Origin of the sequence: Devosia enhydra, from assembly GCF_900119845.1 — a bacterium.
GTDB lineage: Bacteria > Pseudomonadota > Alphaproteobacteria > Rhizobiales > Devosiaceae > FPKU01.
Map to the genome: position 1 here is coordinate 1 of NZ_FPKU01000004.1, position 55,734 is coordinate 55,734.

The window sequence follows — 55,734 nt, forward strand, 5'->3', positions numbered from 1 at the left end:
GGGATGCACTTCCTAGATCTACTGTTTGTTTTTGTCGCTTGGTTCAGAGAGCAAGTTTGGATGCTGTTCATCGCGATTGAGCGGTGAGGCGTCCGGATCTTTCGACATCGTGAAGAGATGGCTCGCTGCTTGTTTGACCCGCACCCCGGGGAGAGACAGCGCGCCACGTGAATTCTGGTTTTTTTTGATCTGACCGATCAAAAGCCACGCCGTGATGGCGTGGATTATCGTTCGGTCCCGTGACTGCCCGTACCTTTACAAGAGGGGTCGGGCGGGTTGCGGGCATTGATAATGAGAACGATCAAGTGCCTTAAGAGCATCTAGTGGATGCCTTGGCGCATGCAGGCGATGAAGGACGTAATACGCTGCGATAAGCCTCGGGGAGCTGCGAATAAGCTTTGATCCGAGGATTTCCGAATGGGGCAACCCGACCATTTAGGTCACCCGAAAGGGAGCTAACCCAGGGAACTGAAACATCTAAGTACCTGGAGGAAAGGACATCAACCGAGACTCCGTTAGTAGTGGCGAGCGAACGCGGACCAGGCCAGTGGCCTGTGGGTAAGAACGGGAAGGACTTGGAAAAGTCCGCCATAGTGGGTGAGAGCCCCGTACCGGTAGAAAGCCCATAGGTCCTCGAGTAGGGCGGGACACGTGAAATCCTGTCTGAACATGGGGAGACCACTCTCCAAGCCTAAGTACTCGCATGCGACCGATAGCGAACAAGTACCGTGAGGGAAAGGTGAAAAGCACCCCGACGAGGGGAGTGAAAGAGTTCCTGAAACTGGATGCTTACAAACAGTCGGAGCCCAAGGTTTGTCCTGGGTGACGGCGTACCTCTTGTATAATGGGTCATCGACTTAGTCTGTCTAGCAAGCTTAAGCCGTTAGGTGTAGGCGCAGCGAAAGCGAGTCTGAATAGGGCGCGAAGTTAGACGGATTAGACCCGAACCCGAGTGATCTAGCCATGAGCAGGCTGAAGGTAAGGTAACACTTACTGGAGGGCCGAACCCACGTCTGTTGAAAAAGACGGGGATGACTTGTGGCTAGGGGTGAAAGGCTAATCAAACTCGGAAATAGCTGGTTCTCCGCGAAAGATATTTAGGTATCGCCTCGGACGAATACCTTGGGGGGTAGAGCACTGGATGGGCTAGGGGGTCTCACCGACTTACCAAACCTAACCAAACTCCGAATACCCAAGAGTACTATCCGGGAGACAGACGGTGGGTGCTAACGTCCATCGTCAAGAGGGAAACAACCCTGACCTACAGCTAAGGTCCCCAAGTCGTGGTTAAGTGGGAAAGCATGTGGGAATGCTTAGACAACCAGGAGGTTGGCTTAGAAGCAGCCATCCTTTAAAGATAGCGTAACAGCTCACTGGTCAAGCGTTCCTGCGGCGAAGATGTAACGGGGCTCAAACCACGCACCGAAGCTTAGGGTTTGCATGTTTACATGCAAGCGGTAGCGGAGCGTTCCGTAAGCCGGCGAAGGGAGACTCGTGAGAGCTCCTGGAGGTATCGGAAGTGCGAATGATGACATGAGTAGCGATAAAGAGTGTGAGAGACACTCTCGCCGAAAGTCCAAGGGTTCCTGCGCAATGCTAATCAGCGCAGGGTTAGCCGGCCCCTAAGTCGAGGCGGAAACGCGTAGACGATGGGAACCACGTTAATATTCGTGGGCCTGGTGGTAGTGACGGATCGCGCGGGTCTGTATCCCCTTATCGGATTGGGGATGCAGTGAGCCGGTTCCAGGAAATAGCTCCACCGACATAGACCGTACCCTAAACCGACACAGGTGGACTGGTAGAGCATACCAAGGCGCTTGAGAGAACGATGCTGAAGGAACTCGGCAAATTGCACGCGTAACTTCGGGATAAGCGTGACCTCATATTGGGCAACCGGTATGGGGTGGCACAAAAGAGGGGGTGGCGACTGTTTATCAAAAACACAGGGCTCTGCGAAGTTGCAAAACGACGTATAGGGTCTGACGCCTGCCCGGTGCCGGAAGGTTAAAAGGAGATGTGCAAGCATTGAATTGAAGCCCCGGTAAACGGCGGCCGTAACTATAACGGTCCTAAGGTAGCGAAATTCCTTGTCGGGTAAGTTCCGACCTGCACGAATGGCGTAACGACTTCCCCACTGTCTCCAGCATCGACTCAGCGAAATTGAATTCCCCGTGAAGATGCGGGGTTCCCGCGGTCAGACGGAAAGACCCCATGAACCTTTACTATAGCTTTGCGCTGGCATTCGTGTCGGCATGTGCAGGATAGGTGGTAGGCTTTGAAGCCAGGGCGCTAGCTCTGGTGGAGCCGCAAGATGAGATACCACCCTTATCGTCATGACTGTCTAACCGCGATGTAACAGCATCCGGGACAGCGCATGGTGGGTAGTTTGACTGGGGCGGTCGCCTCCCAAAAGGTAACGGAGGCGCGCGATGGTGGGCTCAGACCGGTCGGAAATCGGTCGTCGAGTGCAATGGCATAAGCCTGCCTGACTGCGAGACTGACAAGTCGAGCAGAGACGAAAGTCGGTCATAGTGATCCGGTGGTCCCGTGTGGAAGGGCCATCGCTCAACGGATAAAAGGTACTCTGGGGATAACAGGCTGATACTGCCCAAGCGTCCATAGCGACGGCAGTGTTTGGCACCTCGATGTCGGCTCATCACATCCTGGGGCTGGAGCAGGTCCCAAGGGTATGGCTGTTCGCCATTTAAAGTGGTACGTGAGCTGGGTTCAGAACGTCGTGAGACAGTTCGGTCCCTATCTGCCGTGGGTGTCGGAATATTGAGAGGAGCTGTCCCTAGTACGAGAGGACCGGGATGGACGCACCTCTGGTGGACCTGTTGTGGCGCCAGCCGCAGTGCAGGGTAGCTATGTGCGGAAGGGATAACTGCTGAAAGCATCTAAGCAGGAAGCCCCCCTTAAAACGAGTATTCCCTATCAGAGCCGTGGAAGACCACCACGTTGATAGGCCGGATGTGGAAGCGCAGCAATGTGTGAAGCTGACCGGTACTAATAGCTCGATCGGCTTGATCGTTCTCATTAATCAATGCCCGCAGCGCCAAACGGCACTGCACCAAAGGATCATCAAAACCAGAATTCACCAGTTGTGTTTTTCGCCGATCTGGTGGTTATCGCGCGGGGCCCAGAACCCGATCCCATCCCGAACTCGACCGTTAAATCCCGTCGCGCCAATGGTACTAAGTCTCAAGACTTGGGAGAGTAGGTCGCCGCCAGGTCTGCCAAAAACACAACACAATCTCTTCTCTGACAACCCAAAAGCCCCCGGATAAATCCCGGGGGCTTTTTTGCGTCCACAGCACGGGGCGAGGGGGCGTGCTGCTTGAGCTGAGTGCAAGTTGCAGCAAAGCCGTTCAGCCACTCGCTTCGCACTGACTGCCACACACGCCGGCACCCGATGCAATGCGATGCAAAAGCGCCTATCTAGAAGCCTCGCACAAGGAGACGTTCATGGCCCAGATCGCTGAAAAGACCTATCCCGTCACCCGCTCCGATGCCGAATGGCGCGCCATGCTGTCGCCCGAGCAATATTACATCATGCGCGAGCATGGGACGGAGCGGCCCGGCTCCTGCGCGCTGCTGCATGAAAAGCGTGCCGGGACCTTCTGTTGTGCCGGCTGTGACAGACCGCTGTTCGAAGCCACGCTGAAATTCGAGTCGGGCACCGGCTGGCCCAGCTTCAATGACCCGGTGCCGGGCTCCGTAGAGACCACTACGGATCGCAGTTTTGGCATGGTGCGCACGGAGGTGCATTGCGCCACCTGCGGCAGCCATCTCGGACATGTGTTTCCCGATGGCCCGCCGCCCACAGGACTGCGCTACTGCATCAACGGCGTGGCTTTGAATTTCTTGCCGAAGGCGGCGGGCTGAACCTCAGCCGCGCGCGTGCAGGCGGACCCAGATGCCGCCCTGAGGGCGCAGCGTGATCGAGGGCAACAGCTTCACCGGCCTGTCGGTCAGGCGTTCGACGTCGAACCGCCGCACGATGGTGGCGAGCAAAAGCATCGCTTCCATCATGGCGAAGCGGTTGCCGATGCAGACCCTCGGACCTCCGCCGAAGGGGAAATAGGCGAAGCGCGGCAGCCGGCGGCGGAAGTCGCCGGCCCAGCGCTCGGGGCGAAACTCGAGCGGCGCTTCGTAATAGCGGGCGTCCCGGTGGGTGACCCAGGGGCTGAGGATGATTGTCGTCCCCTTCTTCACCTCATAGGGACCGATCCGGAGATCCTCGCTCGCCTCGCGGCCGATTGCCCAGCCGGGCGGCAGGAGCCGCATGATCTCGATGACAGCGTGCTCGATCTGTCGAAGAGCCGGAATGTCCTCGTGGGTCACCGGCCGTTCGCCGCAAACCTCTAGGACTTCCCGTGCCAGCGCAGACTGGATGTCGCGATGCTGGCCGAGCAGATGAAAGCCCCAGGACATCGAAAGAGCCGATGTCTCGTAGCCGGCCAGCAGCATGTTGCAGATCTCGTCGCGCAATTGCCTGTCCGTGAGGGCGCCACCGGTCTCGTCGCGGCCCTGCATGAGGAGGGCCAGAAAGCCATTGGCCTCCTTCTTGCCCGAGCGATGATCGGCAATGACGCGGCCGACGACGCGGTCGATGATGCCGATGCCCTTCATATAGCGGACATGGCCGGGCAGGGGCACCCAGTCGGGAATGACCACCGGCCTTGAAAACCGGGCGGCGACTTCATCGATCACCCAGTTGCCGGCCTGCTCCATGTCGTTGACCTCGGCTTCGATGTCGGCATCGAGCAGGGTCTTGGCGGCGATGCGCAGGGCCAGCGTCATGGTCTCCTTGTGGAGGTCGATCTCCTGCCCGTCACGCCATTGGGCAATGGTTGCCTCGGTGATGGCCACCATGTGCGGCGCATAGCCGGCGAGCGGCTGGGTGGCGAAGGCCGGGGCTGCGAGCTTGCGCTGGCGCTGCCAGCTTGCGCCTTCGGCAGTGAAGAGCCCGTTGCCCAACAGGGCTTCGAGCTGCCGCCAGAACACGCGGTTCTTGGTGAATTTCTCATGCTGCTTGACCAGCACCTGCTCGATCAGATCGGAATTGTTGATCAGCAGGGCCGGCCACGCCCCGACCTGCAGGCGGGTGACATCCCCGTGCTCCTTTGCGCTGCGCTCGAAGAAGCCGAGGGTGTCGCGGCTCATGTCGACGAGATGGCCGATGAGCGGCAGGGCACGCGGCCCGGTGGGCTCGATGGTGGTCTCGGCAGGGTTCAGACTGTCGATCGCTAGCGTCATGATCCGCGGCCCGTGCGCTCAGGGATGATGCCGCAACTTTAACTCAAAATTTACCTTTCGGCAGCGCGAACTCAGAACACGGTTAAGGACGGCCGGCCGTTCATCGCGCAGCCGCCTCTTCACAAGCCAGTGACCGGCCATGCCCCCGACTTGGTGTTGCGCTTAACGGCACATTAATGCGACGGCCGCAAAATGCGGCTCATGTCGTCGGAGGGATGATCGCGCGGGGGGCCGTGGCTCGACCATCCTTGAACGGCAGAGTGTTCGATTGCGTTGAATGAAGAGGCCCAGATGTCCGGCGTACCCAAGCTCCCTCTCCTCGCAAAGTCCCTTATGGCAGCCCTCTCGCTTGTTGGCCTGAGCCTGCCGATGGCGATGCCGGCTTCCGCATCGCCGGCGTCCTTCGTCGCCGATCTCTGGCCCGATGCGCAGGCGCGCGGGGTGAAGCGGACGGTGTTCGAGGCCTCGCTCAATGGCTTCCAGCCCAGCCCGCGCATCGTCGACCAGACGCGCAAGCAGCCGGAATTCGCTGAATCTGTCGGGGCCTATGTCGGCAAGCGGGTGACGGACCGGCAGGTTGCCACCGGGCGCAAAATGCGTGGCGAATGGGCCCAGACGCTTGCGGCGGTCTCTTCCCATTATGGCGTGCAGCCCGAGCTCATCCTTGCCATCTGGGGCATGGAGACCAATTTCGGCTCCTATATGGGCGGCAACAACACCATCCATGCGCTCGCTACCCTCACCTATGAGGGGTACCGCAAGGACTTCTTCCGCAACGAGCTGCTGACGGCGCTGCAGATTGCCTCGGATGGCCATATTTCTCCCAAGGAGATGGTCGGCTCGTGGGCCGGCGCCATGGGCCACACCCAGTTCATGCCCTCGAGCTTTGTCAGCTATGCGGTGGACTGGAACAGGGACGGGCGCACGGATATCTGGAACTCCATTCCCGATGCGCTGGCGTCCACGGCCAATTACCTCAAGAGCCATGGCTGGACCGCCGGGGAGACCTGGGGCTATGAAGTCCAGCTACCGCGCGGCTTCGATTATGGCCGGGCCTGGGGCCTGGGCAAGATGCCGATCAGCGCGTGGCAGGCCATGGGGATCACCCGGGTTGCCGGCCGCGCCTTTCCGCGCCAGCAGGATGAGGCGCGCCTCTATATGCCCGCCGGCGGCAATGGGCCGGTGTTCCTGCTGCTGCGCAATTTCGATGTCATCAAGCGCTACAACAATTCGGACAGCTATGCGCTGGCGGTCGGACATCTCGCCGACCGGGTGCTGGGCAGCGGCAGCTTCGTGGCCGGCTGGCCCGCCGACGACAAGGGCCTGACGCGCCCGCAGCGGCTCGAACTGCAGCAATTGCTGTCGCGGCGCGGCTTCGATGTGGGCACGCCCGACGGGGTGATCGGTCCGCGCACGCGCCAGGCGATCATGAGCTATCAGGCGCGCAATGGCATGCTGGCCGATGGCCATGCCTCCGGAACATTGCTGACCAAGCTGCGCTGACGCCCAACTTAATCCTTCACACTCACGCGACCGGCCGGGTAAATTCCCGGCCGGTCACATTGTTTTCGGGTTCGCGGCCGATAAGTCGCCCTGGTCCACCATCAAGCATCGCGATGACGCAGTGATTTTGACGCAGCCCTTTCGTACCGCTTTCGCCGGCCTCGCCATGGGCCTGATGCTGCTTGCCTCCAGCGCTGCGCAGGCGCAGATCGACGTGATGGCGCCCTTCAACATGGCGCAGGCCATGGATGAGGAGCCGGTCAAGCTCGGTGACGGGGTGGCTTATGCCGATGGCCAGCGCAAGAAGCTCGATGTCTATACGCCCAAGAACCCCAGCGGAGCGGCGCCGGTGGTGGTGTTCATCTATGGTGGGGCGTGGCGCAATGGCAACCGTGCAGACTATCAGTTCGTCGGCCGCGCCCTGGCCTCGGCGGGCTTCGTTACCGTCATCCCCGATTACCGGCTTTTTCCCGAGGTGAAGTATCCCGACTTCATCGAGGACAATGCCCAGGCCCTGCGCTGGGTGCAGGATAACATCACCAAATATGGCGGCGATCCGCAGCGGGTTTTCCTCGCTGGCCATTCTGCCGGTGCCTACAACGCCGTGATGCTGGCCCTCGACAGCTCGTTCATGCGCGAATATGGCGTCGACCTGCAGATCCGGGGCGTCGCGGCCCTGTCTGGGCCCTATAATTTCTACCCCTTCGAATATGGCGAGGTGCGCGACACGTTTGGCGAGGCGCCCAATCCCGAGGGCACGCAGCCGGTCAATCTCGTGACCGGCAATGCGCCGCCGATGTTCCTTGCCACAGGTACGCATGACCCCATCGTGCGCCGGCAGAACACCGAGGTTCTCGCCGAGCGGCTCAAGGCACAGGGCATCTGGGTGACCGAGCGCTATTATGAAGGCTTCGGGCACATGGAGCCGGTGTTCGCCATGGGCAAGATGCTGCGCTGGCGCATGCCGGTCTTTGCCGACATGGTGGAGTTCTTCCACCGCTTCGGTGCCTTCCCGAGCGGAACGCCGCGTCCCAATTTCGTCCCGGAGCCGCCGATGGCTGCGCCCGATCCAATCCTCGCGGTGATCGACGAGCTCGATACGATCCTGCAGCCGATCTCGGATGGGGCAGGGGATGGTGCTGCGCCGGCGAGCGAGACACCGAGCGTTCCCGCGCCCGATGCAGCTGCGCCGGCCAATACGGTCGTGCCGCCGCGCTGAGCGGCCTACTTTTCCCGGTCGTGGCGCCTCCGGGCGCCGCGGCAGGGATTGTTATTTGGGTGTAATGACGACGGATGCGGCCGATCGTTCGGCCCGGCCGTGGAAGACCGCTTCGATATTGTTGCCGTCCGGGTCGAGCAGGAAAGCCGCGTAATAGCCGGGGTGGTAGGAGCGCTCCCCCGGTCCGCCATTGTCGCGGCCACCGGCAGCAAGTCCCGCTGCGTGGAAAGCCGCAACCTGTTCTGGCCCGTCAGCCTGGAAGGCGAGGTGGATGTGGCTCTTTGCCTGACCGGGGCGGGCGGGGGAGACGAACAGCTCGTCGGTGGTGAAGAAGTGCTCTGTTTCGCGCTCGATGGCGATGCCGAGCGCCGCAAGTACGGCCTTGTAGAAGGCGAGGGACACCGACATGTCGGCGACCACGATGTGGACGTGGTCGACAAGCCGTCCGCGATGGAACTGCATCGTCAGCTCCTCAGAAAAAAGGGGCCGCAGGATCCCTGCCGCCCCCATGCTTGCCCTTATTCGGCTTCGTCGGCCGGGGCGGAATTGAGCTGGCCATATTTCTCGAGGCCGATGCGATTGAGCAGCTCGAGCTGGGTCTCGAGGAAGTCGATATGGCCTTCCTCGTCGGCGAGCAGTTCCTCGAACAGGTTCTTGGAGACGTAATCGCCGATTTCCTCGCAGAGCTCGCGCGACGCCTTGTAGGCCTTGCGCGCGTCATACTCGCCGGCGAGGTCTGCCTCGAGCACTTCCTTGATGGTCTGGCCGATGCGGAGGGGCGCCACGCGCTGCAGATTGGGATGACCCTCGAGGAAGATGATGCGCTCGATCAGCTTGTCGGCGTGATGCATCTCTTCGATCGACTCGGCGCGCTCCTTGGAGGCGAGGCGCTTGTAGCCCCAGTCGTCGAGCAGGCGGTAATGCACCCAATACTGGTTCACGGCGCCGAGCTCGAGGAACAAGGCCTCGTTAAGCCGCTCGATGACCTGTGCTTCGCCTTTCATATCGACCTCCTATGCGCTTTCTGCGTGGTGCGGCAACCGGCAATGGTTGCGTGGCCGGCACGGTCCCCGCGACAGCCATTTCTTGGTGGTACTCTTCGGTGACCTTGGTGATAATGTCTACAACATTCGGCACGCAACCGCTGCACTTGCAGCGTTTTTCCAGCGCTCGATAGACCTTGGCGGGCACGATCAGGGCCCAGGGATCGTCCTTGAGCATTTCCCGCACGACAGCCTTGATATGGCGTTCGGCGATGACATTGCACTGACAGACCAGCATGAGACGAGACTTTCAAGATCCTGCGGAAGGCCGCTTGACGGGGCGCATCAAAGGCATCGGAAACCTGATTGTCAATGTCAGATAAGAACAACCCGATCACAATCGGGCGCTCGGCACCAGGCTCTTCGCCTCGCGCCTTGGCCGTGCCATAAGCCCCGGGGCTCGGGGAATGCGAATGGTGGAGGCAGGTTCAGTGATGGCGCAGAATGTGACGCGCGCCGCGTTCCGGCCGCCCCTTCCCATTGTCTGGCTCAAGCTGGCCGCCGGGCTGCTGATTTTGGGCAAGCTTTATCTCATGGCCATGGCCGGCCCGTTCATGGACGAGGCCTATTACTGGATGTGGGGCCAGCATCCGGCGCTGTCCTATTACGATCATCCGCCGCTCAATGCGTGGATGCAGGGGCTGGCCGGCGCGCTCTTTGGCTGGAACCGCTTCTCGCTGCGCATCATGGTCGGGTTGGCGCTAGTCGCCGATATCGCCATCCTCTGGATCTTCGCGCGGCGTCTCGGTGGTGCGGCAAAAGAGGGTGTGTTCTGGACGACGCTGGTGCTGTTGCTTGCGACCCCGATCTATGTCGCGGTCACCGCCGTGGCCCTGCCCGATCACCTGATGCTGACCTTCGGGCTGGCATCGCTGCTATTCTTTCACGCCTATCTCGCCGATTGGCGGGTGGATCGCCCGACGCCTGAGCGCGATCTCTTCATCGCCGCGCTTCTGCTCGGGCTTGCGGTGCTGAGCAAATATAATGGCGCCTTCATCGGCTTCGGCGTTCTTGCCGCCATCGTCTTCATCCCGAGGCTGCGGCCTTTGCTGCGGCGCTGGCAGACCTATGCGGCGGCCGCGCTGGCGCTTTTGGTGCAGTGGCCGGTTCTGGCCTGGAACATGGAGAACGGCTTTGCCTCGTTCGGCTTCATCCTGGCCGGCCGGCATGAGGGGCTGGCGCAGCGCGCCGATGGGGTGGTGCCTTTCCTCATCAGCATTCTCGTCTTTCTCTCGCCCTTTGCGCTCTGGCCGATCGGGAAGTTTCTCGCCAAGGCTGGGCTGGCCAAAGGCGAGGGCGTGGCGCGGGCCATCGTCGTGGTATCGACGCTGGGGATTCTCGCCGTCTCGCTCGTCACCACGGCGTTGTTTCATTGGAACCTGCCGGCCTATCTGGCCCTGCTGCCGTTTCTGGCCTTTCACTTCCGGCCCGCCTGGCTCTATGCCGCCCATCTTCTCTACGGGTCGGCGCTGCTCCTGGGCCTCATCGTCAATTATACCATCATGCCCATCGGCGATGTCCGGCAGATCCGCGACGAAGCCTCGGCCTGGGTCTATGGCTGGGAGGAGACGGCCGATCGCGTGGCAGCGCTGCGCGCCGAGCACGGCGCGGGCTTTGTCGCGACCCCCGATTACACCACGGCGGCACTCCTGGGCTACGCGATGGCCGACCCTTCGGTGACAAGCCTGTCGCCGCGCCGCGACCAGTTCGATTTCTGGTTCGACGATGCGCTGCACAAGGGCACCGACGCCATCCTCCTCGCCGACAACTGGCGGCCGCTGCGACCGGAGATCGAAGCCTTGTTCGAAACCCTCGAGCGGCTCGAGACCCGCGAGGTCGAGCGCTTCGGCAAATGGCTCAACACCCACACACTCTATCTGGCGCGAGGCTATCGTGGAGAAGAGTGAGCCTCGAGAGCTTCTGCCCGCCGGCCCGGCGCGCGCATTTGCGCTCGGCTTTCTCGTCGTCAAGCTCGCGCTGCTGGCCAGCGCCGCGATCTTCATGGACGAGGCGTATTACTGGCTCTGGGGCCAGCATCCCGGTCTCTCCTATTTCGATCACCCCCCGCTGGTCGCGTGGGTCCAGGGCGTGTCGGGAGCCCTGTTCGGGTGGACGACGCTGGGGGTGCGGCTGCCCGTCGTGCTCTCGCTGGTCGGGACGCTGTTTGTGCTCTCCGCCATCGCGCGGCTCCTGACGCCCGAGCGTGCCGAAGCCGGCTTCTGGCTTTCGGCCCTCATCTATCTGGGAACCCCGATCTATTTTGCCACCACCGGCTTTGCGCTGCCCGACCATCTTCTGGCGCTGTTCGGCCTGGCGAGCCTTTACGGCTTCTGCCGCTTTTCGGGAGAGTGGCGGCAGGATGCGCCAAGGGGCTGGTTCTGGCTCTATTTCGGGGCGTTCTGCCTCGGGCTTTCGGTGCTGAGCAAATATAACGGCGCCCTGATCGGCGTCGGCTTTGCGCTGATGATCCTCGCAACGCCCGCCTTCCGGCCGTTGCTCAAATCGCCCCATCTCTATCTTGCCGCCGGGCTGAGCCTTGCCATGCAGGCGCCGGTGCTTGCCTGGAACCTCCAGAATGGCTGGGCCTCGTTCGGCTTTATCGTCGGCGGGCGGCGGGGATTACCGGAATTTGGCGACCTCTCGGGACTGACCGGTTACCTCCTCACCATCATCGTCTTCCTTTCGCCCTTCCTTTTGTGGCCTGCGCTGCGCTTTGTGGGTGCGCGCAAGCGTCCGGCGGGCGAACATCCGGGCACGCGGCTGCTGGCTTGCGTGGCGGCCGTGTCGACGCTGACCTGGCTCGTCGCGTCGCTCTTCACCGACATTCTTTTTCACTGGAATCTGGTCGGCTATCTGGCGCTGGTGCCGGTGCTGGGTCTCTGGATAAGGCGGCGCTGGGTGCTGCTTGCGCATCTCGCCTATACCGGCGTGCTCGCGATGCTTGCCATGGTCAACTATGTGCTGCTGCCGATCCTCGCCATGGTCTCGCAGGCCGACCAGACTTCGGGCTGGTCCTATGGCTGGCAGGATGTCGGGGCCCGTGTCGCTGAGCTGCAGAGGGCGCATGACGCGCGCTTTATTGCTGCCACCGACTATGCGCTGGCCTCCCCGCTCGCCTTCGCCCTTGGTGATCGCGACGTGACGAGCCTGTCGCCTGCCACCGAGCAGTTCGACTTTTGGTTCGACGGCGCGGCGCATGCTGGGCAGGACGCTATCCTCATCGCCGATCGCTGGCGGCCCCTGCTCGATGAAACCCGCGCCCTCTTCACCGAAATCGTCGAGATCGAGCAGGTGGGCGTCTCGCGCTTTGGCGTCGACGTCACCAACTATCGGATCTATCTGGGCAGGGGGTTCCGGGGGGCTCCGGCGAGCCCTGCCTTGCCGTGATGGCTGGGCCGGCATATGACTGAGGGCAGAGCCGCAAGCGGAGCCGTGTCATGCGCAAAGCCCTACCCCTGGTCATGGTCCTTCTGGCCGGCACCGCGGCCCTGACGTCGGTTGCCTCGGGCCAGGAGGCCGCCAAGGCTCTCTGTGCCAATGAGGCGGCGAGCCCGTTCGAGCCCGGTTACGAAGCCGTCGGCCACGAGATCGAGGCTATCGACGCCGAAACGGCGGTGTCTCTCTGCGAAGCGGCCGCGACGGAAAGTCCCGAAGATGTCGAGGTCAAGGCCTGGCTCGGGCGCGCGCTTTATGCCGCCGGCACCACCGAACGGGCGGCCACCCTTCTCGAGGAGGCGGCCAACGCCGGCAATGCCGTCGCTCTCGGACTGTTCGGCGACATGCTGCTGAGCGGGGACGGCGTGGCGATGGATGCCGAGCGCGGCAACATGCTGCTGCGGCAGGCCGCCGAGGCCGGCTATGCACCGGCCGAAAACAGCCTTGGCTATTCCTATGACGTTGGCGATGGCGTGGAGCAGGATCTTGCCGAAGCGGCGCGCTGGTATCGTCGGGCCGCCGAAGGCGGTCTGGCGCGCGCCATGACCAATATCGGGATCATGTATTCGGAGGGCCTGGGGCTCGATCGCGACTATGTCGCGGCTGCTGCCTGGTTCGAGCGGGCCGTGGACAAGGACGATATCAACGGCATCTACCAGCTCGGCCGCCTCAATCAGCAGGGCCTCGGGATGCCGGTCGATCACACGGCGGCCGTCGCGCTCTATACGCGCGCCGCGGATGGCGGCAATGCCTTTGCCCGCACCAATCTCGCCCGGCTGACGGCCGAGGGTCTGGGAACGCCGCGCGATCTCGCGGCGGCGATCGCGCTTTACCAGCAGGCCGCCGACGAAGGCGCTGCGCTGGCCCAGCACAATCTTGCAGTGCTTTACGAAACCGGCAATGGCGTGGCCCGCGACATCGACCAGGCCCTCGCGCTCTACCAGATGGCGGCCGATAATGGCGAGGGCCTCGCCTCGGCCAATCTCGGGCGCATCTACCTTCTGGGCGAGGGGGTCGAGGCCAATCCCGAGCTGGCGTTCAACTGGACGCAGCGTTCGGCCGATGCCGGCAGTGCACTGGGCCAGAACAATCTCGGCCATTTCTACGAAAACGGCATATCGGTTGCACCCGATCGCGATCGGGCGCTTGAACTGTACGGGGCTGCGGCAGCGCAGGGCCTTGCCCTGGCGCAGGACAATCTCGCCCGCCTCGAAATGACGGTGTGGGAAGAGATGCCCGATGCCACAGATGGCGACATCGGTGAGCGCGATGCCGATGGCTATCGCCTCAAGGCCTCCAAGACCGCTGACAAGATCAGCAACCGGTTCTGACGCTTATTCCTCTGTCGGCAGCTCGGCCGGCGGGGCAGGGGCGCGCATCTCGGCATCTCGTCGTGCCGCGATGAGCGTTGCCGCGGCCGCGACGCTGCGTGCTGTCGAAAAGAACTCGCGGTGCACGAGAAAGCCCACTGTGACCAGCGTGGTGGCGATGGCCGCCCAATCGGCGGCGAACCAGGCGATGGTGGCGACCGCGAAATAATAGGCGCGGATACCGTTGTTGAAGTTCTGCGCTCCCATGGCGTTGAGGCGCGTGATCGCGTCGATCTCGGCATCGGTGATCTGGGCGCGGTGATCCATGGCCCCGATCATGATGCAGAAATGGTTGAACTGCCTGAGCGCGAGGGTGAAGGCAAAGAAGGCGCCCACGAACAGCGCCAGCATGACGAGGAACTGCACCTGCACGTCATGAACGGAATAGCTGCGCGGCAGGCCGATGCCGTCGAGCGCGGCCAGCAGTCCCTCCATCTGTCCGAAGGCGGTGAAGACCGCGAGGACCAGCAGCACCGAGGTCGAGGCCAGAAAGCTCACCGACCCCATCAGATTGCCCGACAGGATGGCGTCGAGCGGCGATTCCCGGCGGCTGGCATTGACCACCCAACGCCGCCTCTGCATCGACATGATGACCGAAAGCGACGGCACCCGCTTTTCGATGAGGCCGATGCCCCAATTATAGGCGAACCAGCAGAGCAGCGGGAAGAGCGAGGCAAACAGCGTCACGGGGTCTCTCCGTCGTCCTCACGGCGATCAGGCGCCGGCCATGGGACAGGAGCCCGCGGAGCCTGTCCAGTGCGCCGCGGGGCAGGGCAGCTCTGCGCGATCGGGGCCCTCAATCCTCTTCAACGAACACTTCGGCCCGCTTGCGCCTGAGGCTGGGCAGCAGCGCCAGGATCACGACGCCCAGCGCCAGCGCGAGCAGAACGGCCGAGATCGGCCGGGTGACGAAGACGCTGAAATCGCCGCGCGAGATGATCATGGCCCGGCGGAAATGCTCCTCGAGCAGGGGGCCCAGCACGAACCCCAGCAGCAGCGGTGCAGGCTCGCAGCCGAGCCGGATCAGCACGTAGCCCAGAAGCCCGAAGAACACGATGCCATAGACATCGAAGATGTTGTTGTTGATCGAATAGCAGCCGATGCAGGCGAAGATGACGATGGCCGGAAACAGCACGCGGTAGGGGATGGTCAGCATCTTCACCCACAGCCCGATCAGCGGCAGGTTGAGCAGGACCAGCAGCAGATTGCCGATCCACATCGAGGCGATGATGCCCCAGAACAGCGCCGGCTCGTCGTTGATGACATTGGGACCGGGCGTGATGCCTTGGAGGATGAAGGCGCCAACCATCAGCGCCATCACCGGATGGGCCGGGATGCCGAGCGTCAGGAGCGGGATGAAGGAGGTCTGGGCGGCGGCGTTGTTGGCCGATTCCGGGCCCGCGACACCCTCGATCGCGCCCTTGCCGAATTCCTGCGGGGTCTTGGAGAGGCGCTTTTCCGCTGAATAGGAGGCAAAGGCCGAGAGGATATGGCCGCCTCCGGGCAGGATTCCGAGTACAGAACCCAGAGCGGTTCCTCGGAGCACAGGCGCGGTGATGCGGCGGAAATCGTCGCGCGTGAGCCAAAGGTTGGTGACCTTCTTGACCATCACCTCGCGGTTCTTCTCGCTTTCGAGATTGCGCAGGATTTCGGCGACCCCGAAAACACCCACCGCCACGGAAACGAAATTGAGGCCCGAGAACAGCTCGCGGAACCCGAAGGTGAAGCGCGGCGTGCCGGTGTAGATGTCCTGCCCCACCATCCCCAGCAGCAGGCCGAGCACGATCATCGCCAGCGCTTTCAGGATCGAGCCATGGGCAAGGGCAATGGAAACCAGCAGGCCCAGGACGATCAGCGCGAAATATTCCGGCGGCCCGAAACTGAGCGCCGCCCGCGCCAATGGCGGGGCGAAGAAGGCGAGGAGCAGCGTTGCCACCGAACCGGCAAAGAACGAGCCGAGCGCCGCCGTTGCAAGCGCCGGCCCGGCGCGGCCCTTGCGCGCCATCTGGTAGCCATCGATGGCGGTGACGGCTGACGAGGATTCCCCGGGCAGGTTGATCAGGATGGCGGTGGTGGAGCCGCCATACTGGGCGCCGTAGTAGATGCCGGCGAGCATGATCAGCGCCCCCACCGGTGAGAGCGAGAAGGTTATCGGCAGCAGCATGGCAATGGTCGCCGTGGGGCCGATGCCGGGCAACACGCCCACCAGCGTGCCCAGCAGCACGCCGATGAAGCAGTAAAGGATGTTCATGGGCTCAAGCGCGGTGGCAAAGCCCAGCCCCAGGGATGCGAAAATATCCATCTCCGCTCTCCTAGAAGCGCAGCCAGGGGCCGAAAAGCGGCACGGTCACCCGCAGGCCAACCGCGAACACCAGCGTGCATAGCACCGTCATGCCCAGGGCAATGATCAGGGCCGCCAGGATGTTGTTCATCCGGCTCGCCAGGGCGGTTATGGCAACCGTGATGAAGACCGTGGGCACCAGCCCCAGTCCCCTTATGGTCAGCCCGAAAAAGACCACCGCTCCAGATATGAGCACGATGGCTCGCCAGGGTGGTGCGTGCTGGTCGACATTTTCGCCGCCGCGCAGGCTCTTGAGCAGGATGGCGAGGCCCAGGGCCACGAGGACACCGCCGAGTGCGACGGGCATGAAGCCCGGGCCCATGCGGAAAGGCGTGCCTAGAGGGTAATTCAGCGCCTCGAGGGCGAAATATGAGCCGAGCAGCACGAAGATGCCGCCCGCGATAAGGTCATCCCTGACTATGCGAGCAGCCACTTGCGCCCCCGGGTTCGCGGCAGATGCTCCGGCCCGTGGGCCGGAGCGTGATAAAGCCTCTCGATGGGCCTCAAGATCAGTTGGCGAAGGCGCCGGCCGCTTCGATGATCGGCTTCCAGGTCGCGATCTGGCTGGTGAGGGTTTCCGTGAGTGCAGCCGGGGTCGCCTCTTCGGCCGAGACCGGGGTGGTGCCCAGTTCGGCGAAGCGCTGGATCACCGTCTCGTCGGCAAGGGCCGCCACGAGCGCCGCCTGCAGGCGGTCGACAACCTCCTGCGGCAGCCCCTCAGGCCCATAAAGACCATGCCAGACCGACACTTCGAGGGCCGGCAGGCCGCCTTCAGCAGTGGTCGGCAGGTCCGGCAGGTTGGCGAGCCGCTCCGGAACCGTCACGGCATAGGCCTTGATCTCGCCAGCAAGGATCTGGTTGGTGGTGTTGGTGGTCTGGTCGCAGGAGAGGTCGATCTGGCCGCCCAGAAGGTCGGTCATCATCGGGCCCGTGCCCTGATAGGGCACGGTGGTCATCTGGGCACCCACGGCCTCCATCAGCAGCATGCCGCACAGGTGGCTGGCAGCGCCGATGCCGGCATTGCCATAGGTCAGGGCCTCGCCCTCGGCCTTGATCTTTTCCACGAGATCGGCCAGCGAGGCGGACTCGAAGTCCTTGCGGGCGATCACCGTCATCGGCACTTCGGTGATGAGGCCGATGGGGGTGAAGTCGGTCAGAGGATCGAAGGGCAGGTTGCGATAGAGCGTCGGCGCCGTCGACATGCCGATATGGTGGATCAGCAGCGTATAACCGTCGGCTTCCGCGTCGGCGGCCTGGCCGGCGCCGAGCGTACCACCCGCACCGCCGACATTCTGGATCAGCACCTGCTGGCCCAGTTCGCGGCTCATCACCTCGCCGACGAGGCGCGAGACCGTGTCGGTGGGGCCGCCGGCCGCGAAGGGAACGATGATCGTCACCGGGCGGTCGGGATAGGCCTGGGCCAGTGCGGCGACAGGCGCCAGCATCGTGCCAAGGGCAAGCGTCGCGAGAATATGGCGATGTTTCATCAAGGTCTTCCTCCCGGGAGTGCCGCCGTTTATCGGCGGACATTTCACACCATCACAAGTTGAGCCGGGCCTGCCCAAGAAAGCAAGACGAAAAAAGTGGCGGCCAATACGCCGGTGATTGGCGCCGCTCCACGCTGAACCATAGGGTGGCTGCATCCGTAGCCGCTCTGACAAAAATGGAGCGCGACGATGGAAAAGGTTCTCGTCTATGGCGCGTCGGGCGGCATCGGTTCGGCCATCGCCCGCGCTCTTCATGCACGCGGCATGTCGCTGCACCTCTCCGGACGTTCGGAGGAGACGCTAAGCGCCCTGGCCGACGATCTTTCCGCAAGCTTCACCGTCGCCGATATCGCGGATCCGGCCGAACATGCCCGCATCGTTGCGGAGGCCGGCACTCCGCTGGCGGGGCTCGTGTATGCGGTCGGCACCATCACCCTCAAGCCGCTCGCCCGGCTGACAGTGCAGGATATGCTGCGTGACTACGAGCTCAACGCCATGGGCGCGGCGCTGGCGGTGCAGGCGGCGTTGCCGGCGCTCAAGGCCAGTTCGTCCCCGGCCTCGGTGTTGCTGTTTTCATCGGTCGCGGTCGAGCAGGGCTTTGCGTCGCATGCGTCGATTTCCATGGCCAAGGGGGCGGTCGAGGGGCTGGTTCGCGCGCTCGCTGCCGAACTCGCGCCCAAGGTGCGGGTCAACGCCATCGCACCATCCCTGACGCGCACGCCGCTCGCGGCGCCGCTCACCGGCAGCGAGCAGATGGCCGCCGCCATCGCCCAGATGCATGCCATGGGCCGCCTCGGAGTGCCCGAGGATATCGCCGCTCTGGCAGCGCTTCTTGTTTCGCCCGACAGCGGATGGATCACCGGGCAGGTCATTGGCGTTGACGGCGGACGCTCGAGGCTGCGAACGAAGGGCTGAACCATGCCGAAAATGCGCAAGAAGGCGGATCTGCCGCGCAAGACCTGTGCTGCTTGCGGGTTGCCCTTCGTCTGGCGGCGCAAATGGGCCGCGGTATGGGATGAGGTGCGCTACTGCTCTGACCGCTGCCGCAGCGCCGGCAAGCACGCCGCGGCGCGAGGCTAGGGATTGGGCACGGGAACGCTTCGCCTCATCCTTGGCGACCAGCTGACGCGGTCGATCGCATCGCTGTCCGGCATAGATGCCGACAAGGACGTGGTGCTGATGGTCGAGGTGATGGCCGAAGCCACCTATGTGCCTCATCACAAACAGAAGATCGCCTTCCTCTTCAGCGCGATGCGCCATTTCGCCGAGGTGCTGCGTTCCGAAGGGATCAAAGTCGATTATGTGCGGCTCGATGACGAGGACAACAGCCAGAGCTTCGATGGCGAGCTGAGGCGCGCCGTAGCACGGCACGCGCCCGAACAGGTGGTGGTGACCGAGCCGGGCGAATGGCGCGTCTGGCAGATGATGCAGGAGTGGACCGAGACCCTGCCGGTGCCCCTCGCGATCCGGGCGGATGACCGCTTCTTCTGCTCGCGCGGCGCTTTTGCGCGCTGGGCGGACGGCCGGCGGCAATTCCGGATGGAGTTTTTTTATCGCGACATGCGCCGCCAGACCGGGCTCCTGATGGAGGGCGCCAATCCTGTCGGCGGGCAGTGGAATTTCGACCACGACAATCGCAGGCGTCTGCCGGCCGACATCGACGTACCGGCTTTGCCGCGTTTTTCGCCCGATGCGGTGACGCGCGAGGTCATCGCGCTCGTTGGCGATCGCTTCGGCGACCATTTCGGCGCGCTCGACGGCTTTGGCTGGGCGGTGACGCGCGAGGATGCGCTCCGGGCGCTCGATCATTTCATCGGCAATCGCCTGCCATTTTTCGGCGATTATCAGGATGCGATGCGGCGGGGCGAGGATTTCGTCTTCCATGCCGCCCTCTCACCCTATCTCAATTGCGGGCTCCTGACCGCGAGGGAGGTCTGCAACCGCGCCGAGGCGGCCTATGAAGCGGGCGAAGCGCCTCTCAACGCGGTCGAGGGCTTCATCCGGCAGATCCTGGGCTGGCGCGAATATGTGCGCGGCATCTACTGGACGCAGATGCCGGGTTACAAGGATGGCAACCGGCTTGGGGCGAAGCGCAGGCTGCCCGATTTCTACTGGAGTGGAAAGACCGACATGGTCTGTCTCGCCGAATCGATCCGCAACACCAGGGACAACGCCTATGCCCATCACATCCAGCGCCTGATGGTGACGGGCAATTTCGCCCTGCTCGCCGGGGTCGACCCGAAGGAGATCGAGGACTGGTATCTGCTGGTCTATGCCGATGCCTACGAATGGGTGGAGTTGCCCAATGTGCATGGCATGGTGATGTTCGCCGATGGCGGGCTTCTGGCCTCCAAGCCCTATGCCGCCTCCGGCGCGTATATCCACCGCATGTCCGATTATTGCGGCAGTTGCCGCTATGACCCCAACCTCAAGACCGGCGAGGCGGCCTGCCCCTTCAATCCGCTCTACTGGAATTTCCTGATCGAGAACGAAGTCGCTCTCAAGGGCAACCCGCGCATGGCCATGCCCTACAAGACGCTCGAGCGGATGACGCAAGACCGCCGCGCCGAAATCCGTACGGATGCAGACGCCGTGTTCAAACGACTGGGCCTGAACTGACGAGGCTATCGAAGCGCCAAGTCTTTGTAGGAAGAGCCACGCTTTGACGTGCGCACGCAGGGCTCTGCGCAAATAAAAACCCCGCCGAACCTGAGTTCGACGGGGTTTTTCATTTGGTTGCGGGGGCAGGATTTGAACCTGCGACCTTCAGGTTATGAGCCTGACGAGCTACCGGGCTGCTCCACCCCGCGTCAATCACTGCAACTTTCGTCGCCGCGCAGGGGGTATATAGAGGCTCCCCACGGCCGGCTCAAGGGCTAAAGCGTTCCGCGTGACGCTTTTTTGACGGGGGGCGAAATCGAGCCGGAAAAGCCTCGTTCACACCACGCGCCCCGCTCGTTATGGTGCCCACGTTTTCAATCGCCTGTCGTTTTCCAGAGGAAATTCCATGCAACACAAGCCTTTGGGCCGAACAGGCCTCGTCGTCTCAGCTTTCGGGCTCGGCACCATGACCTGGGGCGTGCAGAACAGCGAGGCGGAGGCCCATGCGCAGCTCGACTTGGCGCTCGAGCGCGGCGTGACGCTGGTGGATACAGCCGAACTCTATGCCGTGCCGCCTTCAGGCGACACCTATGGTCTGACCGAGGCCTATATCGGCAATTGGCTGGCCGCCCAGCCCTCGCGCCGCGATCGCATCGTGCTCGCCAGCAAGGTGGCCGGCCCCGGTCGGCCCTGGATACGGGACGGGCGCGACCCCGATTCGGCCGATCTGCGCAGCGCGCTCGAAGGCAGCCTGCGGCGTCTGCGCACCGAGCGGATCGATCTCTACCAGCTGCACTGGCCGAGCCGGCATCACTACCACTGGGAAGGCGGATGGGATTATGCGCCCCACACCATCGATCCCCCAGCAGCCCGCGACCGGCTGGCACAGGTCTTGGAGACGCTTGGCGGTTTCGTCCGCGAGGGCAAGATCGGACATCTGGGCTTTTCCAACGACACCGCCTGGGGCGTGATGCAGGCGCTCAAGCTCAGCGAAACCGCCGGGCTGCCTCGGCTTGCCAGCCTCCAGAACGAATACAGCCTGCTGCGCCGGTCCTTCGACCTTGACCTTGCCGAAATCTGCCATCTCGAAGATGTCGCCATGCTGGCCTATTCGCCGCTGGCCGCCGGCGTGCTGACGGGCAAGTACAATGATGGCAGTCTCCCGCCGGGAACGCGCGGAGCGGTTCAGGGCGGCATGTACCGGATCAACCCGCAATCAATCCGGGCCACCGAGCGCTATGGCGAGATTGCCCGGCGGCATGGGATGACGCTGGCGCAGATGGCGCTGGCCTTCTGTGCCTCGCGGCCGTTCATGACCAGCGTGCTCGTGGGCGCCACCAGCATGGCCCAGCTCGAAGAAAATCTCGACGCTGCCGATATCCGTCTCAGCCCGGACGTGCTGGCCGAGATCGATGCCGTCTTCAGGAGCGATGCGCGCCCGATCTGATGGGGTGAGGTGAGAGGGTTTGCCCTCTCACGCCTCGGCGCTTTCCTTGGAGGCTCTTCAGAGGCCGCTGCCATCATTGATGGCGATGGTGATGCCGCCCACGATCTGGTGGTTGACCAGATTGGTCGAGAAGGTGGCAACGCCGCCCCCCAGCACCGTATCGTTGACCGAATAGGCGACCTTGTATTCCCCGAAGGCACGGACGCCGGGGAACACTTCGTAGCTCGCACCGGCCACCAGCTGGATGGCCGGACCGGCGATCTGGGCTTCGCGCGTCGAGGTTTCCCCGATGATGGAGCCGGCGGTCGTGTCGATCTCGACATGCGGCACGGCGATGCCGGCACCACCCCCGACATAGACGCGGGCGGCGTCCCAATCCCATTTGTGGAAGACGTTGGCGGTGATGAGGTTCAGCCCGTCGGTGAATTCGAGCCAGCTATAGGTGTCGTCGACGCCCGATTCGGCGCGCTTTGCCACCGCCTTGGCATGGGTATAGTCGATGCCGAAGCCCCAATCGGCGAGGCTTTCGGACCAATAGGTGAGGCGCACCGTGTAATAGGGCGCGGGATCGAAGGAAGCGCCATCCCAGGAGAGGGTGTCGGTGCGCGAGTCGAACGGCGACGACGAACTGGTCAGCGTCGCGATGGAGTGGGGGCTCCAGTTATAGCCCAGCGCGCCGCTGAGCTCGATCTCTCCGCCCAGCGCAACAGCCGGCCCCATCATCGCGACGAAGGACGCCGCCAGCCAAACGCTCCGCATGAAATGCCCCCGAACCCTCTTCATCGGTTCGACACTAGTCCTGCCCCGGCTTGGGCGCAATTGTTTCGCCCGGATTAACGCCCCTCAGATGCCCGCCTGCAACAGCCCGAGGTTTCCGTGGGGTGCAAGGTCGGATTAGACTGGCCCGGCAATGGCGCGAAGAGGGGCTTGAACCGATGGCCGGGGTGATCAGGGTGGGCGTGGGCGGCTGGGTTTTCGAGCCCTGGCGGGAGAATTTCTACCCCGAGGGGCTGCGGCAGAAGGATGAGCTCGCCTATGCGGCCAGCCGGCTCGGCACGATCGAGATCAACGCCACCTATTATGGCAGCCAGAAGCGGGAGAGCTTTGCCCGATGGGCCTCCGAGGTGCCGGAGGATTTCCGCTTTTCGGTCAAGGGCTCGCGGTTCTGCACAAATCGCCGGATTTTGGCCGAGGCGGCAGGATCGGTCGAGAAATTCTTCGCCCAGGGCGTCGGGGCGCTGGGGGAAAAGCTCGGGCCCATCAACTGGCAGGTGCCGGCAACCAAGCGCTTCGAGGCCGAGGATTTCGAGGATTTCCTCAAGCTCTTGCCCAGGTCCATCGATGGCGTGCCGCTGCGCCATGCGATCGAGGCGCGCAGCGAGACCTTCGCCGATGCCCGCTTTTTGTCCCTCGCCCAGCGCTATGGCGTCGCGGTGGTGATGGCCGCAGACAGCGACTTTCCGCTGCTGGCCGCCCATACGGCCGATTTCGCCTTCGTGCGCATCATGGGCACGCGCGAAGGTGAGGCGGAAGGCTATCCGCCCGAGGCTCTCGACGGATGGGCAAGGCGCCTCGAGGTGATCGCACGCGGCGAATTGCCCGACGATTTTCCCCGCATCGACGGTGCGCCGCAGGGCAATGGCGCGCCGGCCGAGGTGTTCGTCTACGTCATCGATGGCAACAAGCCGGCCAATCCGGCCGCTGCCATGGCGCTGATCGCGCGGCTCCCGCCCGTCACTTGACGATCAGCACGGGGATCTTGGAGCGGCTCAGCACATCGGAGGCCTGGCTGCCCATCACCAGCCGGCCGAGCCCGCGCCGCCCGTGGGAGGCCATGACGATGAGGTTCTGGCCCTGCGCTTCGGCCGTGTCGAGGATCGCATCGCCCGCATAGCTGTCGGGGACATAGATGGTCTTGCAGGCAATTCCCGCCGCTTCGGCCTTGCGCCTGGCCGAGGCGAGGATCGCATTGGCCTGATCCTTGTTGGCCTTGATCAGTTCGTCCATTACCTCGGCGCTCGATGTCCAGGCCATGCCGGCCCCGGTGCCGATCATCAGGGTGGGCTCGGTGGCGGTTATCACGGTGAGATCGGCGTTGAGGGCCTTGGCAAGGGCCACGGCGTGATCGACGCCCTTCTCGGCGAGTTCCGAGCCATCGGTTGCAACCAGTATGCGCGAATACATGGCAGTCTCCTTTCACGAGGGAAATCAGTGGCGCGTCGGGCCGTTCCATTGGCTCAGCAGCGGCAGGACGAAGGCCTTCTCAAATGTAAGATGCCGGCGCAGCCCTTCAAAGAAGCCGCGCAGCATGTAGCCTGCGGCGCTGGGAGGCAAGGTGGGTGCGCCGCGGCCCAGGCTCATCAGGGCCTCGTAGACCTCCTCGGCAAAGCAGGCGTCCGAGAGATGCTCGAAGCGCAAATGCTCGAGTGTCTCGTCGAGGCCGTCCCGCGTGCCGGCCGCGCCGAGGGTCGTGAGGGTCGGAAAGAGCCGGTCCTCCTCGAAGGCGCGGCTGCGCGAGAGCACGTTGAGCACCGCACGGGCCGCCTGCAGGCAGGCCTCCCGGTCGACGGCATCGGGCAGTCCGTCGGCAATCGCCTCGAGTTCGTCGCACAGCGCAAGCTGGTCGCTCTGGCAGGTCTGGAATTCCATGAGGATCGCGAGGGATGGCATCAGAGGCCTCTTGGGTCGAATGGCGCCAGCCTGCCGTCGCGCAGCGAAAGGACGGTATCGACGGCTCCGGCGGGCAGGCTGGCATGGGTGGCGAGAATGACGGTCCGGCCGCCGGTGGCGGCACCGAGGTCGGCCAGGAATTGCGCTTCGGTTTCCCGATCGAGCCCGGCCGTCGGTTCGTCGAGGACGAGGATCGGCGCGTTGGTCAGCAGCACGCGGGCGAGCGCAAGCCGACGGGCCTGGCCGCTCGACAGGGTCTGGGCGCTTTCGCCCAGAAGCGTATCGAGCCCCTTGGGCAGGCTGCGGACGTGATCGCCGAGCCGCGCGGCATCGAGCGCGGCAAAGAGCGCCGCGTCATCGGCTTCGGGCGCGGCGATGCGGAGATTGTCCCGAATGGTGTCGGCAAAGATCGGCGCATCCTTGCCCAGCAGCGCGATCGCGCTGTGCAACGCGTCCTCGGCGATATCGCAAAGCCGGATTGCCCCCAGGCGCACGTCACCGCGGTCGGGGTCGCACAGCCTCAGAAGAAGGTGCAGCAGCGTTGTCTTGCCGGCGCCGCTGAGCCCGATGATGGCCGTGCGCGAGCCCGGGGCAAAGATATGGGTCGCGCCCTTGAGCACCGGCCTTTCCGCGTCGTGCCCGAACCAGACGCCGTCAAGGCTCAGCGTCAGGTCGTCGCCTCGGGGCTGGGGCACGAGCGGCGGATCGACCGCCGGGCGCAGCGCAGCCATGGCCGAGAGCCTCTGCGCCGCCGCACTTGCCGCTCCAAGCTTGGCCACGGCGCGCACGCCCATGGCGCTGGCCTCGAAACTGCCGAGCCCCGCCAGCAGCAGGCCCACCAGCACCGGGGCATCGATGCCTTGGCTCGCGAAGCGCTCGAGCCCGAGCAGCAGCACCCCCAGCGTGGTCAGCCCCGCAAGGCCCTGGATCGCGGCGGCGGAGAGGGCCTGCCATGTCCCGATCCGCCGGCGTGCCACGCCCAGCCCCGCGACACTGGTCGCAAAGCCCTGACGCGCGTGGGGAAGTGCGGCAAAGGCGATCAGGTCCTGCCGGCCATCGAGCGCATCGAGCAGCCCGATCCGCGCAGAAGCCGTGGCCGCAACGAGCGCCGCACCGGGCTTTTGCGTCAGGAGCACGAGGAGCGCCGGGATGCCGAGAACCGCGAGCAGATAGCCCGGCAGGTAGACCCAGATCGCTTCGGGCAGGAAAATGGCCATCCCGGCAATAACGAGCCCTCCCGCCAGCACTGCCGTCACGAAAGGCCCGATCGCCACGAGGAACACCGTGTCGAGCGCGTCGATGTCGGCGGTCAGCCGCGAGACGAGGTCGCCGTGGCGCAATCCCTGTCCCGGCAGGGGCAGGCGGGGAAAGAGCGCGGCAAAACTCCAGCCGCGCAGGTCCGAAAGCAGCCTCAGCGTCGCATCATGGCCTGCAAGCTTTTCGCCATAGCGCGCGAGGATGCGGATGAAGGAGAGCCCGCGCACCAGAGCCGAGGGCACGAAGAGATTGAAGGCCGCGCCCGCGGTCGTGAGGAAGGCTGCCGTCAGGAACCATCCCGATACGCCCAAAAGGGCGATGCCTGCCAGAAGCGTGATCAATGACAAGACGAGCGCGAGCGCCATCCGCCGCCAGCGCGGCGCGGCAAGGGGCACAAAGGTCAGCAGCGCTTTCATCATGCTCTCTCCCGGCGGGGCTCGGCGACGGCGCGGACCGGCGCGATGCTGGGCAGCAGCCTTTCGCCGGCGAGCCTCAGGCTGCGCTGCATCGCGCCAGCCAGGATCGGAGAATGGGTTGCGACCAGCAGGGTGCGCCCGGTGCAGAAATCGACGAGACCCTCGATGACCCGCCGCTCCGTGACGCTGTCGAGATGCGCGGTGGGTTCGTCGAGCAAAACCACCGACGGGTCGAGGAGGTAAAGCCGGGCCAGCGCGACGCGGCTGGCCTCGCCGGCCGAAAGGCCCAGCCCGCCTTCGCCGATGCGCGCATCGAGCCAGTTGGGCAGCAGTCCGGCAAAATCGGTGACGCAGGCCCGCAGGGCGGCCGCCTCCACCTCCCTTTCGCCAGCATCAGGCCGGCCGAGGCGGATATTCTGGGCGATGGTGCCGGCAAACAGCCGCGGCCTTTGCCCCAGCAGCGCAAGTTCGGCGCGAAGCTGTGCCTCCGGCAGGCTCGCGAGCAGCCTGTCCCCCAAAAGGATCGTGCCATTGGCTGGCCGCAGCCGCGCCAGGGTCTCGAGCAGGGTCGATTTGCCCGAACCCGAGGTTCCGAGCAGGGCCACATGCTCGCCCGGCGCGATCTCGACGCTCGTATCGAGGAGCAGCGGCACGCGGCCATCCGGGGTGGTCAATCTCAGCCCCGACACCGCAAAGCCGATCGCCTTGTGCGGCGCGGTGGTGCGCGCAGTCGACGTTGCCGGGCGGATCGTCTCGCCTTCGGGCACCGCCTCGAACTGCCGCTCGATCTCGCCGAGGGCGGCGAGGGCGGCGGCGCGGTCGTGGTAATGCGCGGCCAGCACGCGCAGCGGCTGGTACACTTCGGGGGCCATCAGGAGCAGGAAGAGCCCGCCGGCAAGCGACAATTCGGGATTGACCGTCAGATAGCCGATGAAGGTCAATCCCACATAAAGTGCGATGCCCGCGACCCCGAGGGCCGCGAAGAATTCGAGCACCGCCGATGAGAGGAATGCGATGCGCAGCACCGACAGGGTCCGGCGACGCAGTTCTTCGCTGGCCTCGACTATGGCGTGGGTTTCGGCTTCGGCCCGGCCCATGAGCTTGAGGGTCAGGATGCCGCGCAGGCGGTCTGCAAAGCGGCCCGAAAGCCGGGTCAGCGCGCCGGCCTGGGCCTTTGTCGCCGCTTCGGCACCCCAGCCGGCAAGGGCCATGAAGACCGGAATGAGCGGCGCGGTGAGCAGGAACAGCAGCCCTGCGACCCAGTCGACCGGCATCACAACGGCGGAGAAGGCCAGCGGCAGCACGCTCGCCGCAACCATGGCCGGCAGGTAGCGGGCGAAATACCCATCAAGCGCCTCCACCTGTTCGAGGGCCGTGGCCGCGAGCGCGCCGCTGCTGCGGCTGGCGGTGAAATCGAGCGGCTTGGCCATGAGGTCATCGAACAGTGAAAGGCGCAGCATCTGCTTGATCGCTTCGGCCGCTTGGATGCCCCAGCGCTCGCCGGCAGCGGTGATGCCGGCGCGAATGAGCATCAGTGCAAGGGCAAGGCCGACCAGCGGCCAGAGGCTCGCGAGCAGCTCGCCTTCGACCAGGGTGCGGCCCAGAATCTGAGCCAGCACAAAGGCTTGCACGACCAGAAGCACGCCGCCGAGCAGCGGCGCCGCCATCGCAAGGCGCAGCGCCGGGCCGTCCGTGTGGCCAAGACGCGAGAGCGTCCGGCGCTGGGCCTTGCGGTCATCTGGGTTCGAACTGGTCATGTCGCTATCCGGTCCTGGGATGCGACCGGTTCTAGTCCGGGGCGATTCCGGGGGCCTTGATCCAGGTCAAGGCCGGGTGGGGCGGGGAGGATTATCGGGGAGAGGATCCCCCAGCCGGGGCACTTCAGAGGGCAGGCCGCCATGATAGACATGACAGTCGTCGAACTGTCGCGATGGCAATTCGCCATCACGGCGATGTATCACTTCATATTCGTCCCGTTGACGCTCGGACTTTCCTTCATGATGGCCATCATGGAGAGCGTCTATGTGATGACGGGACGCGACATCTGGCGCAAGATGACGCTCTTCTGGGGCACGCTGTTTGGCATCAACTTCGCCATGGGCGTGGCCACCGGTATCGTGATGGAATTCCAGTTCGGCATGAACTGGAGCTATTACAGCCATTATGTCGGGGACGTGTTCGGCGCCCCGCTCGCCATCGAAGGTCTGATGGCCTTCTTCCTCGAGGCGACGTTCATCGGCCTCTTCTTTTTCGGCTGGGACAGGCTCTCGAAAGTCGGGCACCTGACCGTGACCTGGCTGACGGCCCTGGGCGCAAATTTTTCGGCGCTGTGGATCCTGATCGCCAATGGATGGATGCAGAATCCTGTTGGATCCGTGTTCAATCCAGACACGATGCGCATGGAAATCACGGACTTCGTGCAGGTGATTTTCAACCCCGTGGCGCAGGCGAAATTCGTGCACACGGTCTCGGCCGGTTACGTCACCGGCGCGGTGTTCATCTTCTCGGTTTCGGCGCTTTTTCTGCTCTGGGGCCGGCACAAGGAACTGGCGCGCCGCTCGATGGCGGTGGCGGCAAGCTTCGGGTTGCTCTCGGCGCTGTCGGTGGTCGTCTTAGGCGATGAGAGCGGCTATGTCGCCACCGAGCACCAGAAGATGAAGATCGCCGCGATGGAGGCGATGTATCACACCGAGCCGGCGCCGGCCGGCCTCACGCTCTTTGCCATTCCCGGCCGCGAGCCGGGCGAGATGGCCTTCGAGGTCAAGCTGCCCTGGGTGCTGGGGCTGATCACCACGCGCTCGCTCGACATGGAGCTGCCCGGCATCACCGAACTCGTCGAGCACGCGGCCGGCAGGATAGAGACCGGGCTCATCGCCTATGAGGCGCTGCAGGCAATCCGCTCCAATCCGACCGACGAGGATGCGCGTGCCACCTTCGACGATCACTGGGCCGACCTTGGTTATGCGCTGCTGCTCAAGCGCTATCGCAGCGACATCGAGAATGCCACGGGCGAGGAGATCGCGCTTGCGGCCTTCGACACGGTGCCCGACGTGTGGCCGCTGTTCTGGAGCTTCCGCATCATGGTGGGGGTGGGCTTCTTCTTTATCGCGTTCTTCGCGTACTGGTTCTGGAAGGCCTCGACGGGCCGGCTCGAAACCAGCCGGCTGGCGCTCAAGATCGGCGTCGCGGCCCTGCCGCTGCCCTGGCTCGCCATCGAACTGGGCTGGCTCGTGGCCGAATATGGCCGGCAGCCCTGGGCGGTGGAAGGCGTGCTGCCCACCTTCTATGCCGCTTCGAGCCTCAATTTCTGGGATCTGGTGATCTCGCTCACCTTCTTTGTTTCGCTCTACACCGTGCTTGCGCTGGTGATGGCGTGGCTGATGATCAGGGTGATCAAGGCCGGACCGCCAGAAAAATCGCTGCTGTCGCCCGACCCCGAGATCTTCGACGCCCCCGCGCGCGGCGCCGTTCCCCAAGCAGCCGAATAGGTGACATGATGGATGGTCTTCCCCTCGACTACGAAACCCTGCGGCTCATCTGGTGGACGCTTCTGGGCGTGCTGCTGATCGGCTTCGGCATCATGGGCGGCATGGATCTGGGCGTGGGCGCGCTGCTGCCCGTCGTCGCCCGCACCGATGAGGAGCGGCGCGTGCTGCTCAACATGAGCGGCCCGACCTGGGAGGGCAACCAGGTCTGGCTGGTACTGGGCGGCGGCGCCATCTTCGCCGCCTGGCCACCGCTCTATGCGGTGAGCTTTTCGGGCTTTTACATCGCCATGATCGTCATCCTCCTCGCGCTGATCCTGCGGCCGGTGGGCTTCAAGTTTCGCGGCAAGGTCAAGGATGCGCGCTGGCGGCAGGTGTGGGACTGGGCGCTGTTCGTGGGCGGCTTCGTACCGGCACTGATCTTCGGGGTGGCGGTGGGCAATGTGCTGCTCGGCGCTCCCTTTACCCTCGATGATACGCTGCGCCCGCTCTATACGGGCCATTTCTTCGGGCTCCTGACCCCCTTCGCATTGCTGGCCGGGCTCGTCAGCCTCGCCATGCTGGTGACGCAGGGCGCGACCGTCATCGCGCTGCGCACAACAGGAGCCGTCGCCGAACGGGCGCGGACCTATGGCCAGCAGACGGCGCTTGCAAGCCTCGTGCTCTTTGCACTCGCCGGGCTCTGGGTGACGTTCGGGCTTTCGGGCTACCGCATCACCAGCCTCATCGAGACAGGCGGACCCTCCAACCCGCTGGGCAAGACGGTGGAGCTGGTAACGGGCGGCTGGACGGCCAATTATGCCGCCCATCCCTGGATGCTGGTGGCCCCGCTCGCAGGGCTTCTCGGGGCGGCGGGGGCCTTCCTCCTGCTCAGGGTGGGCCGGCCGGGCATCGCCTTCCTCGCGTCGAGCCTTTCGATCTTCGGCATCATTGCGACGGCCGGCGTGTCGCTCTTTCCGTTCCTCCTGCCCTCTTCGGCCAATCCGGCGGCGAGCCTCACGGTGTGGGATGCGTCGTCGAGCCAGCTGACGCTGTTCATCATGCTGGCGGTGACGCTGGTCTTCATGCCGATCATCCTCGCCTATACCGGCTGGGTGTTCCGCGTGATGGCCGGGCCGGTGACCAGCGAGAGCCTCGAACGCAACCCCAACGCTTACTAGGAGCTTCAGACCATGTGGTATTTTGCCTGGATACTGGGCGTCGGCCTCGCCTGCACCTTCGCCATCCTCAACGCGATGTGGTTCGAGATGCGCGAGGACCGCGACAGGTCATCCAACTGAAATGCGAAGGCCCGGGAGCGATCCCGGGCCTTTTCACGTCCGCGCGCCGAACCATCTACCAGTTGGTATAGGAGCCATCGCGGCGGAAAAGATGCGGGGCTTCCCAGAACTTGAAGCTTTGCTTGGCGATCAGGTCCTCATTGACCTCGATGCCCAGCCCCGGCGCATCGGAGACCACATAGCAGGCCTTTTCGAGCTTTGGCTGAACCGGGAAGAACTCGGAATTGTCAAAGCCCAGATGCGTTTCGGCCGGGCTGGCGCGGCATTCGAGCCAGGAGAAATTGGCCACCGCAGCGCAGAAATGCACGCTGGCGGCCGTGCAGATCGGCCCGAGCGGGTTGTGAGGCATCATGTCGACATAATGCGCCTCGGACCAGCCGGCCACTTTCATCGCCTCGGTCAGGCCCCCGACATTGCAGATGTCGATGCGGTTGAACTGGTGGATGTCGCGTTCGATGAAGGGCAGGAACTGCCATTTGGAGGAAAATTCTTCGCCGATGGCGAAGGGAATGTCGGTCATACGGCGCAGCGCCTCATAGGCGGAGGGGCTCTCGTCGCGGATCGGCTCCTCGATGAAATCGAGGGTACCTTTGGGCATTTTCTGGCAAAAGCTCGCCGCCTCGGCCACCGACAGGCGGTGGTGGTAGTCGATGCCCAGCACAACCTCGTCGCCCAGGGCCTCGCGCGCCTTGGCCATCCACTTGGCCGTCTTGGCGATATGCTCGCGCGGCTCGTAGAGATCCTTGTGCTCATGGCCTGAGGGCGAGAGGCGCATGGCCGTCCAGCCATGCTCGACCAGCATCCGGGCCTGGTCGATCATCTCCTCGCCCGGCTCCCCGAACGTGGTGGCAAAGGTGGGGATGCGGTCGCGCTGCCGGCCACCCAGGAGCTCGTAGACCGGCACCCCGAGCGCCTTGCCCTTGATGTCGTGGAGCGCGATGTCGATGGCCGAGATCGCGGCCGTCAGCACGCGGCCCCCCTCGAAATACTGGCTGCGATACATCTCCTGCCAGAGCGCGCCGATCTTGAACGGATCGCGCCCGATGAGGAATTGCGTGTAGTGCTCGATGGCCCCCACGACCGCCTTCTCGCGGCCCGAAAGGCCACTCTCGCCCCAGCCGAAGACCCCCTCATCGGTCTCGACCTTGACGACCAGCTGGTTGCGGATGCCCACCCAAACGGCATAGGGGCGAATGGCGGTGATCTTCATCGGATACGTCCTTGCGGGGATGGGGGTTACCAGTGCCAGAGGGTGCCGTCTTCGAGACGGTTCACCGGCAGGTAGGCGCGCTTGTAGGGATATTTCGCCGCCAGCTCTTCGTTGATGTCGACGCCGTGGCCATGCGCCTCGCCGGGGTAGAGATCGCCCTTCTCGAAGCGCCAGGCATGGGGGAAGACCTCGAGCATCTCCTCGGAATAGCCGGCATATTCGAGGATGCCGTAATTGGGCGCCCACATCCCCAGATGCGCGTTGGCGCCGAGGCAGATGGGCGACATGTCCATGGCGCCATGGGCGCCGGTGCGCACATTGTAGATGGCGGCGAAGTCGGCGATCTTGCGCATGGGCGTGACGCCGCCGGCATGCACCGTGGTCATGCGGATATAGTCGATGAGCTGCTCGGAGATCAGCAGCCGAGCATCCCAGATGGTGTTGAACACCTCGCCCACGGCAAGCGGGGTGGTGGTGTGCTGGCGGATGAGGCGGAAGCCTTCCTGATGCTCGGCTGCCACCGCATCCTCGAGCCAGAACAGGCGATAGGGCTCGAGATCCTTGCCCAGCCGCGCCGCCTCGATGGGGGTGAGGCGGTGGTGGGAATCGTGGAGCAGTTCGACATCCCAGCCATAGGTCCTGCGCAGGGCTTCGAAGAGGCCGGGGATGTAGTTGAGATATTTGCTGGTCGACCATACCTCCTCGCGCGGCATGGCGTCGAGATCGGCATCGTTGGTGACCGAATAGGGGCCGGTGCCATAGACATGGGGCATGCCCGGCAGGCCGGTCTGGGCGCGGATGGCGCGGTAGCCCAGCTCATGCTTGCGCCCGAAATTCTCGACCGCCTCCTCGATGGTGGTGCCCTGGGCATGCGAATAGACGAGCAGCCTGTCGCGCGAGGCGCCGCCCAGCAGCTGATAGAGCGGCATGCCGGCGGCCTTGGCCTTGATGTCCCAGAGCGCGGTATCGATGGCGGCGATGGCCGCCATGGTCACCGGGCCGCGCCGCCAATAGGCGCCGCGATAAAGATACTGCCAGATATCCTCGATGCGGTGCGGGTCGCGCCCGATGAGGGTGGGCACCACATGCTCGGTGAGATAGGTGGCCACGGCCAGTTCGCGGCCATTGAGGGTGGCATCGCCCACCCCGTGTAGCCCCTCGTCCGTGACGATCTTGACCGAGACGAAATTGCGCCCCGGGCAGGTGACGATGACGCGGATATCGGTGATTTTCATGAGAAGGCCTGTGCCTGGTAACGGAACCGGCCCGAGAGCCGGCGGTTGTCGGGGTCGGGGTTGGGAATGGCCGAGAGCAGGGCGCGGGTATAGTCGTGGGTGGGCCGGGTGGTGACCTCTTCGGTCGGCCCGGTCTCGACGATCCTGCCGCGATACATCACCGCGACGCGGTCGCACATGTAGCGGATGACCGACATGTCGTGGGAGATGAAGATGAAGGCGAGCCCGAGCTCGTCCTGCAGCTTTATCATCAGGTCGAGCATCTGGGCGCGCAGCGACACATCGAGCGCCGAGGTCGCCTCGTCGGCCACGATCAGCCGCGGCTGGACCGCGATGGCGCGGGCGATGCCGATGCGCTGGCGCTGGCCGCCCGAAAAGGCGTGCGGATAGCGCTCGCGCCAGGCCGGTTCGAGTCCCACCTGCTCCATGAGCCCGATGACGCGCTCCTGCCGCTCGCGGCGCGGCACGCCGGCGAGACGGAGGGGCTCGGCGATGATGTCGGCGACGGTCTTGCGCGGATTGAGCGAGCCGACCGGATCCTGGAAGATCATCCGCATCTGGCGGCGCACGGCCTTGAGGCTCTGCCGGTCGGCGGTGCGCACATCGACATGCCGGCCATCGGCGAGCTTGAGGTCGATGGTGCCGGACTGGGCCTCGTAGACGCGCAGCAGGCAGCGGCCCATGGTGGTCTTGCCCGAGCCCGATTCCCCCACGATGCCGAGCGTTTCTCCCGGGCGGACGGTGAGCGAGACATCGTCGAGCGCCTTGACGCCGTTGCCGAAGACCATCGAGAGGTGCGAGACGGCGAGCAGCGGTTCGGTGGCGGCGGGGGCAGGGCGGTCGCGGCGGGCCTCGGCCTTCTGCTCCAGGCGGACGACCGATCCGATCAGCATGCGCGTATAGGGGTCCTGCGGGGCGTGAAACACCTGGGCTGCGGGCCCGCGCTCCATGACCTTGCCGCGATACATCACCAGCACTTCGTCGGCGATCTCGGCGACCACGCCCATGTCGTGGGTGATGAACATCACCGCCATGCCGTGGGCGGCCTGAAGCCGTTTGATGAGATCGAGGATCTCGGCCTGGGTGGTGACGTCGAGCGCGGTGGTGGGCTCGTCGGCGATCAGGATCGAGGGATTGCAGGCGAGCGCCATCGCGATCATGACGCGCTGACGCATGCCGCCCGAGAACTCGAAGGTGTACCGGTCGATGGCCCGCTCGGGATCGGGGATTTCGACCTGACGCAAAAGCTCGATGACGCGGCGGCGGCGCTCCTCGGGCCGCGTACCGAAATGGATGCGCAGGCCTTCCCCGATCTGCACGCCGACCTTGTGGATGGGCGAGAGGGAGGACATCGGCTCCTGGAAGATCATCGCGATCTCGCGGCCGCGCACCGAGCGGATCGGCTTGCCGCGCGGATCGAGGCCGGCGAGGTCGACGCTCGTGCCGTCGGGCCGGTTGAGCACCATGGTGCCCGAGACGATGCGGCCGGGCCGGTCGACGATCTGGAGGATGGATCGGGCGGTGATCGATTTGCCCGAGCCCGATTCCCCAACCACGCAGAGCGTCTTGCCGCGATGAAGGTCGAAGGACACGCCATCGACTGCCTTAACGAGCCCCGTGCGGGTGGGGAAATGGGTGGCGAGGTCGCGGACCGAGAGGACCGGCGTTTCGGGGAGCGCGCTCATGACTGCTGCTCATAGGGGTCGGCGGCATCGCGCAGGCCATCGCCGAGGAAGTTGAGCGAGAGCACGGCGAGCACGATGGCGGTGCCGGGCACAAACAGCAGCCAGGGTGCCTGCGCCACGGCGCGGATGTTCTGGGCCTCCTGCAACAGCGTGCCCCAGGAGACGATGGGCGGCTGCAGGCCGATGCCGAGGAAGGAGAGGGCGGTTTCGGCCAGGATCATCGTGGGGATGGCCAGCGTCAGGGTCGCGATGATGTGGCTCATGAACGAGGGCACGAGATGGTTGGTGATGATGCCGAGCTCGCTCATGCCATCGAGCCGGGCGGCCGTGACGAAATCCTCGTTGCGCAGCGACAGGAACTTGCCGCGCACCTCGCGTGCAAGGCTCGTCCAGCCGATCAGCGAGACGATGACGGTGATGACGAAATAGGTCTGCAAAGGCGGCCAGGAGACGGGTATGGCGGCTGCCAGCCCCATCCATAGGGGGATGGTGGGAATGGAGCGCAGGAACTCGATGACGCGCTGGATGACGGTATCGACGACGCCGCCGAAATAGCCCGAGACCCCGCCGATCAGCACCCCGAGCACGAGGCTCACCGCCACGCCCACGAGGCCGATCGAGAGCGAGATGCGCGAGCCATGCACCACCCGCGAGAAGATGTCGCGGCCGAGCCGGTCGGCCCCGAAGAGGAACATCGAGGCGCGGGGCCCGGGCTCGAGGGGGCCGATCAGCTTCCTGTCCATCGGGATGACGCCGAACAGCGCATAGGGCTGGGTGGGCACGAAAAGGCCGATCCGCACCGGGTTCTCCGGATCGCTCGAGAATTCCCGCCGCATGGATTCCGTGTTGAGCGTCATCTCCAGCCCATCGACATGCGGGGCAAACCCGCCATCGAGGAAAAGCCCGAGCGCCTGGGGCGGGGCATAGGTGAAGCGCGCATTGGTGGCGTTGGGGTCGTAGGGCGCGATGAAATCGGCAAGCAGCGCGACGAGATAGAGGAACAGCACCACTACGAGGCTGGCCACGGCCAGCCGGTGCTTGAGGAATTTGAGCCAGAACAGCCGCCATTGGCCGGCAACGGCGATCTGCTGGCTTTTGGGATTGATGTCGGCATGGTCGAGGCCGGAGGGGGGCAGGTGCGCGGTGTCGGTCATGAGAGGCGGATCCGCGGGTCGGCGATGGCAAGGAGGATATCGGAGACCAGCGTGCCGATGACGGTGAGCACCGAGATCAGCAGGATCAGCGATCCGGCCAGGTACATGTCCTGGGCGAGCAGCGCCCGCAGCAGCAGCGGCCCGGTGGTGGGCAGGCTCATGACCACCGAAACGAGGATCTCACCCGAAATCACGGTGGGGAGGACCCAGCCCAGCGTGGAAAGCATGGGGTTGAGCGCCATGCGCACCGGATAGCGCAGCAGCAGCTCGAGCTCTGACATGCCCTTGGCCCGGGCGGTGACGACATAGGGCTTGTTGACCTCATCGAGGAGATTGGCGCGCATGACGCGGATCAGCGCCGCGAGGTTGCCCGTGCCGATAACCACCACCGGCAGCCAGATATGGGCGAGGAAATCGACGAATTTGCCCCAGCTCCAGGGCGCATCGATATAGGCGGGGGAAAACAGCCCGCCCACCGACTGGCCGAAATAGGTGGCCACCACATACATCGAGACCAGCGCCAGAAGGAAATTGGGCACCGCGAGGAAGAAGAAGGCGAGGAAGGTGGCGGTGTAATCCGTGATGGAATATTGCCGCACTGCCGAAAGGATGCCGATGGGCACGGCAAGGGCCCAGCAGAAGATGACGGTGATGCCGGCGAGCAGGAACGAGAAGCCCAGCCGGTTCCAGATGACATCGGCGACGGGCCGGTTGAGATCGAAGGAAATGCCGAAATCGCCGGCGGTGATGATGCCGCCCACCCATTTCCAGTACTGCACCCAGATCGGCTGATCGAGCCCGTAGCGCTCGCGCATGGCGGCGAGCGTGCCGGCTTCCACCGCGCCGCCCTGGCTGGCCCAGTCGGCCATCAGCGTCGTGAGATAGTCCCCGGGGGGCAGCTGGATGATTATAAAGGCGACGATCGAGACGGCGATCAGCGTCGGGATGACGTAAAGAAGGCGCTTGAGGAGAAACGTCAGGAACATGGTGCGCCTCCTTTCGGGGTTGGTGTGGCCGGGCGCTCGTCCCGATGAGCCCGAAGGGCTTCGGCATGCGGGGCGGGGGCTCTTCCCGGGGGCTTCCCTTCCGCCCCCGCCAGCCGGGGGCCGGGTGGCGGGGGCGGCCGGGGAGGAGGCTTATTCGGCGAAGTACCACTGGGTGAGGGTGGGCGCCGGGTGCCAGAGATTGCCGGTGATGGGGATGCCATCCACGACGTTCCGCAGGCGGTTCGAGACCATCATGTATTTGGGCTTGGGGCTCGAGATGCCGACATGGAAGAACTCGTCGGCCGAGAGCGACAGGAAGGTCTTCATCTTGGCCAGGCGATCTTCGTCGGTGACGGCGCGGGTGACGTCGTCATAGGCGGCCATCAGGGCCTGCACCGAGGCCGGGGGCTCCTCTCCGGTCGAGCGATCCGAGTACCATTCGGACCAGCGGGTGGCAAAGAAGATGTCGGCCTTGAGGAACGGCATGTAGCAGCGCACGTCGGTATAGGCTTCCGACAGCCCGCCCACGCAGTTCCAGATATAGGCTTCCTGCTCGTTCGCGTACCACATGGTGTTGAGCCGCGCCCGATCGGTGGTGCGGATCTGGATGTCGATGCCCACATCCTTGGCATAGCCCTGCACGAGCTGCATCACGTCGGGATAGGAGAGCCCGAACACGTCCGCCACCATGAAGTTGATGGTGAAGCGGTTGCCGTCAGGCCCGAGGCGATAGCCCTCGGCGTCCTTGTTGGGCATGATGGTGTCGAGAATCTCGTTGGCCTTGGCCGGGTCGAACTCGGTATACTGCTTGGACATGCGCTCGTCATAGAGCTCATGCTCGGGCTGCGGGGCCACCTGGGCCGGGGTGCCCTGGCCCACATAGATCAGGTCGATGATCTCCTGCCGGTCGATGGCATGGGAGAGCGCGATGCGGAAATCCTTGTCGTTGAAGATCTCGTTCTTGACCGGGTCGGCGATGTTGAGGTTGAGCATCAGCACCGCGTCATTGGCCGGCAGGTCCTTGACGTCGACGAAGCGATAGTCGCCCTGCTGCTGGCCATCGAACAGCACCGAGCGGAAGGTGGCGTTGTTGATGTGGCGGAAGGCGAAATCGAGCTCGCCCGAGGTCATGCGCAGCACCATCAGCTGCGGATCATCGAGCTTGGCCCACTCGATGCCCTCGATATAGGGCAGCTGGTTCCCCTCGGGATCGACCTTCCAGTAATAGGGATTGCGGGTGACCGCGACGCGCTCGCTGTCGGCATAAGGAATGGTGAGCACCCAGGGATTGAGGGTGGGCAACTCGAGATTCTGCCAGAAGGGCGGCTGGAAGGTCAGCGACACCTTGGAATTGAAGAGCGCCACCCAGTCGGCCGCGGCCGGATTGGCGGCGAGCAAGGCGGGGATGCCGTCCTTGTTGTACTTGTCGTGGAACTGGCTGAGATAGTGCTTGGGGTAGATGACCGGGTGATGGCCCTGGCCATAGGCCAGCTGCTGCAGGAAGAGCCCATAGGGCTGGCTGAACTTGAACTCGACGGTACGGTCATCGATGCGGGTGACCTTGACCGGCTCGCCGCCCGCCACGAAGACCGGGCTCTTAGACGGGGTCAGTGCCTCGTTCATGAACACGTCTTCGTACCAGAACATGATGTCGTCGACGGTGAAGGGCGCGCCGTCAGACCACTTCATGCCCTCGCGCAGGGTGAAGGTGAAGGTGGTGGCATCCTCGGATGCGGTGAAGGCCTCGGCGATCGAGGGGCCGACGCTGGTCCAGGTGGGGTCCCAGCGCACCAGCACTTCGTTGGCCACGGTGCGGGTCAGGTTGTAGTGGTCGCCATTGGCGAGGATGGTGGTGCGCAGCGTGCCGCCATAGGTCCCGATGCCATCGATCATGGTCTCGACGAAGGGATTGGCGGGCAGGCGCTCGGCAACCGGCGGCAGGGTGCCGGCCGCGACCTCGTCATCGAGGGTGGGAGACTGGGTGTAGGTCTGGGCGAGGGCGCCGCCCATCAGGGCCAGCGAAAGGGCCACGCTGGAAATTGCCGCGATCAGTCCGCGACGCGTCGGGCTTAAAATCATCGAACTCCTCCTTTTCGGGCCGCTCGCGAACCGAGGGCCGGCGGCCCGTGTACGGGCCGTGCGCATCAGAATGGGAGGATGAAAGGCCGTGCGCGGGCCATGTGATGGCACGCGGTCCCTGCTGACCCTCCCGGAGCGGCGCGGTTAAGCCCGCGCTCGATGGATGAACGCTCGCAGATCGTACATTATCTGTCAATGCAGGTGTATGAAATCCTCAAACCAGCACTTGGCGCGGCCCCGCGAGTCCGGGTAAAAGCCCCTCATGACCGCTGTGCTCGCCAAAGTCCCGAACCCTGCCATCGAAGAGGCGACGCCCTTCGAGGCCAACAGCATCTACGAGCTGATCCGCGAGGATATCCTCGGGGGTCGGCTGGGGGCCAATGAGCGGCTCAAGGTTTCCGCGCTGGCGGCGCGCTACGGGTCCTCCACCAATCCGGTGCGCGAGGCGCTGCAGCAATTGCGCGGCGAGGGCTTCGTGGTGATCGCGCCCAATCGCGGGGCGCGGGTGCGCGAGATCGACGAGAATTTCGTGCGCGATATCTTCGAGATGGAGGTGCTGATCGAGCCCTATCTCACCAGCTGGTTCGTGAGCCTTGCCACCGATGGCGACATCGCCGAGCTCGAAGCCATCCAGGACGAGATCGAGGCGCTCAATTTCTCGGACCAGTCGCGCCACAACGCGCTCGATACCCGTTTCCACCGGGTATTCTACGACCGGCACTATAACCGCCACGCCGTGGACCTGTGGTGGAAGCATCGCGAGATCCTGGGCGCGATCAGCCGCAATTTCCGCTTCTCGCTGCACAGGAAGGCGGCGATCCTCAGCGAGCATCGCGAACTAATCGCGGCGCTCAAAGCCCATGATGCCATCCTGTGCGGGGAGATCATCGCGCGCCATGTGCGCGGCTCGGGCCTGCATATCGTGGAACAGATGCGGGCGCAGCGGCCGCGCTGAGAGCACGGACCGGCCGGGTCAGCGCTCCGCAGGAATGAGCCCATCGATGGACAATGTGGAACGGCTCGGGCGCTGAAATCCGAGGATTTGTCGCGTTGACGCGGGGCCGGTGGCGCGACACAACAGGCCTTGTTCCAGATCGTGCAAGAGTGCTTTGCCCATGAACAGCGCCCCCCGCATCCAGTCGCTCGCCCGCGCCGACGCCATTCTGGGGCGGGTGATGGCGGCAGGGCGGGAAGGGGTGCGGCTCGCCGAGCTCTCGGCTGCGGTCAAGCTCAACAAGACCACGGTGTTCAACCTCGTGGGCACGCTGGTCAGCCTGGGCTATGTCACCCAGGACAAGGACAGCCGCGCCTATCGGCTGGGGCCGCGCAGCCTGATGCTGGGGCTCTCGGCACAGCGGCAGAACAGCCTGCTCGATGTGTCGCGCGATGCGCTGGAGCGGCTTTGCCGGGATACGCGCGAGACGGTCAACCTCGCCGTGCCGATGGGGGATACGGCGATCATCGTGGATAGCCGCGAGGGCGGGCACCAGATCCGCCTCACCTCCTATTCGGGCACGCTGGCGCCCTATCACGCCACGGCGGTGGGCAAGGCGATCCTCGCCTTTCTCGATCCGGCGCGGGCGGCCCTGGCGCTCGAAGCGCCCATGACCCCGATCGGGCCGCGCACCATAACCGACCGGGCAACGCTTCTGGCCGAGCTCGACCGCATCCGGCAGACGCGGCGTTCGCTCGATCTCGAGGAGATGGAGCAGGGTGCCCATTGCGTCGCCGTGCCGATCTTTGATCCCCTGGGCGCGGTGTGTGCGGCCATCAGCGTCTCGGGCCTGCGCGACCGGCTGGGGGAAGCCGAGCTTGCAAAGGTCGCCGACATGATCGCGGTCGAGATCGCCGGCATCGAGAAGCGGCTGGGCATGGCCGGCTGATCGCGCCGCGCCAGCCCCCGCGACAGCGCCGCCGGTTGCTGCTAAACGCCTGGGGGCACCGCAGCGGGCGGATTTACAAGGCAGAGGGCTAGTCGAAGGTCATGGCGCGGATCGATATCGCCCAGCGGGTCTACAACCACACCTGGAAGCTCGATCCGATCGTGCGCAGCCTGCTCGACACGGATTTCTACAAGCTCTTGATGCTGCAGATGATCTGGGGGCTCTACCCCAAGGTCGAGACGACATTCCAGCTCATCAACCGCACGCGCGGCGTGCGGCTCGCCGAGGAGATCGACGAGGGCGAGCTTCGGGCCCAGCTCGACCATGTGCGTACCCTCAAGCTGACAAAGAAGGAAAAGATCTGGCTCGCGGGCAACAGCTTTTACGGGTCGCGGCAGATCTTTGCGCCCGAATTCCTCCACTGGCTCGAGGATTTCCAGCTGCCCGACTACGAGCTCAGCCGGCGTGACGGGCAGTTCGAGCTCCGATTTGCCGGACCCTGGACCCACACGACGATGTGGGAAATTCCGGCGCTCGCGATCATCAACGAGTTGCGCAGCCGCGCCGCGATGAAGGCGATGGGTCCGTTCGCGCTCGATGTGCTCTATGCCCGCGCCAAGGCCAAGATGTGGTCCAAGGTCGATCGGCTCAAGGCTTTGCCCGAGCTCAGGATTTCCGATTTCGGCACGCGGCGGCGCCACAGTTTTCTCTGGCAGCGCTGGTGCGTGGAGGCGCTCAAGGAGGGGCTGGGCGAGGCGCTCACCGGCACCTCCAACGTGCTCCTCGCCATGGACACCGATCTCGAGGCTCTGGGCACCAATGCGCATGAGCTGCCGATGGTGCTGGCGGCGCTCGCGCCCAACGATGCGGCCCTGCGCGCCGCGCCCTACCAGGTGCTGCAGGATTGGAACCAGTATTATGGCGGCAATCTGCAGATCGTCCTGCCCGACGCCTTCGGCACGCGCGCCTTTCTCGCCGATGCCCCGGCCTGGGTGGCGGACTGGACGGGCTTTCGCCCCGACAGCATGCCGCCCATCGAAGCAGGCGAACTCATCATGGCGTTCTGGCAGCATCACCGCCACGACCCGCGCGACAAGCTGCTGATCTTTTCGGACGGTCTCGATGTCGAAACCATCGAAGAGACCTATCGGCATTTCGAGGGCCGGGTGCGCATGTCGTTCGGCTGGGGCACGAACCTGACCAATGACTTCCAGGGCTGCGATCCGGGCGGCGGGCACGGGCTCGACCCGATTTCGCTGGTCTGCAAGGTGGTGGAGGCCAATGGCCGGCCGGCGGTGAAACTGTCCGACAATCCCGAAAAGGCCACCGGCTCACCCGAGGAGATCGCCCGCTATCTGAGGGTGTTCGGGGCCGCCGGCCGGGTCGCGCATGCGGTCAAGGTCTGACAGGGGGGAGCGACGATGAAGGCCGCAGTGTTCAGGGCCTATAACGGACCGCTTGCAGTCGAGACCGTGCCCGACCCCGACTGCCCGCGCGATGGCGCGGTGGTGCGGGTTCTGGCCTGCGGGGTCTGCCGGTCGGACTGGCATGGCTGGACGGGCATGGATGCCGATGTCGCCCCGCCCCATGTGCCGGGCCATGAATTTGCCGGCGAGGTGGTGGCGGTGGGCCCCGATTGCCTTAGCTTTGCGCCGGGCGACCGGGTGACGGCGCCCTTCATCCTGTCCTGCGGGGTCTGCCCCGACTGCGTGGGCGGCGAGCCCACCATTTGCAATGCCCAGCATGTGCTGGGCTTTTCGGCCTGGGGCGCCTTTGCCGAATTGCTGGCGGTGCCGCATGCCGATTTCAACCTCGTGCGCCTGCCCGAGGGGCTCGATCCGGTGGCGGTGGCCGGCATGGGCTGCCGGGTGACGACGGCCTTTCGCGGCCTCACCGATCGTGGCGGATTGCGGCCGGGGGAGTGGCTCGCCATCCATGGCAGCGGCGGAGTGGGGCTTTCGGCCGTGATGCTCGGGGCGGCGATGGGGGCGCGGGTGCTGGCCGTGGATGTCAATCCCGACGCGCTTGCCATGGCCAGATCGCTGGGCGCGACGGCTACTCTCAACGCCGCTGAGACCGATGATGTCGGCATCGCCGTGCGCGAGGTGACCGGCGGGGGCGCCGATCTTGCCATCGACGCGTTGGGGCGCAGCGAAACCTTCCACGATGCCCTGCGCGGGCTGCGCAAGCTGGGGCGCTATGTGCAGCTGGGCATGCCGACCGGACGGCACGAGAGGGTGGAATTGCCGCTGCTCGAACTGATCTACTCGCGCCAGATTTCCATACACGGATCTCGTGGCATGGCCGCAAAGCGGTTCCCGCCGCTGCTTGCCATGGTCGCGGGCGGGCGGATCGATCCGGGCCGGCTGGTGACGCGACGCATCGGCCTTGCGCAAGCGGGCGCGGCGCTTGAGGATTTCACCCACAACCGGGCGGTGGGCATCACCGTCATCGACATGCAAGGAGACGGCCGATGAGCGCAGCCCCCTATATCCATCTCGACCTGCCGGGTGCGACGGCCCAGTCTCCTGCCCTCTTTCTCTTTCACGGCACGGGCGGGGACGAGCACCAGTTCACCGATCTGGCCGCCGAACTGCTGCCCGGAGCCCGCCGCATCGCGCCGCGCGGGGACGTGTCCGAGGGAGGAGCCGCGCGCTATTTCCGCCGCCTCGCCGAAGGCCGCTACGACATGGCGGACCTCAAGCGCGGCACCGACAAGATGGGGCAGTTCGTAAATGAGAGGCTCGGTGCCTCAAGGCCCGCGCTGGTGGCGGGGCTGGGCTATTCGAACGGCGCCAACATCCTTGCCAGCGTGCTCTTTGCCCGCCCGGCGCTCTTTGACCGCGCGGTCTTGATGCATCCGCTCATTCCTTTCACCCCGCCCGACCAGACGGGGCTTGCAGGCCGGCGCATCCTGATCACGGCGGGTCGGCGCGACCCGATCTGCCCGGCGCCGGCGAGCCAGGCGCTGGCCGACTGGTTTTCGGCGCAAGGGGCGGAGGTCAGCCTTGTCTGGCATGAGGGCGGCCACGAGATCCGTCGCGAGGAACTGCTGGCAGCGCGGGACTTCCTCGCGGCGCCGTAAGGCGGGGCGTAGGAAGCTTAAGGAAGTGTTGAGGCTTTCCCCGGCATAGTTGGAGGGCTTCACCCAAGGGTCCGCTTTTGATGCGCTGCGCCAGTCCGGGAGCCGAGGCGTGATCGCGGCGCTCGGTCGATTCTACCCGCAGGGTCTGCGGACGCGGATGCTGGTTCTCACCCTCCTCGCTTTCGTGGCGGTGGGGGTGCCGGCCTATATCAGCTTTACCTGGATCGTGCAGTCGACCATCGAGCGGCTGGGCACGCTGTTTGCCGAAAAGCAGGTGCTGTTCGACCGCTATCGCGGCATGGGCGCGCTGTTGCAGGAAGTGACGCTGGCCGAAACCCTCGCCCGCGCCCCGATCATCCTCGACTGGGCCCGGAACGAGGCCGACCCCGAACGCCGGGCGCGCGGGCTTGCCGAACTGGAGCATTACCGGCTGGCCTTTGCCGACAAGAGCTATTTCTTCGTGGTCGCCGGATCGGGCAATTATTATTTCAACGACGCGCAGAACGCCTATGCCGGGGACCAGCTGCGCTACACGCTCTCGCCGGACAATCCGCGTGATGGCTGGTTCTACTCCACCATGGCGCTGGGCGATGGCTGCCACCTCAATGTCGACCATGACGATGTGCTGCGCGTGACCAAGGTTTGGTTCAACTGCGTGGTGCGCGATGGCGACGAGGTTTTGGGCGTGCTGGGCTCGGGGCTCGATCTCACGAGCTTCATCCGCGAGGTCGTCGACATTCCCCAGACCGGAGTGGAGGCAATGTTCGTCGATCGCAACGGCGCCCTGCAGGCGCATCGCGACGAGCGGCTGGTGGATTTCCACAGCCTCACCAAGCAGATCGGGGCCCGCAAGACCATCTTCGCGCTGCTCGACCGGCCGCAGGACGAGGTGGCCCTCAGGGCCATGCTCGAGGACGTGACGACGAGCGATGTCGAGGTCGAAAGCCGCATGATGCGGATCGGCGGCCATGACGTGCTGGTGGGGGTGGGCTATCTCGACCGGCTCGGCTGGTACAACATCACCTTCATGGATGTGGACAAGATCATCGACCGCCGGCTCTTCGTGCCCATCGGGCTGCTTTTGGCGGCCGTGGTGCTGGCAGCGAGCCTGACGGTGGCGTTCGTCTTCAAGCGCATCGTGCTCGATCGTCTGAAGCTGGTGGAAGCTCGGGTGGCGGCGATCAAGGCGGGTAATTTCGCCCATGCTGATTCAACCCATGCCGACCCGGCCAGCGATGAGATCGGGCGGCTCAGCCGCGCCTTTGCCGAAATGGCCCATGAAGTGGGCGGCAATACTCAGATGCTGGAGCGCGAGGTGCGGCGGCGCACCGAGGCGCTCGAGGCACTGGCCTTTGTCGACCAGTTGACCGGTATCGCCAATCGCCGAGGCTTTTCCGACCGTTTCGCGGCCGTCAGCGCCGAGCGCAAGGGTGCGGCGCAGCTGGCGCTGCTCCTGATCGATGTCGATCACTTCAAGCGCATCAACGACAGTTTCGGCCATGCGGCGGGCGATGCAGTGGTGGTGGCGGTGGCCCAGCGGCTCAAGGATGTGGCGCGCAGCCGCGACGGGGTGGGGCGCTGGGGCGGGGACGAGTTCATCGTGCTCATCCACGATATCGGGGCGCAGAGCCTCAAGGCGATCGCCGATGCCGTGCAGCGGGCCATCACCAGCGCCGCTATCGACCTGCCCGGCGGGCAGACGGCGCAGATCACCGTCAGCGTCGGGGCCTATCTCGTTGTGCCCGATGAAAGCCTGGAAGCGGCAGCCGACCGGGCCGACACCGCGCTCTATCGCGCTAAGGCCGAGGGGCGCAATCGCGTGGTGATCTATGACCCGCAGCGCCATGGCGGCAGCCCGATGCGGCTGACAGCCTGATCGATCGCTCCGGGGCTGACCTCAGGCCTGCGGGATGGTAGCCTTCGCACCAAACCCTGGAAAGGACGCCGCCATGAACAAGGCTTTCCTCGTTCTCCTCGCCGGGCTGGGCACCGGCTCGGCGCCGCTGCTGAGCATGCCGGCGGGCGCCGCCAGCTTCGATTGCGGCCGCGCCACCACCGCCTTCGAGCGCGCCATCTGCGCCGATCCAGAGCTCTCGGGCGATGACGAAGTGCTGGCGGTCGCCTATGCCACCGCGATCGGCGGGCTTTCGGCCGATGCCGGCGCGACGATGCGGGCGGGCCAGCGCGAATGGCTCGCTTATGTCGAAAGGGCCTGCACGCCCGACGGGCAGCCGCTCGCTGCCGCCTATGACGATGACGGCCTCAACTGCCTCAAAAGCGAGTTCACCAGCCGCATTTCGGGGCTCGAGGAGAGCCGGATGATCGGGGGCAAGCGCTTTTACCTTCTCGAACGGTTCAAGACCGAACCGCCATCGGGCGAGGAGGAGTGGAACAAGGTGAAGACGACGCGCGTGTCGGTTGCCCGGATCGACGGGACCGACGCGCTCGCCGAGGCCTTCAACGCCTATGTCGCCGGCGAAACGGCGGACTGGTTTGCCGCCATCGATGCAGAGGCGCAGAACGCCGCCAATCCCGAGGCTGAGGCCGAGGAGGGCGAGGACGAGTTCGACGCCGATACCGATACCACCCTCGTCGTGGATCGGGTGGCGAGCCGGATGATCAGCCTCGAAGCCACCGAATATTGGTATGGTCATGGCGCCGCGCATGGCAATTACGCCATTACCTATCGGCACTTCCTCTCCGACCAGATGCGGCCACTCGAAGCCTCGGACATCTTTGCGGGCGAGGACTGGGCGACGCCTCTGGCCGGCATCGTCTCGGCGGCTCTCAAGGCGCAGATGGGCGACGGGCTCTGGGACGATTACGAGACGGCTGTCGCCGAGGCGGTGGTCGATCCCGCGCGCTGGCGGTTCACCGAAAGCGGCATGGAGTTCCGCTTCCAGCCCTATGAGGTCACGGCCTATGCCGCAGGCGCGCCGGTGGCGAGCGTGCCCTGGCATGATCTGCGCGACATTCTCACCGAGGACGGGGAATATCTGGGCAGCTTCTGAGCCGACTTTCAGCCGCAGGGCGGTCAGGGCGCCAGAAGGTCGGCCCAGTCCTTGTGGCGGCGGAACTGTAGCACGGCATAGGAGCAGAGCGGCCGGATCTTGAGCCCATCCGCGCGCGCGGAGGCGATCGCCGCATTCATCAGCGCCTCAGCGATGCCCTGGCCGCGATGGCTTTCGGGCACGAAGGTGTGGTCGATGCTGATCACTTTGTCGGGCCCATGCCGATAGGTCATCTCGGCCTCGGCTCCGTCATCGAGCCCGGCATACCAGCGGCCCCTGTGGCCATCGTCCTCGCGCGTGATGGAAAGCTTGGTGGACATCTGCGGCTCCTTGTTCCTGGCGACACGGAAAAATGTGGTTCTGGCGCATGCACTTGTCCAGTCCCTCGAATGGACTGGCGGATTGACTTTGCCGGGCCGGGGCGGAGAATGGCGCGCCTTAAGGCATAAGGGGGGACTGAAATGGGACTGCCGGTTCATCACATGATCGCTTCGGGGCCGCGCCCGGTGGCGCCATTCAGCCACGCGGTGGAGGCCGATGGCTGGGTGTTCGTCACCGGCCAGATGCCGACCGATCCGGCCGCCCCCGATGCACCGCTGCCCGAGGGTATCGAAGCGCAGACGCGGCGGGTGCTCGATAATCTGAAGATCGTGCTCGGTGGTATCGGGCTCGGCTTCGAGCATGTGACGATGGCGCGCATCTACCTCACGGAGTTCGAGCGCGACTACAAGACGATGAACGAGACCTATGTGGGCTATTTCACCCCCGACAAGCTGCCGGCGCGCACCACCATCGGGGTCACCGGGCTGGCCGTGGGCGCGCTCGTGGAAATTGACCTCGTCGCGCGCAGACCCTGACGTCTCAGGAGATCTGCGCCAGCGCCCAGCCGGCGAGGGCGCAGAGCACCACCACGAGCCAGGGCGGCAGTTTCAGCGCCGTCAGCGCCGCATAGGCGGCAATGGCGAGGGCCGCGTCGCGCGGGCCCATCACCGCGCTGGTGAAGACCGGCGTATAGAGCGCCGCGACCAGCAGCCCCACTACGGCGGCGTTGGCGAGCGAGAGCCCGCCGCGCAGCCGCGGCTGGTGCTTGAGCGCCTGCCAGTAACCCAGAGTGCCGAAGACGAGAAAAGCCGAGGGCAGGTAGATCGCGACAAGCGCGATCGTCGCGCCCCAGAGCCCGCTGGGCGGCCCGTAGAGCATCGCCCCGGCATAGGCGGCGAACGAAAACAGCGGACCGGGCACCGCCTGAGCGGCGCCATAGCCGGCGAGGAACGTCTCGCGATCGATGAGGCCGGGGCCGACGAGTTCGCCTTCGAGCAGCGGCAGCACCACATGGCCGCCCCCGAACACCAACGATCCGGTGCGATAGAGGCTGTCGGCGAGGCGGAGATCGGGGCTGCCGGTCAGCGTCGCGAGCAGCGGCAGGGCGACAAGCCCCAGCACAAAGAGCCCGAGCCACGGCCAGTCACGGCCAACGGACGGGCGGATCTGCGGCGTCGGCTCCGGCATGGCACGGGGCGCCATCATCATGCCGAGCCCCAGCGCCAGCGCGATCGCCGCGACCTGCGTCAGGTTGCTGGGGATCGCCAGAACCGCGATGGCGGTGAGGCTGGCGACGATGAAGCGGCCCCGATCGGGGACGAGCGATTTGCCCATCGACCACACCGCCTGCGCCACCACGGCGAGGGCGGCGATCTTGAGCCCGTGCAAAAGCCCGCTTTCGGCCCCGCCAATGCTGGCGAGACCCCAGGCGAAGATCAGCAGCAGGATGACCGAAGGCAGGGTGAAGGCGGCCCATGCGGCGAGCGCGCCCCAATAGCCGGCGCGCAGTTTGCCCAGCGCCAGCCCGACCTGGCTCGATGCAGGCCCGGGTAGGAACTGGCAGAGCGCCACGATATCGGCATAGTCGGCGTCCGAGAGCCAGTGCCGGCGCTCGACGAATTCGGTGCGGAAATAGCCGATATGGGCCACCGGCCCGCCAAAGCTGGTGAGTCCCAGCCCGAGGAATGCGAGGAAGACCTCGCGCACCGTGCCGCGCTGCATCACCTCAAAGGACAAGGGCGCCTCCCGTTCAGGACGCGCCCTTGCCTCAAGCTCGTGTCACAGTCAACCGCGTGAGCGGTCAGCCGGCATAGGCGAAGGTCGTCTGGCTCTGCTCGCCCAGGCCTTCGATGCTGAGACGCATGGTCTGGCCGGGCTTGAGATAGACCTGCGGCTTCTGGCCCATGCCGACGCCCGGCGGGGTGCCGGTGGTGATGATGTCGCCCGGCTGCAGGCTCATGAACTGGCTGATATAGCTCACAAGATGGGCGACCCCGAAGATCATCGTCCTGGTCGAGCCGTTCTGGTAGCGATGGCCATCGACATCGAGCCACATGCTCAGGTTCTGCGGGTCGGCGATCTCGTCGCGCGTCACCATCCAGGGGCCGATGGGGCCGAAGGTGTCGCAGCCCTTGCCCTTGTCCCAGGTGCCGCCGCGCTCGATCTGGTAGGCGCGCTCGGAGAGGTCGTTGACCACGCAATAGCCCGCGACGTGGTCCATGGCATCGGCCTCATCGACATAGCGGGCCTCCTTGCCGATGACGACGCCGAGCTCGACTTCCCAGTCGGACTTTTCCGAGCCGCGCGGAATGGTGACATCGTCGAAGGGCCCCACGATGCAGCTCGTGGCCTTCATGAAGATGATCGGCTCCTTGGGGATCGGCGAATTGGTTTCGGCCGCATGATCGGCATAGTTGAGGCCGATGGCGATGAACTTGCCGACCTTGCCGACGCAGGGACCGACGCGCTGGCCGGCATCGAGCTTGGGCAGGCTCATCGGGTCGACGGCGGCGATGCGCGCGAGACCCTCGGGGGTCAGCGCCGCGCCATCGATATCGCCCACGATGCCGGTGAGGTCGCGGATGGTCCCGTCGGTGGCGAGGATGGCGGGCTTTTCGGCGCCCTTGGCACCGACACGCATGAGTTTCATCGGAGGTCTCTCCCTGGACAGTCTTGAATAGGGTGGGGCAGCCGGAATGCGGCGGCGGGCCGGGACATATCGAAGCCCCGGCCGGGCCTGTGCCACGGGACCGGCTCCCGCAGTTCGGGACATTGCTTTAGCGCGCCTTGGCCCGATGTCGAGGGCAGGGCGCGCAAAAACCGTTCGGCGCGGCCATAAAGCCGGTCATTCGGGCCGGATGATGCCCTTTTTCAGCAGGATATTGCCATAGAGCCGGCGCTCGCCGGTGGCGACGATGGCATAGGCATCCTTGACCCGGTCGTAGAAGGCGAAGCGCTCCATGGCTGCAAGCTTCATCTCTGGCTCGTGCTTGGTGATGATGGCGTCGAAATCATCATAGATCGGCTCGCGATGGCCCGGCGTGCTGCCCACGACTTCCATGCCCAGGGCCGCTTCGTCCACGAAGGTATCGAGCGGCATGAGCGTGAGGATGGCATCGAGCACGTCGGTGGCCGAAAGCCCGTCCATCCGCACGATCTCGGGCCCGGCGCTGTCGGCCGGATAATTGGCATCGACGATGGCGATCTCGTCGCCATGGCCCATGGCCCGCAGGATGCGCAGCAGGTCCGGCCCGATGATGGGGGGGATGGATTTGAGCATGGATTTCTCCCTTGAGCCTGCCGGATCAGCCGGCAGGATATCTGGTTGACGCGGTGTCTATGGCGGCAGGGTCGCCATCGGCGAAAGGCTCGGGATGGACGCGGGCGAAGGCCACGAGTTCGGCCACCACCGAATCGATATGGGCGCGCATCGCGACGGCACCCGCCCGCTCGTCGCCCGAGGCGATGGCCCTGACGATGGCGCGGTGCTCGGAGCAGGAGGTCTCGAGCCGGCGCGGGCTCAGCACCAGGCGGCGGGCGCGATCGATATTGGCGCGGGCGCTGTCGATGGTGGCGCCGAGCCGGGAAAAGCCGGTGGCGTCCATCAAGAGTTCGTGGAAGTCGAGATCGTGCGCGTGGAACAGGGAGCGGTCATCGGCCTCGACGGCGCCCTGCTGGAGGGCCAGATTGCGCTCGAGCGCCGCCACGAGCCCATCCCCGCCGCTGCGCGTGGCGACACGCACTGCCTCGGCCTCCAGCGCCTTGCGAATGAGCATGAATTCGAGAACGTCGGCGATGCGGATGAGCGAGACGATGGAGCCGCGCTGGGGCAGGATCTCGACCAGACCCTCGGCCTGCAACCGGGCGAGCGCTTCGGACACCGGGAAGCGCGAAACTCCGAGCCGGGCGCAGATCGCCGGCTTGTCGATGGCGGTGCCCGGCGCAAGGTCGAGCCCGACTATGGCGCGGCGCAGCGAATCGGTGACGTGCTGGGTCAGCCCGCCGCGCTGGGGGTTGCGTGAGGGGTCGAGAAAACCATATGTCGTCGTGTCCGCTTTCATGCTAACATGTTAGTCGGTGAGCTGCCGCAGGGCAATCGCGCAGGTGCTGCGCACCGGCCCCGTGCACAGTCTCGTCCTCCCGAACTCGAGCCCGACGCCAGAGCAGCCATGAACGAAATGATGTCCCGCCCCTCCGCTCGCACGCTGGTGCTCAACCCCACCGACAATGTGGCGGTGGCGCTCGTCAATCTCGATGTGGGCGCGACGACGCCCGAGGGCGTGACGCTTGGCAAGCGCGTGCCCAAGGGGCACAAATTCACCACCCAGCCGGTGGCCAATGGCGCGCCCATCCGCAAGTTCGGCCAGATCATCGGCTTTGCCAGCAAGGATCTGCCGGCAGGCGAGTGGGTGCATGAGCACAATTGCAACATGGGCCCCGAACTGGGCGCCTTCGAGCGCAATTACGATTATTCCGCCGCCGTGCCGGTGACCGATTACGTGCCCGAGGCGCAGCGCGCCACGTTCGAGGGCTATCGCCGCGCCAATGGCAAGGTGGGCACGCGCAACTATCTCGGTATCCTCACCTCGGTGAACTGCTCGGCCACCGTCGCCAAATTCATGGCCGAGGCGATCAACCGCTCCGGCATTCTCGAGGATTATCCCGAGATCGACGGCGTCATCCCCTTCGTGCATGGCACCGGCTGCGGCATGGCCGGCAAGGGCGAAGGCTTCGACATCTTGAAGCGCACGCAATGGGGCTATGCCTCGAACCCCAATCTCGGCGGCGCGCTGCTGGTGGGGCTGGGCTGCGAAGTCTTCCAGATCGGCCGGATGAAGGAACTCTACGGCATCGAGGACAATGACACCTTCCAGACCATGACCATCCAGGAACGGGGTGGCACCAAAAAGATGATTGAATGGGGCGTCGAGCGCATCAAGGAGATGCTGCCGATCGCCGCCCGGGCCCGGCGCGAGACGGTGCCGGCCTCCGAGCTCATCCTCGCGCTGCAATGCGGCGGGTCGGACGGCTATTCCGGCATCACCGCCAATCCGGCGCTGGGCATCGCGGTGGATATCCTCGTGCGCCAGGGCGGCACGGGCATCCTGTCTGAAACCTCCGAGGTCTATGGCGCCGAGCACCTGCTCACCCGCCGCGCCGTGACGCGCGAAGTGGGCGAAAAGCTCATCGAGCGCATCCATTGGTGGGAGGATTACTGCGCCCGCAATGGCGGCGAGATGAACAACAATCCCTCGCCGGGCAACAAGGCGGGCGGGCTCACCACCATTCTCGAAAAGTCGCTCGGCGCGGCGGCCAAGGGCGGCAATACGGCGCTGACGGCCGTTTATGAATATGCCGAGCCGGTGACGGCCAAGGGCCTCGTGTTCATGGATACGCCGGGCTTCGACCCCGTTTCGGCGACGGGTCAGGTGGCCGGGGGCGCGAACATTCTTGCTTTCACCACAGGGCGCGGTTCGGCCTATGGCTGCAAGCCGGTGCCCTCGATCAAGCTTGCCACCAATTCCGATCTCTATGCCCGCATGACCGACGACATGGACATCAATTGCGGCGACATCGTCGAGGGCACGATGAGCCTCGAGGAGAAGGGTCAGGAGATCTTCGACCTGATGCTGCGCATCGCCTCGGGCGAAAAGACCAAGTCGGAGCTCCTGGGCTATGGCGACAACGAGTTCGTGCCCTGGCAGGTCGGCGCGGTGATGTGATCGGGCGTTGACGCTGTGACGGGGGCGCAGCGGATGCGGGTCGTGTTCCGGCACACCATTCCGGTGCGCAACTGGCTCTTTCTGCTCGTCGCCGTCGCCTCCCTCTCCTCGCTGACGCTGGTTTCGGCACTGGCGAACGACCAGCTGGCTGCCGTCGTCGCCATCGTGCTGCCTGTGGGGCTGGGGGCGCTCGCCTTCGCGCTCGGCATCAGCGCGCTTGCCAACCGCCATACAATCTCCGAACTGGCGATGGATCGCGAGCGCCTCAGCCTCAGGCGCTGGGGGCTCTTCGGGCACACCGATGCCGAGATCGTGCCGCACGAGACCCTCACCGACTGGCGGCCGGAAACCCGGATGGGCGTCTATCACAGCCTGAGCTTTGCCCGCGCCGGAGAGCGCTGGCGCCTGCCGCTCTACAATGCGCAACTGGTCGATTTCGACGGGCTCGCCGAACTCGCGCCCCTTGCCGTGGCCGAGCATCTGCGCCGGCATGGCCGGTCCCTGCCGCCGGTCATCGGGGCCTGAGCGTTCTGCCGACGCTTGACTTGCGCCCGATCTCGCCTACCTTTGGCGACATGAGTATCATCCGGCACACCGACGCCGCCATGACCGGCTTCGAGAAAGCGCAGACCGCCAAGAGCGGCGCGCCCTAAGTCTTGCCGTGCGCTGGCGGGACTTAGGGCCCGCTTGCATCCAACGCTCATCGACAGGCTGGCAGACCCTTCGGACCGGGGGGTCGCTCGCGCATATCCCAAGCATTCACCGCCTGGCCGCTTTGGCGGGCGAAGACGAAAGACATCATCATGACTGAACCATCCCTTTCCGCCCGCAGCGACAGCCGGCCCCGACGCCCGGCCCTCGTGATTGGCAATGAAGACCATGAAAAGCTCTTGGCCCTCGGGCTTGCTGGAGCCGGCAGCGAGGCGGGCGACGACCTGCTCGACGAGGTCGAACGCGCCCGTGTCGTGCCGCAGGCCAAGCTGCCCGCCGACGCGGTGCGCATGGGCGCCCGCGTCACCTACAGGGCCGGTGCGACCACCCGCACGGTGACGCTGGTTTATCCGGCCGACGCCGATATCAGCGCCGGGCGCGTCTCGGTGCTGACCCCCATCGGCACGGCCCTGATCGGCCTGCGCGCCGGCCAGAAGATCGGCTGGGAAGACCGCAACGGCCACCCCCAAATGCTCGAGATCGTGTCCGTCGAGGCCCCGGTGGGCGCCAACTAAGGGGCGCCCGGACCTCGCCCTTCGAGACGCGCCTTGTGGCGCTCCTCAGGGTGAGGTCCTCTCCGGCCCTCAGGGTGAGAAAGGCTGCCTATCCATTCGACCTCAGGTGCGGTCCTCCGATCCCTCCGTCCTCATGCTGAGGCGGCTCGCAGAGCCGTCTCGAAGCGCGAGGGCCCGCTCATGGCCGTTGGCAGCCGCTCACCCCCACAAACACGGAGTAAACCTCGTGAGTAGCGGTGAAGAACAGCTGGTTGCGGCGGGGACCGCCGAAGCAGAGGTTGGAGACCATCTGCGGCGCCTTGATGCGCCCCAGAAGCGCGCCGCCCGGCTCGTAACAATTGATGCCGGCCCCGGCGCTGGCCCAGACATGTCCCTCGACATCGACGCGGAAGCCATCGAAGAGATCCTTTTCGAGCGACGCGAAAACGGCGCCGCCTGAAAGGCGGTTGTCCTCCGAGACCGCGAAGGCGCGGATATGGCCGGGGCCATCGGGATCATGGCTGCGGCCCGAATCGGCGATGTAGAGCGTTGATTCATCGGGCGAGAAGGCCAGCCCGTTGGGCTTGACGAAATCGTCGGCCACCACCGAAAGCGACCCCGTGGACGGATCGAAGCGGAAGACGAAGCAGCCGGACTGCTCGGGATCGGCCTTGTAGCCCTCATAATCGGACAGGATGCCGTAGGTCGGGTCGGTGAACCAGATGGTGCCGTCGGACCTGACCACGACATCATTGGGCGAATTGAGCCGCTTGCCCTGGTAGCGATCGGCCAGCACCGTGATCGTGCCGTCCCATTCGGTGCGGATCAGCGCGCGGGCGCCATGCGAGCACGAGACCAGCCGCCCCTCGCGGTCGCGCGTGTTGCCGTTGATGTAATTGGCATCGGCCCGGAACACCGAAACCCCGTGATCGGGCAGGTAACGCAGGAGCCGGTTGTTGGGAATGTCGCTCCAGACCAGATAGCCGCCATCGGCGAACCAGACCGGTCCTTCGGCCCAGCGGCAGCCGGTGTGGATACGCTCGAGATCGGCGATCGGCACTGTCAGGCTGTAGAATTTCCTGTCGAAATACGCGTAGGCATCCCCGACCAGCGCCATGAGCGGCCCCCTTCCTGCCGTTGGGTTCACAAGCGATGAAAGCCTGTTTCGCTTGAGGCGGCAAGGGCGGGTGGCGCGCAGCGCGTCCTGCCCGTGACGGCTGATTGACGACTGGCATCTCATATATTAGTGCTGACGCCGGCTCAAATCGGGGCGCGGCAGACGCCGCGGCGGACCATGGCATCGGCTCTCGAGCGCGCGCTCACCATCGACGAACTCAAGACGCT

51 protein-coding genes, 1 tRNA gene and 2 rRNA genes (1 of these 54 only partly in view) are annotated in these 55,734 nt (G+C 64.9%); 28 read left to right on the top strand and 26 right to left on the bottom strand.

All coding sequences use genetic code 11. The features are described from left to right. Positions 1–299 precede the first annotated feature (299 nt). The 3 genes from BT183_RS18515 to msrB all read left to right on the top strand — a co-directional run bounded on the left by BT183_RS18515 (position 300) and on the right by msrB (position 3,885). Positions 300–3,031: ribosomal RNA gene (locus BT183_RS18515) — 23S ribosomal RNA — on the top strand. A gap of 86 nt (positions 3,032–3,117) precedes the next feature. Next, positions 3,118–3,233 (top strand): 5S ribosomal RNA (gene rrf / locus BT183_RS18520). 241 nt (positions 3,234–3,474) lie between these two features. Continuing rightward, complete coding sequence (msrB, locus tag BT183_RS18525; RefSeq protein ID WP_143145929.1) at positions 3,475–3,885, top strand: peptide-methionine (R)-S-oxide reductase MsrB; 411 nt, start codon at positions 3,475–3,477, stop codon at positions 3,883–3,885. Between the two features lie 3 nt (positions 3,886–3,888). Here msrB and BT183_RS18530 read toward each other — a convergent pair whose 3' ends face one another. Further along, complete coding sequence (locus BT183_RS18530; RefSeq protein WP_072346414.1) at positions 3,889–5,259, bottom strand: cytochrome P450; 1,371 nt, start codon at positions 5,257–5,259, stop codon at positions 3,889–3,891. A gap of 369 nt (positions 5,260–5,628) precedes the next feature. On the opposite strand from BT183_RS18530, the gene BT183_RS18535 reads away from it, so the two are divergent. Both BT183_RS18535 and BT183_RS18540 read left to right on the top strand, forming a co-directional pair. Then, positions 5,629–6,762 (top strand): lytic murein transglycosylase, encoded by a 1,134-nt coding sequence (locus BT183_RS18535; protein WP_244545391.1) that lies wholly within the window; start codon positions 5,629–5,631, stop codon positions 6,760–6,762. A 127-nt stretch (positions 6,763–6,889) separates the two neighbouring features. Next, entirely contained in the window at positions 6,890–7,981 is a 1,092-nt protein-coding gene (locus tag BT183_RS18540; protein ID WP_244545392.1) for an alpha/beta hydrolase, read from the top strand. A gap of 51 nt (positions 7,982–8,032) precedes the next feature. Here the strand turns inward: BT183_RS18540 and BT183_RS18545 are convergent, their stop codons facing one another. The 3 genes from BT183_RS18545 to BT183_RS18555 are packed head-to-tail and all read right to left on the bottom strand — an operon-like array spanning position 8,033 to position 9,262. Further along, on the bottom strand, positions 8,033–8,443 hold the full coding sequence (locus BT183_RS18545) for a VOC family protein (RefSeq protein ID WP_072346935.1): 411 nt from the start codon (positions 8,441–8,443) through the stop codon (positions 8,033–8,035). 56 nt (positions 8,444–8,499) lie between these two features. Beyond that, on the bottom strand, positions 8,500–8,985 hold the full coding sequence (bfr, locus tag BT183_RS18550) for a bacterioferritin (protein WP_072346418.1): 486 nt from the start codon (positions 8,983–8,985) through the stop codon (positions 8,500–8,502). Next, complete coding sequence (locus BT183_RS18555; protein WP_072346420.1) at positions 8,951–9,262, bottom strand: (2Fe-2S)-binding protein; 312 nt, start codon at positions 9,260–9,262, stop codon at positions 8,951–8,953. Before BT183_RS18555 ends, bfr begins: the two co-directional genes overlap by 35 nt. 196 nt (positions 9,263–9,458) lie before the next feature. Between BT183_RS18555 and BT183_RS18560 the strand changes: the two genes are divergently transcribed. Genes BT183_RS18560 through BT183_RS18570 form a run of 3 tightly spaced genes read left to right on the top strand, consistent with a single transcriptional unit; the run spans position 9,459 to position 13,790 of the window. Next, entirely contained in the window at positions 9,459–10,931 is a 1,473-nt protein-coding gene (locus BT183_RS18560; protein ID WP_072346421.1) for an ArnT family glycosyltransferase, read from the top strand. Then, complete coding sequence (locus BT183_RS18565; protein ID WP_072346423.1) at positions 10,918–12,411, top strand: ArnT family glycosyltransferase; 1,494 nt, start codon at positions 10,918–10,920, stop codon at positions 12,409–12,411. The genes BT183_RS18560 and BT183_RS18565 overlap by 14 nt, the downstream gene beginning before the upstream one ends. 50 nt (positions 12,412–12,461) lie before the next feature. Then, entirely contained in the window at positions 12,462–13,790 is a 1,329-nt protein-coding gene (locus BT183_RS18570) for a tetratricopeptide repeat protein (protein WP_084603690.1), read from the top strand. 3 nt (positions 13,791–13,793) lie between these two features. Here the strand turns inward: BT183_RS18570 and BT183_RS18575 are convergent, their stop codons facing one another. The 4 genes from BT183_RS18575 to BT183_RS18590 form a co-directional block, all read right to left on the bottom strand. Beyond that, positions 13,794–14,516, bottom strand: a complete 723-nt coding sequence (locus tag BT183_RS18575) for a DUF599 domain-containing protein (RefSeq protein WP_072346427.1) — start codon at positions 14,514–14,516, stop codon at positions 13,794–13,796. Between the two features lie 109 nt (positions 14,517–14,625). Next, entirely contained in the window at positions 14,626–16,131 is a 1,506-nt protein-coding gene (locus tag BT183_RS18580; RefSeq protein WP_072346429.1) for a tripartite tricarboxylate transporter permease, read from the bottom strand. A gap of 10 nt (positions 16,132–16,141) precedes the next feature. After that, positions 16,142–16,603 (bottom strand): tripartite tricarboxylate transporter TctB family protein, encoded by a 462-nt coding sequence (locus BT183_RS18585; RefSeq protein ID WP_072346431.1) that lies wholly within the window; start codon positions 16,601–16,603, stop codon positions 16,142–16,144. Positions 16,604–16,679: 76 nt separating this feature from the next. Further along, positions 16,680–17,657: a tripartite tricarboxylate transporter substrate-binding protein gene (locus BT183_RS18590; protein ID WP_072346937.1), complete on the bottom strand. Its 978-nt coding sequence runs from the start codon at positions 17,655–17,657 to the stop codon at positions 16,680–16,682. A gap of 189 nt (positions 17,658–17,846) precedes the next feature. Between BT183_RS18590 and BT183_RS18595 the strand changes: the two genes are divergently transcribed. From BT183_RS18595 to BT183_RS18605, 3 genes are read left to right on the top strand one after another with little or no spacing between them, the layout of a single operon-like run. After that, positions 17,847–18,572 (top strand): SDR family NAD(P)-dependent oxidoreductase, encoded by a 726-nt coding sequence (locus tag BT183_RS18595; protein WP_072346433.1) that lies wholly within the window; start codon positions 17,847–17,849, stop codon positions 18,570–18,572. A 3-nt stretch (positions 18,573–18,575) separates the two neighbouring features. After that, positions 18,576–18,737 carry a DUF2256 domain-containing protein gene (locus tag BT183_RS18600; protein ID WP_072346435.1) on the top strand — a complete coding sequence of 54 codons (162 nt, stop codon included), beginning with the start codon at positions 18,576–18,578 and terminating at the stop codon, positions 18,735–18,737. A 3-nt stretch (positions 18,738–18,740) separates the two neighbouring features. Next, a complete protein-coding gene (locus BT183_RS18605) occupies positions 18,741–20,276 on the top strand; it encodes a cryptochrome/photolyase family protein (protein ID WP_072346437.1) in 1,536 nt (511 codons plus the stop codon). Between the two features lie 114 nt (positions 20,277–20,390). Here BT183_RS18605 and BT183_RS18610 read toward each other — a convergent pair. Further along, positions 20,391–20,467, bottom strand: a tRNA-Met gene (locus tag BT183_RS18610). A gap of 197 nt (positions 20,468–20,664) precedes the next feature. Between BT183_RS18610 and BT183_RS18615 the strand changes: the two genes are divergently transcribed. Further along, on the top strand, positions 20,665–21,705 hold the full coding sequence (locus BT183_RS18615) for an aldo/keto reductase (RefSeq protein WP_072346439.1): 1,041 nt from the start codon (positions 20,665–20,667) through the stop codon (positions 21,703–21,705). A 57-nt stretch (positions 21,706–21,762) separates the two neighbouring features. Here BT183_RS18615 and BT183_RS18620 read toward each other — a convergent pair whose 3' ends face one another. Next, positions 21,763–22,464 (bottom strand): outer membrane protein, encoded by a 702-nt coding sequence (locus tag BT183_RS18620; RefSeq protein ID WP_072346939.1) that lies wholly within the window; start codon positions 22,462–22,464, stop codon positions 21,763–21,765. A 176-nt stretch (positions 22,465–22,640) separates the two neighbouring features. Here BT183_RS18620 and BT183_RS18625 point away from each other — a divergent pair, with 176 nt between their 5' ends. Then, positions 22,641–23,447, top strand: a complete 807-nt coding sequence (locus BT183_RS18625; protein ID WP_072346440.1) for a DUF72 domain-containing protein — start codon at positions 22,641–22,643, stop codon at positions 23,445–23,447. Here BT183_RS18625 and BT183_RS18630 read toward each other — a convergent pair. From BT183_RS18630 to cydD, 4 genes are read right to left on the bottom strand one after another with little or no spacing between them, the layout of a single operon-like run. Further along, positions 23,440–23,889, bottom strand: a complete 450-nt coding sequence (locus BT183_RS18630; RefSeq protein ID WP_072346441.1) for a universal stress protein — start codon at positions 23,887–23,889, stop codon at positions 23,440–23,442. The two genes, BT183_RS18625 and BT183_RS18630, sit on opposite strands and share 8 nt — an antisense overlap. A 24-nt stretch (positions 23,890–23,913) precedes the next feature. Further along, on the bottom strand, positions 23,914–24,375 hold the full coding sequence (locus tag BT183_RS18635) for a hemerythrin domain-containing protein (protein WP_072346442.1): 462 nt from the start codon (positions 24,373–24,375) through the stop codon (positions 23,914–23,916). Beyond that, entirely contained in the window at positions 24,375–26,051 is a 1,677-nt protein-coding gene (gene cydC, locus BT183_RS18640) for a thiol reductant ABC exporter subunit CydC (RefSeq protein ID WP_244545393.1), read from the bottom strand. The genes BT183_RS18635 and cydC overlap by 1 nt, the downstream gene beginning before the upstream one ends. Next, positions 26,048–27,805, bottom strand: a complete 1,758-nt coding sequence (gene cydD / locus BT183_RS18645) for a thiol reductant ABC exporter subunit CydD (protein WP_084603693.1) — start codon at positions 27,803–27,805, stop codon at positions 26,048–26,050. Before cydD ends, cydC begins: the two co-directional genes overlap by 4 nt. A 141-nt stretch (positions 27,806–27,946) precedes the next feature. On the opposite strand from cydD, the gene BT183_RS18650 reads away from it, so the two are divergent. The 3 genes from BT183_RS18650 to cydX are packed head-to-tail and all read left to right on the top strand — an operon-like array spanning position 27,947 to position 30,813. Then, positions 27,947–29,536, top strand: coding sequence for a cytochrome ubiquinol oxidase subunit I (locus BT183_RS18650; protein ID WP_072346444.1), 1,590 nt, complete (start codon positions 27,947–27,949; stop codon positions 29,534–29,536). 8 nt (positions 29,537–29,544) lie between these two features. Further along, positions 29,545–30,693 (top strand): cytochrome d ubiquinol oxidase subunit II, encoded by a 1,149-nt coding sequence (gene cydB / locus BT183_RS18655; protein WP_072346943.1) that lies wholly within the window; start codon positions 29,545–29,547, stop codon positions 30,691–30,693. Between the two features lie 12 nt (positions 30,694–30,705). After that, positions 30,706–30,813 carry a cytochrome bd-I oxidase subunit CydX gene (gene cydX, locus BT183_RS18660; protein WP_072346445.1) on the top strand — a complete coding sequence of 36 codons (108 nt, stop codon included), beginning with the start codon at positions 30,706–30,708 and terminating at the stop codon, positions 30,811–30,813. A 55-nt stretch (positions 30,814–30,868) separates the two neighbouring features. Here cydX and BT183_RS18665 read toward each other — a convergent pair whose 3' ends face one another. The 6 genes from BT183_RS18665 to BT183_RS18690 form a co-directional block, all read right to left on the bottom strand. Next, positions 30,869–32,023, bottom strand: coding sequence for a mandelate racemase/muconate lactonizing enzyme family protein (locus tag BT183_RS18665; protein ID WP_072346447.1), 1,155 nt, complete (start codon positions 32,021–32,023; stop codon positions 30,869–30,871). 26 nt (positions 32,024–32,049) lie between these two features. Then, entirely contained in the window at positions 32,050–33,258 is a 1,209-nt protein-coding gene (gene manD / locus BT183_RS18670; protein WP_072346449.1) for a D-mannonate dehydratase ManD, read from the bottom strand. Further along, positions 33,255–34,943, bottom strand: coding sequence for an ABC transporter ATP-binding protein (locus BT183_RS18675; RefSeq protein WP_072346451.1), 1,689 nt, complete (start codon positions 34,941–34,943; stop codon positions 33,255–33,257). Before BT183_RS18675 ends, manD begins: the two co-directional genes overlap by 4 nt. Next, entirely contained in the window at positions 34,940–36,097 is a 1,158-nt protein-coding gene (locus BT183_RS18680; RefSeq protein ID WP_072346453.1) for an ABC transporter permease, read from the bottom strand. Before BT183_RS18680 ends, BT183_RS18675 begins: the two co-directional genes overlap by 4 nt. Continuing rightward, a complete protein-coding gene (locus tag BT183_RS18685; RefSeq protein WP_072346455.1) occupies positions 36,094–37,083 on the bottom strand; it encodes an ABC transporter permease in 990 nt (329 codons plus the stop codon). Before BT183_RS18685 ends, BT183_RS18680 begins: the two co-directional genes overlap by 4 nt. A gap of 150 nt (positions 37,084–37,233) precedes the next feature. After that, positions 37,234–39,162: an ABC transporter substrate-binding protein gene (locus tag BT183_RS18690; protein WP_072346457.1), complete on the bottom strand. Its 1,929-nt coding sequence runs from the start codon at positions 39,160–39,162 to the stop codon at positions 37,234–37,236. 262 nt (positions 39,163–39,424) lie between these two features. On the opposite strand from BT183_RS18690, the gene BT183_RS18695 reads away from it, so the two are divergent. The 7 genes from BT183_RS18695 (at position 39,425) to BT183_RS18725 (ending at position 47,141) form a co-directional block, all read left to right on the top strand. Next, the gene (locus BT183_RS18695) at positions 39,425–40,117 is read left to right on the top strand and encodes a GntR family transcriptional regulator (protein WP_072346459.1); all 693 of its coding nucleotides are present in this window, start codon (positions 39,425–39,427) and stop codon (positions 40,115–40,117) included. Positions 40,118–40,277: 160 nt separating this feature from the next. After that, positions 40,278–41,045 (top strand): IclR family transcriptional regulator, encoded by a 768-nt coding sequence (locus BT183_RS18700; protein ID WP_072346461.1) that lies wholly within the window; start codon positions 40,278–40,280, stop codon positions 41,043–41,045. A gap of 101 nt (positions 41,046–41,146) precedes the next feature. Further along, a complete protein-coding gene (gene pncB, locus BT183_RS18705) occupies positions 41,147–42,451 on the top strand; it encodes a nicotinate phosphoribosyltransferase (protein ID WP_072346463.1) in 1,305 nt (434 codons plus the stop codon). Positions 42,452–42,466: 15 nt separating this feature from the next. Next, positions 42,467–43,522 (top strand): zinc-dependent alcohol dehydrogenase family protein, encoded by a 1,056-nt coding sequence (locus tag BT183_RS18710; protein ID WP_072346465.1) that lies wholly within the window; start codon positions 42,467–42,469, stop codon positions 43,520–43,522. Then, a complete protein-coding gene (locus tag BT183_RS18715; RefSeq protein ID WP_072346467.1) occupies positions 43,519–44,130 on the top strand; it encodes an alpha/beta hydrolase in 612 nt (203 codons plus the stop codon). The genes BT183_RS18710 and BT183_RS18715 overlap by 4 nt, the downstream gene beginning before the upstream one ends. Before the next feature lie 109 nt (positions 44,131–44,239). After that, entirely contained in the window at positions 44,240–46,006 is a 1,767-nt protein-coding gene (locus BT183_RS18720) for a diguanylate cyclase domain-containing protein (protein ID WP_244545394.1), read from the top strand. Positions 46,007–46,079: 73 nt separating this feature from the next. Beyond that, on the top strand, positions 46,080–47,141 hold the full coding sequence (locus tag BT183_RS18725) for a DUF3298 domain-containing protein (RefSeq protein ID WP_072346471.1): 1,062 nt from the start codon (positions 46,080–46,082) through the stop codon (positions 47,139–47,141). 23 nt (positions 47,142–47,164) lie between these two features. Here the strand turns inward: BT183_RS18725 and BT183_RS18730 are convergent, their stop codons facing one another. Then, positions 47,165–47,461, bottom strand: a complete 297-nt coding sequence (locus BT183_RS18730; RefSeq protein WP_072346473.1) for a GNAT family N-acetyltransferase — start codon at positions 47,459–47,461, stop codon at positions 47,165–47,167. Positions 47,462–47,623: 162 nt separating this feature from the next. On the opposite strand from BT183_RS18730, the gene BT183_RS18735 reads away from it, so the two are divergent. After that, a complete protein-coding gene (locus BT183_RS18735; protein WP_072346475.1) occupies positions 47,624–47,998 on the top strand; it encodes a RidA family protein in 375 nt (124 codons plus the stop codon). A 4-nt stretch (positions 47,999–48,002) separates the two neighbouring features. On the opposite strand, the gene chrA is transcribed toward BT183_RS18735, so the two are convergent. The 4 genes from chrA to BT183_RS18755 form a co-directional block, all read right to left on the bottom strand. After that, the gene (gene chrA / locus BT183_RS18740) at positions 48,003–49,184 is read right to left on the bottom strand and encodes a chromate efflux transporter (RefSeq protein ID WP_072346945.1); all 1,182 of its coding nucleotides are present in this window, start codon (positions 49,182–49,184) and stop codon (positions 48,003–48,005) included. A 79-nt stretch (positions 49,185–49,263) separates the two neighbouring features. After that, positions 49,264–50,112, bottom strand: a complete 849-nt coding sequence (locus BT183_RS18745) for a fumarylacetoacetate hydrolase family protein (protein WP_072346477.1) — start codon at positions 50,110–50,112, stop codon at positions 49,264–49,266. 195 nt (positions 50,113–50,307) lie between these two features. Next, positions 50,308–50,742: an RbsD/FucU family protein gene (locus tag BT183_RS18750; protein ID WP_072346479.1), complete on the bottom strand. Its 435-nt coding sequence runs from the start codon at positions 50,740–50,742 to the stop codon at positions 50,308–50,310. A gap of 25 nt (positions 50,743–50,767) precedes the next feature. Beyond that, the gene (locus BT183_RS18755) at positions 50,768–51,523 is read right to left on the bottom strand and encodes a GntR family transcriptional regulator (RefSeq protein ID WP_072346481.1); all 756 of its coding nucleotides are present in this window, start codon (positions 51,521–51,523) and stop codon (positions 50,768–50,770) included. Positions 51,524–51,631: 108 nt separating this feature from the next. On the opposite strand from BT183_RS18755, the gene BT183_RS18760 reads away from it, so the two are divergent. The 3 genes from BT183_RS18760 (at position 51,632) to rnk (ending at position 54,411) form a co-directional block, all read left to right on the top strand. After that, positions 51,632–53,185, top strand: a complete 1,554-nt coding sequence (locus BT183_RS18760; RefSeq protein ID WP_244545395.1) for a UxaA family hydrolase — start codon at positions 51,632–51,634, stop codon at positions 53,183–53,185. A 33-nt stretch (positions 53,186–53,218) separates the two neighbouring features. Further along, positions 53,219–53,710, top strand: a complete 492-nt coding sequence (locus tag BT183_RS18765) for a hypothetical protein (protein ID WP_072346483.1) — start codon at positions 53,219–53,221, stop codon at positions 53,708–53,710. Between the two features lie 278 nt (positions 53,711–53,988). Continuing rightward, positions 53,989–54,411, top strand: coding sequence for a nucleoside diphosphate kinase regulator (gene rnk / locus BT183_RS18770; RefSeq protein WP_072346485.1), 423 nt, complete (start codon positions 53,989–53,991; stop codon positions 54,409–54,411). 178 nt (positions 54,412–54,589) lie between these two features. Here the strand turns inward: rnk and BT183_RS18775 are convergent, their stop codons facing one another. Continuing rightward, positions 54,590–55,507 carry an SMP-30/gluconolactonase/LRE family protein gene (locus BT183_RS18775; protein WP_072346487.1) on the bottom strand — a complete coding sequence of 306 codons (918 nt, stop codon included), beginning with the start codon at positions 55,505–55,507 and terminating at the stop codon, positions 54,590–54,592. A 177-nt stretch (positions 55,508–55,684) separates the two neighbouring features. Between BT183_RS18775 and BT183_RS18780 the strand changes: the two genes are divergently transcribed. Continuing rightward, a protein-coding gene (locus tag BT183_RS18780) for an alpha-hydroxy acid oxidase (RefSeq protein WP_072346489.1) crosses the window boundary here: on the top strand, positions 55,685–55,734 show its 5' portion. 1,126 nt of this gene lie beyond the right edge of the window; the window shows 50 of its 1,176 coding nt (coding positions 1–50); it begins with the start codon at positions 55,685–55,687; the stop codon falls past the right edge of the window.

What these genes read in the sequence shown, in the direction of transcription:
- BT183_RS18690 (WP_072346457.1), bottom strand. Translation starts at nt 39,162, where the DNA reads ATGATTTTAAGCCCGACGCGTCGCGGACTGATCGCGGCAATTTCCAGC.
- BT183_RS18535 (WP_244545391.1), top strand. Translation starts at nt 5,629, where the DNA reads ATGGCGATGCCGGCTTCCGCATCGCCGGCGTCCTTCGTCGCCGATCTC.
- BT183_RS18620 (WP_072346939.1), bottom strand. Translation starts at nt 22,464, where the DNA reads ATGCGGAGCGTTTGGCTGGCGGCGTCCTTCGTCGCGATGATGGGGCCG.
- BT183_RS18545 (WP_072346935.1), bottom strand. Translation starts at nt 8,443, where the DNA reads ATGCAGTTCCATCGCGGACGGCTTGTCGACCACGTCCACATCGTGGTC.
- BT183_RS18750 (WP_072346479.1), bottom strand. Translation starts at nt 50,742, where the DNA reads ATGCTCAAATCCATCCCCCCCATCATCGGGCCGGACCTGCTGCGCATC.
- BT183_RS18570 (WP_084603690.1), top strand. Translation starts at nt 12,462, where the DNA reads ATGCGCAAAGCCCTACCCCTGGTCATGGTCCTTCTGGCCGGCACCGCG.
- BT183_RS18710 (WP_072346465.1), top strand. Translation starts at nt 42,467, where the DNA reads ATGAAGGCCGCAGTGTTCAGGGCCTATAACGGACCGCTTGCAGTCGAG.
- BT183_RS18675 (WP_072346451.1), bottom strand. Translation starts at nt 34,943, where the DNA reads ATGAGCGCGCTCCCCGAAACGCCGGTCCTCTCGGTCCGCGACCTCGCC.
- BT183_RS18775 (WP_072346487.1), bottom strand. Translation starts at nt 55,507, where the DNA reads ATGGCGCTGGTCGGGGATGCCTACGCGTATTTCGACAGGAAATTCTAC.
- BT183_RS18635 (WP_072346442.1), bottom strand. Translation starts at nt 24,375, where the DNA reads ATGCCATCCCTCGCGATCCTCATGGAATTCCAGACCTGCCAGAGCGAC.
- BT183_RS18665 (WP_072346447.1), bottom strand. Translation starts at nt 32,023, where the DNA reads ATGAAGATCACCGCCATTCGCCCCTATGCCGTTTGGGTGGGCATCCGC.
- BT183_RS18560 (WP_072346421.1), top strand. Translation starts at nt 9,459, where the DNA reads ATGGCGCAGAATGTGACGCGCGCCGCGTTCCGGCCGCCCCTTCCCATT.
- BT183_RS18735 (WP_072346475.1), top strand. Translation starts at nt 47,624, where the DNA reads ATGATCGCTTCGGGGCCGCGCCCGGTGGCGCCATTCAGCCACGCGGTG.
- BT183_RS18630 (WP_072346441.1), bottom strand. Translation starts at nt 23,889, where the DNA reads ATGTATTCGCGCATACTGGTTGCAACCGATGGCTCGGAACTCGCCGAG.
- BT183_RS18765 (WP_072346483.1), top strand. Translation starts at nt 53,219, where the DNA reads ATGCGGGTCGTGTTCCGGCACACCATTCCGGTGCGCAACTGGCTCTTT.
- BT183_RS18685 (WP_072346455.1), bottom strand. Translation starts at nt 37,083, where the DNA reads ATGTTCCTGACGTTTCTCCTCAAGCGCCTTCTTTACGTCATCCCGACG.
- chrA (WP_072346945.1), bottom strand. Translation starts at nt 49,184, where the DNA reads ATGCAGCGCGGCACGGTGCGCGAGGTCTTCCTCGCATTCCTCGGGCTG.
- BT183_RS18600 (WP_072346435.1), top strand. Translation starts at nt 18,576, where the DNA reads ATGCCGAAAATGCGCAAGAAGGCGGATCTGCCGCGCAAGACCTGTGCT.
- BT183_RS18555 (WP_072346420.1), bottom strand. Translation starts at nt 9,262, where the DNA reads ATGCTGGTCTGTCAGTGCAATGTCATCGCCGAACGCCATATCAAGGCT.
- BT183_RS18625 (WP_072346440.1), top strand. Translation starts at nt 22,641, where the DNA reads ATGGCCGGGGTGATCAGGGTGGGCGTGGGCGGCTGGGTTTTCGAGCCC.
- rnk (WP_072346485.1), top strand. Translation starts at nt 53,989, where the DNA reads ATGACTGAACCATCCCTTTCCGCCCGCAGCGACAGCCGGCCCCGACGC.
- BT183_RS18760 (WP_244545395.1), top strand. Translation starts at nt 51,632, where the DNA reads ATGAACGAAATGATGTCCCGCCCCTCCGCTCGCACGCTGGTGCTCAAC.
- BT183_RS18715 (WP_072346467.1), top strand. Translation starts at nt 43,519, where the DNA reads ATGAGCGCAGCCCCCTATATCCATCTCGACCTGCCGGGTGCGACGGCC.
- BT183_RS18580 (WP_072346429.1), bottom strand. Translation starts at nt 16,131, where the DNA reads ATGGATATTTTCGCATCCCTGGGGCTGGGCTTTGCCACCGCGCTTGAG.
- BT183_RS18700 (WP_072346461.1), top strand. Translation starts at nt 40,278, where the DNA reads ATGAACAGCGCCCCCCGCATCCAGTCGCTCGCCCGCGCCGACGCCATT.
- BT183_RS18595 (WP_072346433.1), top strand. Translation starts at nt 17,847, where the DNA reads ATGGAAAAGGTTCTCGTCTATGGCGCGTCGGGCGGCATCGGTTCGGCC.
- BT183_RS18530 (WP_072346414.1), bottom strand. Translation starts at nt 5,259, where the DNA reads ATGACGCTAGCGATCGACAGTCTGAACCCTGCCGAGACCACCATCGAG.
- manD (WP_072346449.1), bottom strand. Translation starts at nt 33,258, where the DNA reads ATGAAAATCACCGATATCCGCGTCATCGTCACCTGCCCGGGGCGCAAT.
- BT183_RS18615 (WP_072346439.1), top strand. Translation starts at nt 20,665, where the DNA reads ATGCAACACAAGCCTTTGGGCCGAACAGGCCTCGTCGTCTCAGCTTTC.
- BT183_RS18695 (WP_072346459.1), top strand. Translation starts at nt 39,425, where the DNA reads ATGACCGCTGTGCTCGCCAAAGTCCCGAACCCTGCCATCGAAGAGGCG.
- BT183_RS18725 (WP_072346471.1), top strand. Translation starts at nt 46,080, where the DNA reads ATGAACAAGGCTTTCCTCGTTCTCCTCGCCGGGCTGGGCACCGGCTCG.
- cydX (WP_072346445.1), top strand. Translation starts at nt 30,706, where the DNA reads ATGTGGTATTTTGCCTGGATACTGGGCGTCGGCCTCGCCTGCACCTTC.
- cydD (WP_084603693.1), bottom strand. Translation starts at nt 27,805, where the DNA reads ATGACCAGTTCGAACCCAGATGACCGCAAGGCCCAGCGCCGGACGCTC.
- bfr (WP_072346418.1), bottom strand. Translation starts at nt 8,985, where the DNA reads ATGAAAGGCGAAGCACAGGTCATCGAGCGGCTTAACGAGGCCTTGTTC.
- BT183_RS18745 (WP_072346477.1), bottom strand. Translation starts at nt 50,112, where the DNA reads ATGAAACTCATGCGTGTCGGTGCCAAGGGCGCCGAAAAGCCCGCCATC.
- cydB (WP_072346943.1), top strand. Translation starts at nt 29,545, where the DNA reads ATGGATGGTCTTCCCCTCGACTACGAAACCCTGCGGCTCATCTGGTGG.
- cydC (WP_244545393.1), bottom strand. Translation starts at nt 26,051, where the DNA reads ATGATGAAAGCGCTGCTGACCTTTGTGCCCCTTGCCGCGCCGCGCTGG.
- pncB (WP_072346463.1), top strand. Translation starts at nt 41,147, where the DNA reads ATGGCGCGGATCGATATCGCCCAGCGGGTCTACAACCACACCTGGAAG.
- BT183_RS18650 (WP_072346444.1), top strand. Translation starts at nt 27,947, where the DNA reads ATGATAGACATGACAGTCGTCGAACTGTCGCGATGGCAATTCGCCATC.
- BT183_RS18680 (WP_072346453.1), bottom strand. Translation starts at nt 36,097, where the DNA reads ATGACCGACACCGCGCACCTGCCCCCCTCCGGCCTCGACCATGCCGAC.
- BT183_RS18730 (WP_072346473.1), bottom strand. Translation starts at nt 47,461, where the DNA reads ATGTCCACCAAGCTTTCCATCACGCGCGAGGACGATGGCCACAGGGGC.
- BT183_RS18590 (WP_072346937.1), bottom strand. Translation starts at nt 17,657, where the DNA reads ATGAAACATCGCCATATTCTCGCGACGCTTGCCCTTGGCACGATGCTG.
- BT183_RS18755 (WP_072346481.1), bottom strand. Translation starts at nt 51,523, where the DNA reads ATGAAAGCGGACACGACGACATATGGTTTTCTCGACCCCTCACGCAAC.